The following is a 57,671-nucleotide window of genomic DNA, read 5'->3' as shown; positions in this document are numbered from 1 at the left end:
GCAGCGGAACGCTTCGCTCACAGGCATTTCCCTCTCCCGGCCCCCTCCTATTTCCTTTCGTCCGCCCTCATCCCCCCAAATAAAAAAACCGTTACAAAAAAGGCCCCCGCTACCCGCGGCAAGCCTTTTTACATTTACATCACACAGACGCATGCTGAATATAGGTTCTGCACTCCTTCTTATTTTTATTCTGATGCTCAGAACAGATATACTGCATAATATCCCGTCTCGTCACAATACCTATAAAATTCTTCTGGTCATCAATAACCGGTACAAAATTCTGCCGCATAGCCTTGTCCAGCAGATCTTCCATATCCGAGTCCACACGCACCGGCGTATAATTTGCCCGCCGCTTGAACGCGGTGATCGGAATCTCCTCCGCAGCCTTTAAATTCAGGTCGCCGCGGCTTTTCAGCCCCCAGAGTAAGTCTCCTTCTGTAATTGTCCCCACATATTTTCCATTCTCCCCGATAATCGGAATACATGAATACCGGTGATATTCCATCTTTTCCAAGACCTGCCTTAAACTGAAGGTGTCATAGATATAGGCCACATCACTCTTCGGAGTGAGAAAAAATAAAATATTCATTATACCCTCCCACACTGTCATACAAAACGGCCGTTATTACCTGCCGTTTCAACATATATTTCCTTTCTTTATTCTGACACATTCTATATTAATTTTCCAGAGATAAACTGTAAAACTTTATTAAATTTCTATAACCTGTGTTCACAAACTCCCGCGCCTGACTTATCAGTCAAATAGAAACTCCGATAGGACAGCATTGCTTAAAAGTACCCCTTCTTTTGAGAGATACAGCCTGTCCTTTTTTTCCAGCAGCATTCCGTTTGACAGAAGCTTTTCCAGCGCTTTTTCATATACCAGTTCAATATCCCGGCCAAAGACCCGGCGAAATTCTTTTTTTGAGATTCCCCTTGTCTTGCGAAGCCCTAAAAACATGAATTCCTCCATCTGCTGAGGCTCCTCCAAAAACTGTACGTCTGTGCGCATGGTTTTCGGTTCCCCGCATTTTTCCAGATATGTTTTCATATCCCCGGTATTGCTCATGCGGATGTTCCTGACCATGGAGGCAGCGCCCAGGCCAAGGCCCAGATAATCACCGCGCTCCCAGTATTTCAGATTATGGCGGCACTCCCTGCCCTCTTTCGCATAATTGGAAATCTCATACTGGCGGAATCCGTACGCTGCAAGCACCTCTGCGGTCACTTCGTAGATAGCCCTGCTTGTCTCCTCATCGGGAAGAAGTTCCGGATGTCCGGCATACTTCTCATAAAAGGGCGTACCCTCTTCCAAAATGAGCTGGTATACGGAAATATGTTCCGGGGAAAGCTCTGCGGTTGTTTTCAGCTCCTCTCTCCAGGACGCTTCTGTCTGTCCCGGCAGGGAGGAGATCAAATCCACATTGATGTTCTGAAACCCTGCTTCTCTTGCCAGATGATAGCTCTCCAGAAACGCCTCGTAGGTATGAATCCTGCCCAGCAGCTTCAGATTACTGTCCCTGACAGACTGCAGCCCCATACTCAGGCGGTTGATACCACAGTTTTTATAGGTCTGCAGTTTCTCTGGGGTCACAGTGCCCGGATTCATCTCCATGGAGATCTCCGGCATTCTTTCTATATCAAAGGTGTCCCTTACTGCCTGAAAAATCCGCTCTGTCTGAGGCGCTTCCAGACAGGAAGGGGTGCCTCCTCCCACAAAAACCGTGGAAACCCTGTAACCTTTTGCAAAATCCCCGTAGCTTCGGATTTCTTTTTCCAAAGCCTGTACATACGCTTCTTTCTCCTCCCCGGTTCCCGATGCGGATAAAAAATCACAGTATCCGCATTTTTGTATACAGAAAGGGATGTGTAGATACAGCCCCAAATCTTTTTTCATCTTGTCTTCTCCTGTATTTCTGAAAATTCTGTAACTGTTCAGTCAGGTCTGCGCATTTACTGCGCTGACCGTGCAAAAGAGTAGTGGCGGCAGGTATTCGCCCCATCGCGAAGCGATTTTTAATGGGCGAATACCCGTAACGATTCAGCTGGCTGAATCGTTACAAAATCCTATTTATCGTCCAGCTTCAGAACGCTCATAAATGCCTTCTGCGGAATCTCTACATTTCCTACCTGGCGCATACGTTTCTTTCCTTCCTTCTGCTTCTCCAGAAGCTTTCTCTTTCGGGAAATATCGCCGCCGTAACATTTCGCCAGCACGTCTTTTCTCATGGCCTTCACGGTCTCACGGGCAATGATCTTGCTGCCGATGGCTGCCTGAATGGGGATTTCAAAAAGCTGTCTGGGAATCTCCTCCTTCAGCTTCTCGCACATCTTCCTGCCGCGCTCATAGGCAGAGCCTTCAAACACGATAAAGGAGAGGGCATCCACTTCCTCCTTGTTCACCAGAATATCCAGCTTGACAAGGTCACTGCGTTCATATCCCAGCATCTCATAGTCAAAGGACGCATATCCTCTGGAACGTGATTTCAGGGCATCAAAGAAATCATAAATAATTTCATTGAGAGGCAGATGGTATTTCAAAAGAGCACGAGTGGTTTCCATATATTCCATGCCCTGATACTGCCCGCGGCGCTCCTGGCAGAGATCCATAATAGGGCCGATGAAATCTGTAGTCACCATGATTTCTGCTTTTACCATAGGTTCTTCCATGTATTCGATCTCAGAGGGGTCAGGCAGATTGGATGGGTTGGTCAGATCCATCATCTCACCGTTGGTCTTGTGCACTTTGTAAACAACGCCCGGGGCAGTTGTTACCAGGTCCAGGTTATATTCCCTTTCCAGACGCTCCTGGATGATCTCCAGATGGAGCAATCCCAGAAAACCGCAGCGGAAACCAAAGCCCAGCGCTACAGAGGTCTCCGGCTCAAACTGCAGGGAGGCATCATTTAACTGAAGCTTGTCCAGGGCATCCCTCAAATCCTGGTACTTGGAGCCGTCCGCGGGATATACACCGCAGTACACCATGGGGTTTACTTTCTTGTAACCCGGAAGAGGCTCTGCACAGGGGTTTTCGTCGTCTGTTATGGTATCACCCACGCGGGTATCTTTTACATTCTTAATACTGGCAGTGATATAACCTACCATGCCGGCAGACAGTTCGTCACAGGGAAGAAACTGTCCCGCTCCGAAGTATCCCACTTCCACTACTTCCTCCACAGCGCCGGTTGCCATCATACGGATTTTCGTACCTTTTTTTACGCTTCCTTCTTTGATCCTGCAGAACACAATGACACCCTTGTAGGAATCGTAAACAGAATCGAAAATAAGAGCCTGCAGAGGTGCCTGGGCATCTCCGGCGGGTGCCGGTATCTTCTCCACGATCTTCTCCAGAACTTCCTCAATGTTCAGTCCCATCTTGGCGGAGATCAGAGGCGCATCCTGGGCTTCTATACCGATGACATCCTCAATCTCATTTTTCACTCTGTCCGGTTCCGCACTGGGAAGATCTATTTTATTGATGACCGGAAATACATCCAGGTCATGATCCAGCGCCAGATAGACATTTGCAAGAGTCTGGGCTTCAATGCCCTGGGCGGCATCCACCACCAGAATGGCGCCGTCACAGGCGGCCAGACTTCTGGACACCTCATAGTTGAAGTCCACGTGGCCCGGCGTGTCGATCAGATTGAAAATATATTCCTCTCCGTCTTTTGCCTGGTAGACAATGCGGACTGCCTGGGACTTGATGGTTATGCCCCTCTCCCTCTCCAGATCCATGTTATCCAGAACCTGGGACTGCATTTCCCTCTCTGTCAAAAGTCCTGTCTTTTCAATAATCCGGTCCGCCAGGGTGGATTTTCCATGGTCTATATGTGCGATGATACAAAAATTACGGATTTTACTCTGGTCAACTCCTGCCACTGCTTGATTCCTCCTATTGTTTTTCTCTATCTCTTCTCAAAATACGAATATGGTTACTTTCTTATTCTTACACTTTAAATGGGCTTCCTGCATTTCACAGCAAGCCCATGTTAGTATAGCACGAAGGTTTAGGGGGAATCAAGCATTTCTTCGCCGTTCATTCCCCTTTTAAGACTTTATTCAGCACGTCCGCCAAAGGTTCCATGGCATTCATTTCTTCCTCCACGGTATTGGTCTGTGCACCGCATTCCACAAGAAGGGCTTTTGGCCGCAGATGGAGATTATAGCGGTAGCCTCTCAGATAGATGGTGCGCAGCCAATCCGGGTAATACTGCTTTGCCTGAAGCGCAAGCTGCAGGGAGAATGCCAGATTATCCTGAATGTAGGGATTCGGCAGATATTCAATATCCCCGTTCTGGTTGGTGCGGCTCAATCCGTTGAAAAACATAATTTTGGCCGTTGGTTTCCCGTTCACGTCCGTAACCAGGTGTTTGTCGTCCGGCACACCATCTCTGTGCAGGTCAATGACCACTTCCACACTGGGATTTTCCTCCAGCACCTGGCTGATTTTATCCTGGGCGTAGTTGTAGGCTTTATTTCTGTCCAGTTTTCCGTCCACAATGTCAAAGGTATCTGTCACATGGAGCACATTATAGCCGTATGTATCTCTTAAAAGACGAACCAGATATTCTCCCACCCCCACAATGCTGGTACTGGGGTCTCCCGGGTTGGAATCAATGAATTCTTCCTGGGAATGGCTGTGATACACCAGTATCTGCGGCTGATCATTTCCTGTTGTCATTTTCAGATCCTCCGACACAAGGGCCGGGGCGTTTAACTGGTCGCTGTTGATGCTGGTGGTCTTGTCAATGGTATAAAAATTGCTGATCACATAGTCAAAATCCTGGAACATATCAAGGGAAATGGGATTTACTATGGCATTGGCCGCAGAAGCCTCTGCCTGCCCGCCATCACCCGCGTCTGCTGTCTGTGCATTCTCTTTGGCTGCATCCTGCAGAGCTTCCGTATTTTCCGCGCTTTGTTGGTTTTCACTCTGAGCATCCACGCCCCCTGTGTTTTCCTCGCCGGACCCCACAGGACCTGCCTCCTGGTTTTCTTCCAGAAGTTTTGCCTCAAGAAAATCGGAATTTTCCTCCATGATCTTCTTGTCTGTCTCCCGGTCCTTCTCTGTCTCTTCCATCTCCTTTGCCTGGATGGTCCCCAGAAACGGAAGCTGTTCCTCCACTTTGCTGCAGAGCCACTCCACAGGCGTCTGGGTCTTGACCCCTTCCGTCTCCAGGATTCCCGGCAGGTATGCCTCTATGGCTTTCTCCTGGGCATCCCTGCACATGTTCACCAGCGTTTTTTTATGTAAAGACATTCCTTTTATGAGAATATATGCTCCAACAGCACATAAGAGCAGCCACAACACAATCCGCAGAAGCTTTCCATCATCCATCTTCTTCACCCTATCACCTCATATCTATATATGAGACAACTTACATGAATTATGCGTCTGCGGAGAAAAAACAGGGACGTGTCTTTTTCCTTATGCCTGCTCAAATGCCATGTTCAGTCCCTCGGAAATGGTGTAGGACAGGCGTTTCACGGTCTCATCCACATCTTTTGGAGTTACAAACATGCTGTGGAGGGATGGTGCGATCATTTCTTCCAGAAATTCTTTTTTCTCGGACTCTTCCAGGGTATCCAGCAGGTGAGCCATGGAATCCTGCACGATGGTGGCTGCATCCACCACAGTCGGCACGCCGATGCCGATCACCTTTACGCCCAGAGTTTCCTCACTCAGCCCGTTTCTGTGGTTTCCCACACCGGAGCCGGGATTGATGCCTGTATCCGTGATCTGAATCGTCCGATTCAGGCGTTTTGTGCTGCGGGCTGCCAGGGCATCCACGGCGAACACCACATCCGGCTTCGTCTCATCCACCACACCCTTGATGATCTCCAGAGTTTCCATGCCTGTCTGGGCCATAACACCGGGTACCAGGCCGCTGATACTGTTGGCATATTCCCTGCCCATGCTCTGCACTCCGTACTCCTGTATCACGTGACGGGTAATGCGCAGATTGGAGACCACATCAGGCCCCAGAGCATCCGGTGTTACCTCCCGGTTTCCAAGGCCCACCACCAGGGCGGTCAGCTCTTTTTCCATAGGAACCAGCTTTCTGATATGTTTTGCCAGCTCTTTTGAGATTTCCCTGTGATAATCCTCATCCGGCACAGACATATTCGGAGCCTCCAGCGTTATATAAACACCCTGAGGACGTCCCATGGCTTTTGCCCCGTTCTCTGTCTCAATTTTTACGGTTGTGGTGCGGATATCTTTCTCCTCATTGTAGTCCTCCTCGATGATCACACCTCGGATTTCCACATTGTCCTCCTCGAATTTCTCTTTTGTTTCCAGTGCCAGGTCCGTGCGTATTCTTCCTAAAGCCATATCCAACCTTCCTTTCCGGGGGTATTTGTTCCTATTTTTTGCATTTTGGGGGATTTTATGTATTGACATTTACAATTAAATCAACTAGAATAAAAAAGCATGTGGTACCGGCGTGTCCGTGTCTAACCGGTACAAAACCATAACAAACGATAGAAAGTGCGTTCTGCGTCTTCCTATTGTCACGAATAAAAAATAATATTGAAAACAATTTTGGAGGTGTACGGTTTGGCAAATATTAAATCCGCAAAGAAAAGAATTTTAGTAAACAAAACAAAAGCTGACAGAAATAAATCTATCAAATCAGCAGTGAAAACTTCTATCAAAAAGGTAGAAGCAGCAGTTACAGCAAAAGATAAAGAGGCAGCAGCAGCAGCTCTGCAGAACGCTATCTCTACCATCGACAAAGCTGCATCCAAAGGTGTTTATCACAAAAACAATGCAGCAAGAAAAGTTTCCAGATTATCCAAAGCTGTAAACGCACTCTAATCATATAGACAGAATATTTAAAATCCCGGCTGCCCGTCATCAGCCGGGATTTTTTTATCCCGCAAAATACCGGCATCCGGACCATGTCAGCGTCTTTTCATGGCCGGATGCCGGCAGCGGTTCAGGCTGCTTAGCTGCTGCTGAATTTCACCAGCAGAAGTTCCACACTCATCACATCATTCATATATCCTGTCTTTACCTTTGCCTCCGTCTGCACACATTCCTCCACAGCGGCGCGCAGCTCCTCTGTGCTGTACCTGTGGGCATACCCTGCATAATTTCTGACCACAAAAGGCTGAAGCCCGGTCCTCTTGGCAATGGCAGGCTGGTCATATCCCTCCCGGGAAAGCTCTTTCACCTGCATGATCAGGTTAAACTGCCGGGCAAGGAGAAAGAGGATCCTCATGGGCGGCTCTTTTAAGGAGAGCAGATCATAGTACAGATCCAGTGCCCGCTTCTGCTTCTTCTCCGTCACAGCCTTGATCATGTCGAAAATATGGTTTGTGATCTGGGTGGTGCATACCGCCTCAATATCCCCGGCTGTAATGACGTCCCTGCCCATGGTATAACAGAGAAGCTTTTCCAGCTCTTTTTCTATGTTTCCCATATCTGTTCCCGTCTTTGTCAGAAACAATTCCATATCCCCCTGGGTTATCTTCTTTCCTTCCCGTTTCATCATGCCTAAGACCCAGCGCATCAGGGTCTGAGAATCCTGCTTTGCAAACTCCACGATTCTGCCGTATTTCTTCACAGCCTTGAACATCCGGCTCCGCTTGTCCACTTCGTCCTCCACAAAGATCATGCAGAGGTAATCCGGCAGTTCCGCCATATACTCCGGCAGATCTGTGCATTGGTTTTTAAAAAATCCTGTATCCTCCAGCATGATCACTCTTCGGTCAGCAAAAAAAGGCATGGTCTCCGCCAGATCGATCACACTCTTCGGCTCTGTCTTCTTTCCCTCGAACATGGAAAAATTCATGCTGTCGTCTTCCGGCAGCAGCGCTGCCTTCATTCTATGTTTATACTGCTGTTTCAGATAGGCCTCCTCTCCGCAGAAGAGATAGACCTTCTTGAAATCCTGGTTTTTTATGTCTTCCTGTAAACTTTTCATTTAGATGCTCCTTTTTATTCCGACAAGCTGCATCTCCCTCATCAAAGTTAAATTCCCCGCAAATTATGACGCACAGCTTGCCGACGGCATTTTCAATCACATTCTAGTTTACCATGGATTTTTTATGCTGAAAAGACACTTCTGTTCTTTTTCCGTCCGTCACAACAAATACTGCGCCCCAATCCTTTGTCTGAAACACCTCCACCTTTTCCTCCTCCAGCCGTTCCATCAGCTCTCTGTGCGGATGCCCGTAGCGGTTGCCCTCCCCGCAGGAGATAATGCCTGCCACAGGCTTCACAGCCTCCAGAAAACGGATGGATGTGGAGTTTTTGGAGCCGTGGTGCGCCACCTTTAAAAGCTGGCACGCTGTCTGTTCCTGTTCCAGAATCCCGGTGACAGCCGTCTCCCCGCTTCCTTCCGTATCACCGGTGAAAAGCGCACCGAACTTCCCGCAGGTCAATCTGAGAACCTGGGAGTTCTCGTTGCTCTCCCCTTTTGTATCTATGTAGGGATAGAGACAGCGCAGTTCCATCTCTCCCTTTCTGATCCTGTCCCCGCTGTACAGATAAAAAATACGGCAGCCTGCTTTTTCTCCCGCCTGCTTCATTTCCGCCAGCTTCTCCTGTTTCTCCCCGCACTCTGATAAAAAAATCTTATCTATCCGCAGAGAGGTCTCCCGGTTTTTGACAGCTTCAAGCAGCTCCGCGATTCCGTTTATATGATCATCATCCATATGCGACAGAAAGATCCCATCCACCTTTCTGATTCCCATACACTTTAAAAACGGCAGAATCCTGTAATTTCCCACACCGGATACACTGCTGCTGCCGCCGTCTATTACATATGTCTTTCCTTCAAACCTGACGACAGAACAGTCTCCCTGCCCCACATCCAGAAATGTGATGCGCAGTTTTTCATCCGGAATTTTTACAAACAGCAGGAAACATCCCAGGAGCACGGGAAGATACCGCAGCCTTCTATACTTTTCCCCCCGCTCCTTTCCCCGGCAATACCGAACCCACACAGCCAGTAAAATATAATACACAATGATTTTCCACATATGCGGCCTTCCCGTGATCACCGACGCAAAGGGGATTCCCTGCAGCCACTCACCAATCTTAAGATAAACTTCCAGAAGAAAGGCACCGGGAAGCATCAGCATTCTCCCCAAAAGAGGAACTGCCAGGCCGGACAGACAGCCAAAGAGGCCTGACGCCAGCACGATTCCCACAGTGGGCAGCACCAGCAGGTTAACCAGAATCCCGAAAACAGGCAGTTCATAGAAAAAATACATCTGTATAGGAATGGTGGCAAGCTGCAGGGCAAGACCTGATTTAAGTCCCAGAACCAGCCTGCTTTCTTCTTTCTTTTCCACAAAAGCCGGATAGACCACAGCCAAACCCAGAATTGCTCCAAATGACAGCAAAAATCCACTGTCATACAGATAACCGGGACTTTCCAGAAGAAGCAGCACTGCCGAGAGGGACAGGGCGGAAAGCAGATCGTATGTCCTGCCCACTGCCATTGCCCCAACTGCCAGGGAAAACATGATCACTGCCCGCATGGCAGAAGCGCTGCTGCCTGTGAAGATTCCGTACTGTATCATGAGAAAAACAGAGATTCCTCCCGCCCCGGGAACCGGCAGGCGCAGTTTCCGCAGTATCCGGTACAGCCCCCATCCCAGAAAAGAAAGGTGTGTTCCGCTGATGGCAGCAATGTGAAGAACTCCGTCCAGCCTCAGCAGCATCTGGTTCTCCCGGCCGATCTCCTGCTTTTCCCCCAGCATCATAGCGCAGAAAATCCCCCCGGTGCGTCCGGGCGCAAGCTGCAGTATCTTCTCTTTCAGAAAAGCCTTTGCCTCACAGCGCAGCGCGTCGAAAGACCGGGCATCCGCCCCAACAGCCTCAAGACTTCTGCCCTCCAGATACCATTTGACTTTTCTTGCGTAATAATAGCTTCGTTCATTGAACTGTCCAGGGTTGGATGGCAGGGGAATCTGCTGCAGGTCCCCGGTAAGGCACACTTTCATACCCGGCATCACTGTACTTTTTGCCAGTTCATTTTTTATATTTACTTTTACCTGTTCCATGGAATATTGGTTGGAATCACTTAGAATTTTTACTTGTCTGAGATATAGAATGGTATAAAAAGAATTGTTTTTTGTCTCATAAACCCTGCCCTCCAGTACTGCTCCGTCCGGACTGCAGCCCTCCGGCAGAACCGGGGGAGCGTTCCCGAAAAAGGGAACTCCCGCCAGGCTCAGGCACCAGATAACTGCCATAAAAAGCAGGGCAAAGGCACAAAGCGGCCGTTTACTCATCTGACGCGTCCTCCACTAAACTGTAATCTGCCTTATAAAGCTTATCCAGGCTCATGCTCTCCCGGAAAGTCACCTTTGTCTCTCCCTCCACAGATATCTGCACACCGTGGATTTTACAGGCGTCCATCAGGGAATTGACAATGGAATACACAGGCAGTTCCTGCTGTACATTCATACTCTGGTTCATAAAGGTTTTGTCCAGATTCACATAACAGACACCTTCCACAATGGACACCCCTAAGATCTTGGTCTCCTTGGAAATTGTGGGCTTGGCATCCGAATCACCGGGCGGCCCCTTTATGAGCAGCTCCACGATTTTTTTCTCCAGCGGGACATTAATGCTGTAATACCCGCCTCCGTTTGTCACTTTCACCAGCTTGTCACCGGCCTCGTTGGCAAAATACAGATTGACATCTGCATAGACATAGGAATTGGGGTTCTCCCCCTCATTTTCCACAAAGGTTTCCTTGTCCATCGTGCCGTAGACATTGCCGTTTGAATCCGTAAGCGGCTCCCCGCCCATCAGAAATGTCACATTGATGACCCCCGGAATCTGGGTAAAGGATTTCACGATTCCCGCGCGGACAAGAATCTCTCTTGTATTTTTCATCTTTGCATAGGCATCGTTAAAATTCAGCACAACACCGCGCCCGTCAAATTCATATTCCAGAATCTTCACATCATCGGGAAGCAGTTTCATATAATCATCACTGTCCACAGGCTCTGTCAGTTTTTTTGCCATCTCGCTGACCATACTGGCAGTCACCCGCTCTTCCGGTACATAATCATCCTCCACCAGCGATTCCTCCGTGGGTGAGAGATAATACATACTGTATTCTGCTTTCTCTGTATTTTCCTGTCCTTCCTGCTCCCCGCAGCCTGCAAGAGCGCACACTGCCAGCAGAAGAATCCCCATAAGTCCTATTTTCTTCAACGCTGCCACCTCCTTTTACGCGATATAGGTCAAAGGAATTCTCACAGAGAAGGTGGTTCCTTTATGCTCTTCACTTTTTACTTTTATGGCGCCTCTGTGCATGACAATGGCATTTCTGGTGATGGCAAGGCCAAGACCGGTACCGCCGATCTCTCTGGAGTGGGATTTGTCCACCCGGTAAAATCTCTCAAAGATCCTGTCAATACTCTCCTCCGGAATACCAATGCCGGAATCCGCCACTGACACATAAAAATACTTGTGGTCCGCATTCAGCGTGACACGCACCCATCCGTCCTCCGAATTGTATTTGATGCCGTTCTCCACCAGATTGGACAGGGCAAGACTTAATTTCACCTCATCCACCTCCGCCACCACAGGCCGGTAGCTCTCCAGGATCAGTTCCACCTGCTTTGCCTCGGCGATTGGCTTTAGCCGCTTCAGGATGTTCTCCAGAAGCTGATTGATATTGATTTCCGCAATATTCAGGTCGGATGCCTTTTTATCCATCTTTACAAGAGAGAGAAGATCTGTGATGATCTTATTCTCCCTGTCGATCTCCACAGCAATGTCCTGCATAAACTCCTGATACAGCTCGACCGGCACATTCTCCTGACCCACCAGGGAATCTGCCAGAACCTTCATGGATGTCATGGGGGTCTTCAGCTCATGGGACACATTGGATACAAACTCCTGCCTGGATTCATCCAGAACCTTCATTCGGCTCAGCATCTTATTAAAGGCGTTGGTGATAAGCTCCGTCTCTGTGTAATCCGGCACCGATATCTCCTCATCCAGATACCCGTCCGTCAGATCCTCAATGGACTTGGTGACCCTGGAAAACGGCTTCACCAATATACCGGCCAGGAAATATCCCAGCACCACCACAAGCAGGCAGATGGCAATGAGAAGAAGATTTCCCCTCTGTTCCAGCATGTCAATACTGTCCGCGATCTCGCTGGTGGAAATGCTGATTAGCATGACACCCTTCACCTTTTTCTTACCCGGAATGGTCAGAGGGCTTGTCAGCTCTATATAGGAGTTCTTCTTATCGTAATGGGGCGTATTTTTCTCCCCCTCAAAGCACCGGATCACCTCTTCAGAGAGCACATATCTTCCCACATCAATGTCAAACGTATCCTTAATGACCCGGAAGTCCTCATTGATGATCAGGATTCTTCCGTTGTAAATGGCAGAGAGCATGGAAAGCTCGTTATTGATCACATCAGATTCCGGATGATTCAGATAATCCTCCTTCATAAGCTGGTTGCCCAGAATATCACACTGATTCTTCACATTGACTGTCCGGATATCCACAGCCCGGTTCTCGTAACTGTTCACAATGACATTTTCCACGATAATACTGGGGACAATGCCGATGACTATGAGGATCAGCAGAATCCGAAACCGCAGACTCTTAAAAAATGTATGTTTTATTTTTTTTCCAAACAACTTCACTGACTCCCTTTTTCCTTATACCTGAAAATAGTATCCCACACCCCATTTGGTATGTACATACTTTGGCTCGCTGGGAGTCTCCTCGATCTTCTCTCGCAGACGCCGGATATGTACGTCAACGGTACGCACATCTCCCGGATATTCATATCCCCATACCAGATTCAGCAGATTCTCCCTGCTGTAAACCTTGTTGGGGTTCTTAACCAGAAGTTCCAGGACGTCAAACTCTTTTGCTGTCAGGTTAACTTCCTTATCATTTATAAAGACTCTGCGGCTCTCGCAGTCCAGACGCAAATCTCCCACTGTGATGGAGCCGGAACGCTCCGCCTGCTTATCATCCTTCTTGGTCCGGCGCATAATTGCCTTGATGCGGGCCTTTACCTCTAAAATATTAAACGGCTTGGTGATATAGTCATCCGCACCGTATTCAAGCCCCAGAATCTTGTCCATATCCTCACCTTTTGCAGTCAGCATAATGATGGGTACCTGGGAAAATTCACGGATCTGCTGGCAGACCTCCAGTCCCGTCATTTTTGGAAGCATAATATCCAGAAGGATCATATCATAGCTGTTCTCCCTGGCCTTCTCCAGCGCTTCCTCCCCATCGTACGCGCAGTCCACTTCCATATTATCCTGCTCCAGGCTGAAACGGATTCCCTTTACGATCAATTTCTCATCATCAACAACCAAAACTCTTTTACTCATTTAATTATCTCCTCATCCTTAAGTTTACCCGTTATACAGGACTATATCTCAGTAAGAAATATAGTTTTTTATTTTTTCGTATGTCTTGCCTTTGATGCCGGGCACCTGCTTTATATCCTCCGCAGATGAAAACTCCCCGTGTTCTTCCCGGTAGGAAAGGATCGCTTTTGCCTTTACCTCCCCAATGCCGGGAACTGTCTGCAGTTCCTCCTGGGATGCTGTGTTGATATTTACCCGGCCCGGTTCCCCTGCTGCTTCATCCACTTTTGGCTCCGCACCGTTTCCTGATGCCAAAGCCGTATCCTCCCCGGCACTTCCCGGGTTCTGTCCGGCTTCCCGAAAAACCTCTGTCTCTTCCCTGGTATAGATCTGGATCCGGCTTCCGTCAGACAGAACAGCCGCCTGATTCCACCAGTCCTCATCCGCATCCTCTGAAAATCCTCCCGCTGCCGCAATCCCTTCATAGAGCCGCGCCCCTTCCTTCAGATAATACACACCCGGCTGGTTTACGGCACCGCACAGGAAGACGCAGATCTGCTGCGGGGCGGCATCCTCCTCTGAAACATCCGGTTCTTTCCCGGAATCTTCCTTTTTTTCAGGTTCCTGTACACTTTCCTCCTGCTTTGTCTTATCTTCCGACAGCAGAAGGGTTTCCTCCTGTCTCTGGCAGGATGAAACAAACAGCACGGACAGCAGAAGCAGTCCGATCCATAACTTTTTATTCATTACAGCATATCTCCTTTCAGCAATAGGCTAAAAGGTTCCCAGTATGCATAACTATTTCTATTTTATCGAATTTACTGACATATTACAATATCAAATTCTATAAGTTTTCCCTCTTATTGCTTTATGAGGCAAAAAATGATATGATAAAAACAATTATTCAGAACGTAAGAAGCAGCAGACACGAGGAGGGTCCAGTATGACTCACAACCGTATATTCCATCTGCTATGCGGTATTTTAGCTGTTCTGTGTCCCGTACTGATTCTGGCCTCCTGTTCTTCCGCCAGCGCATCGTCCGGCTCCACAAAAAAATCCAGCACTTCCCAAGCAGAGAAAAAAGAAACGGTACGTCCCAATACGCCAAATGTCCATATGCCCGAGGCCTCAGGAACCGCCGTACTGGGAGCAGAGCCCCTGATCGTCGACGTCTCCCACACAGACCAGGGCTATATTATGGCTCAGTATACAGGTGATGCGGATAAGGCCAATATACAGATTGACGGGCCTGACGGCATAAATTACAAGTATTTCATAACCTCCGGTCCCTATGTGACCATGCCCCTTACATCCGGGGACGGCTCATACACCATAAGCACATATGAAAATATAACCGGCGACAAATACGCAACGCTCTACAGTGAAACCATTGATGTAAAGCTGGAGAGCGACTTTATTCCCTATCTGTACCCGAACCAGTATGTGGATTTTACCCCTGAAAGCAAGGCGGTGAAGACAGCGCAGGAACAGGTAAAGACAGCCACCTCAGATCTGGATGCTGTGGCTGACATTTATTACTATGTGACAGAAACCATATCCTATGATGAGGAGAAGGCCAAAACCGTCCCCACCGGATATCTGCCGGATCTGGACGAGACGCTTACTTCCTGCAAAGGCATCTGCTTTGACTATGCCTCCCTGATGGCTGCCATGCTCCGCTCCCAGGATATCCCCGCGAAGCTGGAGATCGGATATTCCGGAAAGGTATACCACGCGTGGATCAGCGTGTATATCAAGGATGTTGGGTGGATCGACAATATCATTGAATTTGACGGCAAAAGCTGGAAACGCATGGATCCCACCTTTGCCTCCAGCAATAAAAACAGCAAAAAGATTTTAAAATACATTGGTGACGGAAGCAATTATACCGTACGGTATACCCGTTAGAAAGGAGCAGCATGAAAGTTTTATCCAACAAGGAACTCTCAACCTTCTGCAGCCAGATGGCTCTCATTCTCCGCTCCGGCATCTCCTCCACGGAGGGGCTTTCCATTATGCTGGAGGATGCCCCCCAGGAGGAAGGGCAGCAGATTCTCAAAACAGTCTTGGAACAGATCGAGCAGACAGGCTGCCTCTGGACCTCTCTGGAGGAAGCCGGTGTTTTCCCCAAATATCTGTGCGATATGGTGGAGATCGGGGAGCAGGCAGGCCGCCTCGATGATGTCATGTCAGCTCTGGCAGCGCATTATGAGCGGGAGGATGCCATATCCAAAAATATCAAAAGCGCTGTCACTTACCCTCTGGTCATGATCGTCATGATGCTGGCTGTGGTGCTGGTACTGATCACAAAGGTCATGCCTATATTTGAACAGGTGTTTGAACAGCTCGGAACAGGTCTCACCGGTATTTCCAGAAGCGTGATGGGTTTCGGACAGGTCCTGAACCGGTATGCCCTGGTGTTTATTGTGATTGCTGTTTTTATCATTGTCCTGTTTTTTTACTTTTCCTGCACAGAGAAAGGGCGGGAATCCCTGAAAAATCTTGCCGGACGTTTTTTCCTGACGAAAGGTCTTTCGGAGAAAATAGCTGCTGCTCGCTTTGCAAGCGGCATGTCCCTGGCCCTGAGCAGCGGTCTGGACACAGACCAGAGTCTTGAGATGGTATCACGTCTGACCGACCATCCTGTCATGCAGGAAAAGATAAAAACCGCCCGGGACCTTATCGCTGAGGGCACAGGCTTCTCCGAAGCACTCTCACAGGCAAATATTTTCTCCGGGCTTTATGCGCACATGATCAATATCGGGTTCCGCACCGGCGCCATGGATGATGTGATGCGGCAGATCGCAGTACAGTACGATGAGGAAGTAAATGAACGGATCACCGGTATTGTATCAAAACTGGAACCAACCCTGGTCGCAGTCCTGTCAGTGGTGGTGGGCATGATCCTTTTGTCTGTCATGCTGCCGCTCATGGGAATCATGTCCAGCATCGGATAAAGGGGGCTGTCATATGAACCGATTTCAAATTGAAAAGCGCCGTCCCCTTCACAGACTGCTTCTGCCCGCGCTTGTGTTCCTGTGCCTTATGTGCTTTCTGTTTTACGGCATGTCCTCTGTGTCCTCTGCCACACAGAAGGAGGAGGAACGGAGCCTGAAGCAGGCTGTCATCAAAAGTGCCGTACACTGTTATGCCGTGGAGGGCAGCTATCCGGCAAGTCTTGCCTATCTGGAGGACCATTACGGCATAACCTATGACCACGACAAATATCTGGTCACCTACGAAGTGGTAGGCTCCAATCTGATGCCGGATGTTGATGTCATACCACTAAAGGGCGGGGAGGTGACGCCATGAATCCCAGACAGCATCAGAACCATTTTATAGATGTCCTGTTCACCCTTGGCCTTCTTTGCGTCTTCACCGCTTCGGCCCTGGCTGTGGTGCTCATAGGCGCCCATGTGTATAAGTCCACGGCGGAAGATATGGATGCCAACTATACGACCCGCACTTCCCTCTCCTACATGGCGGAAAAAATACGCCAGCACGATGTGTCTGGCAGCGTTTCCATGGGAAAAATAGAGGACAGGGATGCCCTGATCCTTTTAGAGACCATAGAGGATAAAGAATACGCCACCTATATTTATGAAGATGAGGGATATATAAAAGAACTTTTTACCCAAAAAGAAAATACACCAAAGAAATCCCAGGGGGAGTCCATACTGGAGGTCACGGATTTTACGATCCAGGAGACATCCCGGGGCTTCTTCCGTTTTACAGCCGCGGACAGCAAAAAACATTCTCTGTCCCTGCTGATCCACGTACAAAGTGAGTAATCTGTCAGAAAGGAGATTCCAGTGAGAGAACGGCAAAATACACGGTCCAGTCTGTTTTTGATTGAACTGATACTTGCAATATTATTCTTTTCCCTGGCCAGCGCTGTGTGTATCCAGGTCTTTGTAAAAGCGCATTTTATGAGCCAGTCTGCAAGAGAACTGACTCTTGGCTCCGGCTATGCCTCCAGTGCCGCTGAGGTACTGGCCCACACGGACGGCTCCTACGAGGCAGTGAAAGAACTTCTTCCTGAGGCACTTAAAAAGGATGGAACCATTTTCTTCTGCTATGACAGAGACGGGGAATCCTGCTCCCAAAAGGAGGCTGTATACTATCTCAATATAGAACAGACAGTTTCCGGCAGCTGCAGGACCGCCCAGATAGATTTTACTGATTCTGAGGGTGGCAGCCTCTACCGGCTCACCACAAAAGTCCCGATAGCCCGCAAAGCAGGGTTGTCTGAATAGAAAGGAGTCCGCCAATTGGAAAAAAGCAGAAAACCCATACTGGGTGTCGGCACATCCTCAATCCTGCTGATCTTTGTCCTGCTCTGCATGATAACCTTTGCCGTACTCTCTCTGGTCAGCGCCCGCTCTGATTACCGTCTGAGCCAGAAAAACGCGGAGCACACCAGGGATTACTACGAAGCGGAAAACAAGGCAAATGACATTCTCCTGACCATTGACCAGTGTCTGGAGGAGCAGTATACGCTCTATGGAAATACAGAGGAATATCTGCAGCACGTAAAATCCGCGCTGGAAAACACAGAGGGAATCCTCTTTTCTTCAGAGCGGGTCATGGAATATCAGGTACCCGCAGGAGAAAAGCAGGCACTGCATGTGGCCCTTCTTCTCCCTGAAGACTTAAAGACAGGGGACAGTTATTATCAGATCAAAAGCTGGAAGCTTATAAATACTGAGACATGGCAGCCCGAGGAGACGCTGCCGGTCTACGGAAGCGACACATAACGCAGGAAAGAAGCAACCGTTCAGACAAGCTGAACCGATACAGAAAGGAAACCGCAATGGATGCACTTACATTTTTAACAGAAACCACCAATACCGGTGCGTCAGACCTCTTTATCGTTGCAGGTCTGCCGCTCTCCTACAAGAAGAACGGCTCACTGGTCACCATGGATACGGACAAGATCATGCCTGCCCAGTCAGAATCCATGATACGTGAAATTTACCAGCTTGCAGACAACCGGGATATCAACCGTTTTCTGGAGACAGGGGATGATGACTTTTCCTTTGCCGTCAGAGGGCTTTCCCGATATCGGGTGAGCACTTACAAGCAAAGGGGGTCCATGGCCGCTGTCATCCGTGTCATCACTTTCCAGCTCCCCAATCCATCGGATCTGGGGATTCCTGATTCTATCATTGAACTCGGAAATACAAATAAGGGCCTTGTACTTGTGACAGGTCCGGCAGGAAGCGGGAAATCCACTACGCTGGCCTGTATCATAGACGCCATTAACAGAACGCAGGAAAAGCATATTATCACACTGGAGGACCCTCTGGAGTTTCTGCACAGCCATAAGAAGAGTATTGTGAGCCAGCGTGAGATCAATACGGATACGGAGAGTTATATTATGGCGCTCAGGGCTTCTCTTCGGCAGAGTCCTGATGTGATCCTTCTGGGCGAGATGAGGGATTATGAGACGATGGCAGTAGCTATGACAGCGGCTGAGACGGGACATCTGGTGTTGTCTACTCTGCATACGCTGGGTGCGGCTAATACCATAGACCGCATTATTGATGTCTTTCCGCCGAACCAGCAAAGGCAGATTGCTGTGCAGTTGTCTTCTGTGCTGCGGGCTGTGGTGTCGCAGCAGCTTGTGCCTGATGTAAATGAGGGGCTGACTCCTGCCTTTGAGATCATGAAGACTACGCCGGCTATTAAGAATATGATTCGGGAAAATAAGGTGCATCAGATTGATGGGATTATTTATTCTTCGGCTGGGGGGGATATGGTTTCTATGGATGCGAGTCTGCAGAAGCTGGTGAAGGAGGGAAGGATCAGCAGGCATGAGGCATTGGGGCATGCTTCTAATCCGGAGATGTTGGGGAAGAGGATATGATTGTTTTTACAGAGGATATCTTTAATCCAGAAAGAAGATATCCTCTACATTTTTGTTTAGAAGACGAGCTATTTTCATGGCCAGTTCCAGGGTGGGGTTGTATTTGTCGTTTTCTATGGCTATGATGGTCTGGCGGGTGACACCCAGTTGATTGGCCATGTCTTCCTGGCGGAGGCCGGCTTGTTTTCTGAGTTGTTTGATGTTGTTTTTCATTTGGACTCCTGCTTTTCTGCGGAATTATAATAGATAGAAACCAATGGTTATTATAATGGCTATTATGGCAATGGCTGAGATTATGCTCCATAAAAGTTTGTTTGGTTCTCTGTACTCTTCATCACCGGAAATCATTTTTCTTTTCATCTGCATCTCTGAAAATCCCTGAACACATAAAACTGCTGCCAGCACCAGCATGGGAATCGGATTCGATATCCCATCACCGGAAAAATTACGCCAGCATTCAATCAATACCCAGACTGCCAGAACAAAAACCGCAGCTTTAAACCCTAATTCTTCAGAACGCAGCCTGATATTCCTGTCCATCTCATCCATTTTTTTCATGATCTATACCTCCTTTAAATGTCAAAAGTTCTTTACATTTGTATTATAACATATTCCGCCAAAATGTAAAGAGTTCTTTACTTTATATTTTTGATAATATAGGGGACAGGGGTTATACAGACAAAAATGTTGTGGATTGAACCGTCAGGATGTCTGTGGTATCATATGAACAGAAGTGTAAAAAAGTGGTGAAGCCAATGATAAAATATCCAGATGATTCTTTCAATACTCTAAACAGATTATATTAAAAGGAGGCTTCAAAATGTGTACAAGTTTTGCAGTATATCATCAGGAAAAAGCTATTTATGGTATGAATTTCGACACTGATGATATTGACTTAAGATTGAAAGTCAAAAGTTATAATGATAAGAACTTATTTTACTTTTCAGCTTTATTAGATAACAGATACAGGGATATCGCCGGTTTTAATAGTGAGGGGCTTTTTGTCTGTACTCAGGCAGTAGAATATGGTCCGGGTTTTAGAGCAAGTTGTGACGAAAACGATTGGTTTGCTTTTGAGATTTTTGACGAGGCCTTAAGGAAAACAGGAAAATCCTCTGAATTTTTTGAACTTCCTGATAAAAGAGTGATCTCGTATCCCAGGAATCCATTATTTCCGGATTTAGGACTGCATACTATGATTGCCGATAAAACCGGTGGTGCATTTATTCTGGAAGAGGGAAAGGATAGAAATATAATAAGTCCCATTCATAATGATTTTATTATTATGACTAATTTTCCGAATGGAAATTTTGAGGATGTAAATTATGATAAAGTATGTGGTATAGGTGCTGACAGATATATTTGTGCTTATGAATATATTTCCGATCATATGGACAGCTTTGGAATAGATGAAGCCTTTGAAATTTTAAGCAAAACCAGTCAGGATAATACTCTGAGTTCAATCGTATATGAACCGTTAAAAAATGAAATTTATATTAGTTTTAAAAAAGATTTAAGCAAAAGATGGAAAATTTCTGTTGTTGAAAAAACGATCCAATCATTGGATGGATTTTTAAACAATAATAAAATTCAATTTACCAATGATGAAATATTTGTAAATGATCTTCTTGGTTTATATAAGTGAAAACCATTTAGAAAAAATCAATTGATAAGACAGGCTTTTTAGGGTGTTCAGGAAAGCGCAGGAAATTTCCTTTCATGATATTTTTGAATAGCAGCGGATGTTCCATGACCTGGAAAACTTTTTTACATTTCGAGCGTGCTCATGGGGATACGTGCCAGACTGTCTCACCGGGCACACGCCGAAAAGGGAATAGTTCTTCCGATTCATCTCCCGGCCTTCCATCCGGCACCAGGACAGGATGTATCCACTTTCGTTCTTCCTCACAGAGAGGGAGATTCGCAACCGACAGAAAGCGTAATAAAAATGCAGCCATTCGGAAAGTGATGGCTGCATTTTTGTCTACTCATCAAAAATAAAGATTTCTTCTATGGGAGCCTCAACAACCCTTGAAATATCAATTGCCAGTTTCAGGGACGGATTATACTGGGCTTTTTCCAGGCGCATAATGGTTTCGCGGCGGACGCCTACAGCATTGGCCAGTTGTTCCTGGGTCATATCTTTTAGCTGGCGGTATTTTTTCAGGTTGCATGTAAATCCATCTATCCCCATATCACTCTGCTTCCTCCGTATCATATTTGTACAGAAGATAGCTGTTTAAAAAAAGTACCAGCGCAATGATCAGGGAAGAGGCAACGGTAAAGATAAGAGCCACATAACGTATATCTATATGTCCTCCTGTAATTCCCATAAACCAGGCCACCACCCACAGAAGCCCAAAGCCTGTTCTGTAAGAGACCAGCTGTGCCCTTGCCTGTTCCTCCTTAAATCTTTCATCCATCAAAGTACAGCTCATCTTCGCCTCATAGAAAAATCCAAAAAACCCGAAAAATACAAAAAAGAAAAACGGCCAGACCTGCCCCTGCACCATATAAACCGGAATCCCCATAAATCCCACAAATCCAAAAAATCCAAACCACCCAAACTTAGGATTCAGCTTCCTGGTCACTCCCTTAGCCGCCGTTTCTCCCTTCCTGAAGTTCACTACTACTGCCCTGATCACCAGATAAAACACATAACAGACAAGCCCCGCCGTAGCCGCTATCAAAGGCAAATCCGTCCCCCTGAACACATAAGTCTCCATATCTATCGGTTTCACGATCCTGCTCCCATTAAAGATCACATCAAACCCCACCGCTAAAAACTCCGCCAAAATAACCCCAATCAACCCAATCCCTTTCCAATCCCTCTTCATACTCTCATCCTCCAAAAGTGATATATTTATCTCTTAATAAGACAAATATATCACTCCTCTTCCTCACTGTCAACCCCCTGCCCACTCTTTTCCCTATCCCTTCCACATCTGCGACTCTCTTCCAAACGTGACACTTTCCTCCTCCACTCCCCTGCGGCCGTGTGAATACCAGGGGAATGAGAAGCGTGCCGGGAGGGGCAGAGGCGGATTTGGGATGCGCTCCCAACAAAAAAGGCCCCACAGCACCCCCGCCGCAGAACCTCTTTTTTATTTTTTCATATTCACAAACTTCGTATAATTAGGCAGCCAAACCAGATTCACCGTCCCGATCGGACCATTCCTCTGTTTCGCAATAATAATCTCCGCAATATTCTTATTCTCAGAGTCCTTATTATAATAATCATCTCTGTAAATAAACATAACAACATCGGCATCCTGCTCAATTGCCCCTGACTCTCGCAGGTCAGAAAGCATGGGCCTGTGATCCGGCCTCTGTTCCACGGCACGGCTCAACTGGGACAGCGCCACTACCGGCACGCTCAGTTCCCTTGCCAGTGCTTTCAGAGACCTGGAAATATCGGAAATCTCCTGCTGGCGCGATTCGCTTCTGCCGCTTCCTGACATAAGCTGCAGGTAGTCAATAAAGATAACGCCCAGATTCTGCTCCAGCTTATACTTCCTGCACTTTGACCGCAGTTCTGAAATGGAGATACCCGGCGTATCGTCAATGATCATATTGGATGACCCGATGATATTGGCGCCCTCGATCAGCTTTGCCCAGTCCTCATCCTCCAGATTACCTGTACGGATACTCTGGGAATCCACCTTTGACTCCAAAGACAGCAGACGGTTTACCAGCTGCTCCTTTGACATCTCCAGACTGAAAATTGCTGTGGTGACACCACTCTTAAACGCCATATACTGGGCAATATTCAGTACGAATGCCGTTTTACCCATGGACGGCCTTGCAGCTACCAGAATCAGGTCAGACGGCTGGAAACCGGACATCTTGTAATCCAGGTCTATAAAGCCTGTAGGGATACCGGTAACACTTCCTTTTGTCCTGGATGCCTTCTCAATCTTCTCAATGGCATTCAGGACCACATCCTTTATCGGTACAAATTCATCACTGCTTTTTCTCTGTACCAGGTCAAAAATCTTCTTTTCCGTAATCTCAAGAATATCCTGCGTCCGCTCATTGCCAAGATAACAGGTGTTGGCAATCTCCTCTGTGGTCTTGATCAGTTTGCGCAGCATCGCCTTTTCAGACACAATCTCTGCGTAATACTTTACATTGACAGAGGTAGGCACTGCTGCCACCAGCTCTCCCACAAACTCCATGCTGGAGATCTCAGGCGGCACATCCAGCTCTTTCAGCCTGTTCTGCAGTGTCACCAGATCCACAGGCTTGTTCTCATTGTAAAGCCCCACCATGGCTTCAAAGACAATGCCATACTGCTGCTGATAAAAATCATCACCTGTAATAATCTCCGATGCGGTCACGATGGCATCTTTGTTCATGATCATGGAACCGATAACCGACTGCTCCGCCTCAATGCTGTGGGGCAGGATTCTCTTTATGAGTGCTTCTTCCATGACAGCTATGGCTCCTTTCCCCCGGAAGCGTTATGCTTCCTTCACAATGACTTTCAGCTCTGCTGTCACTTTCGGATGCAGACGAATCGGCACCTTTGTGGTCCCCAGTTCTTTGATCGGGGAGGAAAGCTGCATTTTCTTTTTGTCAATATCATATCCCAGCTGGTCTTTTGCTGCTTCAGCCAGCTCTTTTGAGGAGACAGAACCAAATGTACGGCCGTTTTCTCCCACCTTGATGGATACGGTCACTTCTTTTGTCTCCAGCTCTGCCTTGAAAGCCTGGGCTGCATCAAGCAGCTCCTGTGCCACCTTATCCTCGTGAGCTTTCTGGAGCTTTAAATCATTGATGTTTTTGGATGTGGCCTCCAGGCCAAGTTTCTTTGGAAACAGCATGTTTCTGGCATATCCGTCGCTTACATTTACAATGTCACCCTTTTTACCCAGGGATTTTACGTCTTCCATTAAAATTACTTTCATATCTCTATATCTCCTTCCTTAATCATCTGGTCAATGGTCTCTTTCAGTTTGATAACAGCGATTTCCATCGTCTCATCCTTGAGCTGTGCTCCGGCCATATTGATGTGGCCGCCTCCTCCCAGACGTTCCATGATAAGCTGCACATTCACCTCATCAATGGCCCGGGCGCTGAAATAAATGGTGTGATTATAGTCTGTGAGCACAAAGGATGCCCGCACACTGCTGATATTCAGAAGCTCATTGGCTGCCTGAGACGCCACAATGGTAGGGCTGTCCAGACCCTCACTGGGGCAGACTGCAATGGCGAAATAATTCCGATAAGTCTCCACATGACGGATTGCCTCAGCTTTCGCCCGGTAGGACGCCACATCGTCCCGGAACATTTTACGCACGCGGGTCACATCCGCACCACACCGGCGCAGAAAAGCAGCAGCTTCAAATGTTCTCACACCCGTCTTGGCTGTAAAATTGTTAGTGTCAATGATGATGCCGGAGTAAAGGGCATCAGCCTCTATATTGTAAATCCTGATATCATCAGAGAAATACTGCAGGATCTCTGCCACCATCTCACAAGCTGAGGAAGCAAAAGGCTCTATATAAGAGAGCACTGCATTGGAAATCACTTCCGCACCCTGGCGGTGATGATCCAGCACCACAATGGTTTTTGTCTTAGAAAGAAGCTCCTCACACTCCGTGTAGCTTGGTTTATTGGTATCCACCACGACCACAACGGTATTGTTGTCCACAATATCCTTTGCCTCCGCGCTGTCCACAAACATATGCTCATCATAATCCGGATTGTTCATAAAATTCTCAATGATAGGGCGCACAGACATGGTTGGATTATTTACAACAATATGGGCCTTCTTATTCAGGGATTTTGCTGCCCTGTAGATACCGATACCGGCACCGATAGAGTCCACATCGGAAATCTTGTGTCCCATGACCACCACTTTATCCTTGGCAACCATAAATTCTTTCAGGGCATGTGCCTTCACACGTGCCTTCACACGGGTATTCTTGCCCATCTGCTGGGATTTCCCGCCAAAATATGTCATGCTCTCTTTGTCCTTGATCACCACCTGGTCACCGCCGCGGCCAAGGGCAAGGTCAATGGCGATTCTGGAGTACTCATAATTCTGGGCATAGCTGGGCGCATTGATACCGATACCGATACTGATGGTCACTGCCATGTCGTTTCCGATGTTGACGGTTTTTACGTCTTCCAGAATATTGAAACGTTTCTTCTTCAGTTCCTCCAGAGAGCGCTGGCGCATCACAAGTATAAACTTGTCTTTTTCCAGCTTCTTCACAAGACAGTCTACCTCGCTGAAATACTTGTTCAGCTTTCTTTCTATCAGAGCAACCAAAAGTGAACGGCGCACTTCCTCCACACTGTTGAGTGCCTCGTCGTAATTGTCCAGATACAAAAGCCCTGTAACCAGCTTCTCGTCCTCTGTCCTGCGGATGTAGCGGTTAATCTCTGTCTCGTCAAAGAGATACAGCGCTGTGAGGAAATTCTCTTCCTCTGCCTCCACCAGACCTGAATCCTCCAAAAGCTTCTGGATGGAAATCCTGCGCATGGACGCACGATAATCCCTCTCACTGAACTGGAATACAACCTCAGAAGCATCCTCCTTCGGCAGCGTGTCCACAGTGATCTCCGGAAACAGGGTGGTTATTGATTTTCTATATTTCCGCGGTTTTTCACACAAGGCGGAAAATGCATCATTCATCCACATCAGCTTTCCCTTGCTGTCCAGCAGCGCGTAAGGAACGATAAATTCCTTCAGCAGGCTTCTCTGCACCTGCCCGTACTGGGTCGCAAAAGAAATCAGCTCATTCATGATGATGGCACGGCTGTGATGGTATAAGAAAATAACTATCAGCAAATAAACAGCCAAAAATCCGCTGGCAATAGCACCAGCACGCCTGTTGATGCGGAACACACAAATATCCATGAGAATCAGAAGGACTGCCAGAATTACCGGCCACTGCATGTACAGCTTCAACTGACCTTTAATCTTAATTTTCCCATTCATATCCTCTTACCTGCCAATTTCTCTACTTTGTCCGGTCTTCATTATGCGTTGCCGGATGAAAATGTACTTTAATATTATACCATCAAATACGGTGATGCACAACTTTAAATTGCAGTTCCCATTTTCGTGCAAAATGACGAACCCTTATGCCGGGATCAAAAGCAGAAAAACGCCGTCATGTCTCAGACAGCGTTTCTCCCATTTTCATCCATATGATAAACTCTGTGGACATTCCCTTTTCCGGTTTTTTGGAAAGGCTGATATATCCCTTATGGGATTTCACGATCTTTTTGGCAATGGCAAGCCCCAGACCGGTTCCCTGTTTGCTGTTGCGGGACTCATCCCCCACGGTGAAGGGTTCAAAGATAACATCCGCGATCTCCGGAGGGATTCCCTTTCCGTTGTCCGATATGGTGATCTTGATGCTGTTTCCCTCAGCCGCAATCTTAAAGCGCAGTATGGTTCCCTCCTGATTGTGCCGCAGCGCATTGGCAATGATATTTTCAAACACGCGCCTGAACTGCTGTGCGTCAATGTCACAAAAGAGAGGCTCCTCCGGAATGTCCACCTCCAGGTCGAATCCGGCCAGGGCAATCTCATTGTATTTGGCTGCCAAATATTCCCTGGCAAACTCACAGATATTTTCCCTTTTCAGTGTAGGGCTGAAATCAGGATGCTCCAGTTTGCTGTACTCATAAAAGGTGTTGATCAGTTCATTGAGAGCTGAGGATTTCAGATAAATGGTCCTGAGATACTGTTCCCGCCGCTCCTCAGGTATCATACCGTCACAGATAGCCCTGGCATATCCCTGGATCACCGTGATAGGAGTCTTTAAATCATGGGAAATGTCAGCCAGCATCTTCTGCTTATCCCTGTCTGCCTTCAGACGCCTCTCCTCACTCTCGTTGAGCCGGTTGGCAAGTCTGACAAAATCATCACCTATCTCCACGAATTCATTTGGCCCTCTGTACTCATTGCTGGGCTTCTCCCCCTGCTGATACTGGGTGATAGTGCGGCTCAGAGAAGTAAGCGGCACCTTTACCTTCCGGTTCAGTTTGAGCACAAAAACGGCCACAACGATAATATACAGCGGGATTGTCAGCAGCCAGAGCCGTTCCAGGGCAGAGACAATTTGGCGGTAACTGGGGTCATCTATCTTCTTATATTTGAAGACTGCCGTGTACTTTCTGCCCTCCTCCCCGGTAAACACATGTTTCTGGTATCCGTATTTTTTTGAGACCGAATCTGTCATATACTGCAGTTCCCTCTCCCCGAGACGCTTTGCAGGAAAGTCCATGGTATTGGTCAGAACCTTATAATTTTCATCCAGGATCATGAAACTCTCTGTCTCCTCATACATTTCGCCATCCTGACTGGGGATTTGCCCGTACCGTTTCACCAGGATCTGTTTCTTTCCCTCCTGATTCGTAAAGGTTGTCGTCTCCGTGAACTCCCAGAGTGTCATTTCCGGTATACAGTACAGCTCCGCAGCAGTGAAGGACGTCTCCATCTCGTCACTGCTCTTATACACCACCTTACAGTCCTCATCCAGAACTGCAAAGTCTCCTCTTTTGCCAAGCACCTTTTTATAAGGAAATTTATCATAACTGCCTGCCTCTAAAAGCCCCTCGTTTTCTTCCAGGACACTGGTGCTGGGCAGGTCCAGCCGCCTTTCAAAACCTTTGTTGATGACAGTGGAAATCAATGCCAAAATGCAGAGTATGGTCAGCGTAAATCCCACATAATTCTGTATAAGAAGAGCCAGAAAGCTTCCTGTTTTTCTCTTATCTGTCTTCAATCTTGTAACCCACTCCTCTTATGGTTTTTATGTAGCGTGGATTTTTCGGGTTATCTTCTATTTTATCCCTGAGATTGGAAATATGGACCATGATCGTGTTGTCATCGCTCTCAAAATACTCCCCGCTGGTGCTCTCGTAAATCTGCACCTTTGTATAGATAGTGCCCGGCTTTTTCATAAGCAGGGCCAGAATCTTGTACTCCATTGGTGTGAGCAGAACCTCCTCGCCCTTTTTCTTCAGGACAAGCGTCTGTGTATCCAGGCTCAGATCCCCCACCTTCAGAATATAGGATTCCTCCCGTTTCGGTTTCTCTGTATTTAACTGGTAAAAACGGCGGAGGTTGGAATTCACCCTTGCCACAATCTCAAGCGGGTCAAAAGGCTTCGCCATGTAATCGTCAGCTCCCAGATTCAGGCCAAGGATCTTATCATTGCTCTTATCCCTGGCGGAGAGAATCAGAATGGGGATATTGCTGGTTTCCCGGATACGCCGGGTGAGCTCATATCCGTCCATCCGGGGCATCATAATATCAAGCACTGCCAGACTGATATCCTCCCTCTCCAGAATCTTCAGCGCCTCCACTCCATTGCCGGCCCAAAAGACGCAGTAGCCTTCATTCTCAAGATATAGTTTTAAAAGCTCCGCAATGTCCTGTTCGTCCTCAGCAATTAAAATTTTGTAATTCATGTACCTGCCTCACTTTCCTTTGTATAACCGAACGCATCCGATGTGCCCATTATAACACGTTTTTTGGTGTGATGAAACCAAAAGAGTGCTTTCCGCGTCTGCCGGACCTCTTCAGAAATATAAAAAGCGCCGCTGCACAACGCAGCGGCGCCCTATCTACAATGCTTCTGTATGCAGATTAGTCCTGAACATAAGGCATAATTGCCAGATGTCTTGCTCTCTTAATCTCTACAGTTAAAGCTCTCTGATGTTTTGCACAGTTTCCTGTGATTCTTCTCGGAAGGATTTTTCCTCTCTCAGAGACATATCTTTTTAATTTATTTGCATCTTTGTAGTTGATTTCGTTATTTTCTTTTCCACAGAACACGCAAACTTTTTTTCTTCTGCGTCCGCCTCTTCTCTTCATCGGAGAATCCGGTCTGTTACCTTTTTCGTAAGCCATGATTTTTTACCTCCTAATCATATTCCGTCCTTTATCAGTTGAACGGTAACTCTTCGTCAATTCCGTCCGGAATGTTCATGAATCCGTCTGCAGAGGATGCTGCACCAGGTGTCGGTGAAGGCATTCCCATGCCCTGCATTCCCTGTCCGCCAGCCTGTCCCACATGGCTGTCGCTGACTGCTTTGCTCTCGGCGAACTCCTGGTCCTCAACCACAACATCTGTGGTGTAGACTTTTACGCCGTCTTTGTTCACATAGCTGCCTGTCTGGATCCTGCCGCTGATGGCGATCTTGATACCCTGACGGAAGTATTTTTCTGCAAATTCAGCCTGTCTTCCAAAAGCCACACATCCGATAAAGTCTGCGGTAGCTTCTCCGTCTCTCTTGAAACGGCGGTCAACGGCTATTGTATATCTGGCAATTGCCATAGAGTTTTCTCCTGCGGAGTATCTCACCTCAGGATCTCTGGTTAAACGACCCATTAAAATTACTTTGTTCATATCTCTACCTCATCATTTCTTACCTTGCACATAGTATCGGGAATCAGAAATCTACTTTCATAATTCTAAATGGATCCGCGTTTTGTGCCATCAGAAAGAATTAAGCGTCTTTTCTAACAACTAAATATCTTAATACATTGTCCATGATGCGAATGTGGCGTTCTACTTCTGCAGGGCAAGCTGCATCAGCTTCAAACTGGATGAAGTAGTAATATCCTTCGCGCATTTTCTGGATTTCGTAAGCTAATCTTTTTTTGCCCCACTCTTCTACTTCGGAAATAACTCCGTTGTAACGGGTAATGTAGCCTTTCGCTTTTTCCACAACTGCTGCACGAGCTTCATCTTCGATCTTCGCATTAACGACTAATGCTAATTCATATTTGTTCATGCTGTTTTTACCTCCTTATGGTCTTCTGGCCCTCTGATATGCAGAGAACAAGGATAAATAATATATCACGAGGATTTATTCTAACACATCATTCCTGGATATTCAAGCCTTTTTTTTCAAATCTTTGGTATTTTTCTCCACAATTCTCCTCGCCAGCATGATCTGGTGACCACATCCTGTGCATTTCAGTCGAAAATCAGCACCTACCCGGAGGATTTCCCATTCCTGGCTGCCGCAGGGGTGCTGTTTCTTCAGTTTTACAATATCTCCAACTTCATAACTGTAACCCATGTCCGGTTTCCTTTCTGTCTGCCTTTTCTGTTTTATTCCACGTGGATCTGTGAGAATACCTGCCCGATGGGCGCATTGATCACAAGGTCTGCCATCCGGTCCCTGGGCGTGGCATCCCGGTTGATGACTACCAGGTGCTTCCCGGTGAAATAATCGATCAGGGACGCTGCCGGATAGACAGCCAGGGAAGTTCCCCCGATGATCAGGACCTCTGCCTCGGCGATGGCCTGCACGGCTCTGGTGATCGTCCCGTTGTCCAGGCTCTCCTCATAGAGAACCACATCCGGCTTGATGATGCCGCCGCATTTTTCACATTTCGGCACGCCTTTTGCTGCCTTCATATAGGCAAAATCGTAGGATGTGCAGCATTTCATGCAGTAGTTGCGGTATACACTTCCGTGCAGCTCCAGCACGTTTCTGCTGCCGGCCATCTGATGAAGATTGTCAATATTCTGGGTAATGACAGCCTTTAACTTTCCTGCTTTTTCAAGCTCTGCCAGTTTTAAGTGCGCGGCATTTGGCTTCGCCGTATCACAGAGCATTTTTGCTTTATAAAAACGATAAAATTCTTCCGGTTTTCTCATGAAAAAGGTATGGCTTAAAATGGTCTCCGGCGGATACTCCCACTGCTGGTGATAAAGGCCGTCCACACTTCTGAAATCAGGGATACCGCTCTCTGTGGAGACCCCGGCCCCTCCGAAAAATACAATATTGCTGCTCTCTGAAATAATCTGCTGAAGCTTCTTCGTCCCTTCCATTATTTATATACCTCCGGCAGGCGTCTGGCCTGTATCACAAATCTGGTTGCATCATTTCCGGTGCAGGTTGAGAGTGTTACGATCTTATCGTCCTTGGTGGGCTCAGTGCCCACCTCAAATTCTGAGGCATCCCGCATTTTCTTCAAATACTGCGCGAACTGGTCATCCGGGGCGCTGAAAAGCGTGTAGGTATCGCCCGTGGCGGATGTTGTGTGCACCGTAAATATCTCGTAGCGGTAGCTCTTATCCGGCAGACAGATCCACAGATACGGACTGGTCAGGTTTTCCGGCTCGTGAAGTGTCCTGAAGGTGCCGAACATGGAACCGTTTTTCATATTATGCCCGTAAATGATGGTGTTGCAGTCTTCAAAATTGCTGTTGTTGGTGTGTTCCATAAAAATGGCGCCTGCGGCATTCTGCTGTCCCTCAAAAGTATAATGGAGGTAATGGTCATTGTCCGTCCCCTTCACGATAGGATAGCTCACATCAAGGGCTTCCATCTGGATCCATCCCACAATGTCAGGATTGATCTCTTTGAGGCCGGCAAAGTCGATCTGGGGGCCTATCAGCTCCTCCTTCTTCTCCTCCTCCTCCTTGGCTTTGGGTTCGTCCTTTTTGTCCTCTTTCCCGGCTTCGGGTTCTTTTACATATTCCCTTATCTTGTCGTATTCGTCGGTTCCTTTTTTGTACTCCAGATAAATATTAACAAGCTGGTACGCGGAAAAAAGGAATACACAGATAGCTGCAATGAGAATGATATTCCGCAGTATGCCTCCGAATGTTGTCTTCTTTTTATTCTTCCTGCTCATGGGTGTCTCCTATCAACTGTAGTTATCGTAAAACGCATTGTAGTCCTCAGAAATGATCCTGGAGCTGGGGACCAGTTTTATGGTCAGCTCATCCGCTGTCACTGTGGTGCCTTTGGGGAGTACCGCATTTTTATATTCTCTTGTATAGTCCGGATACTCTCCGCTTGGACTGGAATCCATCAGAAAACTGAAGTTCAGTCCATACTCCTGCCCCTGTTCCTTTGGAAGTTCATAGGTCACGATTCCAAAATCATCCGCAGCTATGACAATATCGTAGGTCCCTTCCGGGAAATCTTCCCCTGCCACCATGGTGTCCGTCAGTGTGATCTCCTCTGTCAGTGGATTTGCGGAAGGTGTCACAACGGCTTCTGTCTGTGCGTTTTCGGATGTGATATGTATATTTCCGCCGCCGTTTACCATGACAATGGCACCGGTAAACAATCTCACGTCATCTAACTGCTGTACCTGGTTCTCATCCTCACCGAAATATTCGCTGAACCACACATTACTGTCCATATCAGCCACTTCCAGACGCATGCCTTCGCCGCCCTCTGCAACGTACCGGCCCTCCGGGATGTCATATCCCACCATGTACGCCCCCGCAGACAGTTCTGTGTCCCAGTTCTCCCCTTCCGGCGCCAGTTCTTTTGTAGTGTACTGGTAGGGATCAAAGGTGTATTCCGGATAATCGTAGGGCTGCTGGTAATCAAACGGTTCCTGGTAATCCGGTTCGTTAATGATCTTTTCTGTTGTCACAGTGGTCTCTGACTTGTTGGCATAGCCAATGGACACCAGGATCATGCCTGCCAGGACTGCCACCACAACCACAGTGATCCCCGCTTTGTTGCTGCTCCGTCCTCTGCCCGGCGAATACATGCCGGAACCTCCCGGTCTTTTTGATATATCACGTAAACGGTTGAAATCCACTGTGTTTTTGGTGTTTCCGCCGTTCAAAGTATATTTTCCCGGAGCTCTTCCGGCTCCCTGATTTTTTTTCGCTGCGTTCCCGCCCTGGCCCGAAGGGCTGTACTGCTGCTGACGGGGATGGTTCAGAGCCGGCTTCCTGTAAAGTTCTGTGCTCTCCTCCCCGTGCACATGCGTTAGGGGGGCATCCTCGCACTGGCTGCGATTCACCTGGGAACGGTATGCGGCATCCGATTTATTGTTGTCCATACCACATTCTGTGCAGATTCCGTTTCTTAATTTTCCACCGCATAGGATACATTTTCCCGCCATCTGTTCTCCTGCCTTTCTGCTGTTGGTGTGTTGGTTGGTTTTTGTTTTATTGTACCATAGTTGCGGGGGAAACTGAATGGTTTTTTTGAAAAGTGGCGGCAGAGCTTTTGGACACCCCGGGAAACGTCGTCCAAAGGACATGGGAAGTAAGGCTTTTTGCCTTCGATTTATTTTCTTGACATTAGTATAAAAAGGGACTATACTGAATATACTTAAATATATAACGCGGGATGGAGCAGTCTGGAAGCTCGTCGGGCTCATAACCCGAAGGTCGTAGGTTCAAATCCTACTCCCGCTACTCTGAAAAAAGGCCAGGAGAAATGTCTCCCGGCTTTTTTTGTGTACAACTTACAGGTTGTGTACCGCAAAAAAAGAGTGCAGAACCTTCTCTTCCAAAGGTTCTACACTCTTCTGAACGTCATGCCGTATATATCATACCGCGTTCTATATTTCCGCCTGTATCACGCACCTCAAACGTGGGAACAGCCTGCATGCGGTGTCATCCTTTTCCTATTAAAAGCCTCTGCTTATCTCTTCCTGCAGTTCCACTGTCACGGTCTGAATCTTCATTCCTCCCTGTGCAAAATACAGCCTTATATAGTTATGAGGGCCGAACAACGGACCAATGGTTTTTTCTATCTCTATCCACTCCCCATTCGTTCCGTTGATGGTAATCGTCCCCTCCAGGTGCCCATTTGCAAATACGGAGACAGGAATCTGCGCCAGCTCACTGCCGTCTGCCTTTACTTTCAGGCGCACGGTATAAGATCCGAAAGTATCCAGTAAAATCCCGTACACCACGCTTTTTCCTTTTGACGTATCTATCTCTGTACCGTCCAGAACCAGCTTTCCGTTCACCTTGTGATAGGTAATATCAAAATCCACCTTGTCCTCTCCGGCCATAACTTCACCGGCCTTTTTTTCCTCCTCGGACATTCTGCCGAGGGACCGTTCCATCACCGGAGATTTCATGAGCATGCGGCAGATATTTCCCGCACTCCGCAGAAGAGCGCCGCGTTTCAGAGTTCCCTCTTTCAGGCTCTTCATCAGGTTATCTTTATTTGTGAGCGAATCCTGTGTCACCATATAGACATCATTCTGACTCCGTACCATAGCGGCCAGATTATCCGTGGAGGCAGGGCCTCCCTCGTCGTTTAAGTCAGCCCACCAGTCAGTCATAACCATACCGTCAAAATTCCATTCTTTCCTCAGGATGGTGGTCAGAAGGTCGTAATTGCTGGCTGTCCACAGACCGTTTATTGCGCCGTAGGTGGTCATGATGGAATAGGCTTTTCCCTCTTTTACTGCGATCTCAAAGCCCCTAAGATAGATCTCCCTCAGTGCCCGCTCTGACATGACGGAGTCCAGAAGTCTTCTGTGGTATTCCTGGTTATTGGCCGCAAAATGTTTCACGGTTCCTGTCACACCATAGCGTGCCATACCCTTTAACTGGGCGGATGCCATCATACCGGTCAGATACGGGTCCTCTGAGAAATATTCAAAGTTACGCCCATTTAAGGGATTTCTGTGGATATTGATTCCGGGGCCGAGAAGCGTATCAATGCGGTTTTTCCTGAGCTCAGCACCTTCCATTTCGTATAAGGCTTCCGACAGCTCCGTGTCAAATGTGCAGGCCAGACAAGTACCGTTCGGCATGGAAAATGCAGGTGTTCCGCAGTCCATACGGATACCGGAAGGGCCGTCCGCACAGCAGCCGCAGGGAATGCCGTACCTCTGCAGGGATTCCGTGACACCGCCGAAAGCCGCTGCAGTTCCGGGCGTTACCTTTGGAGAACACATGCCTTCCCCTCTGACGATGCAGCACAGATCCTCCTCTGAAAGCTGTGCCAGAAATTCGTCCAGGGACAGTTCCCCGTCAAAAACTTCTCCCAGTGTGTATCCTTTATCCCCTGTGTAAGTAATGTCCGGAAGCGTTTCCGTCTGCACACGTTCCTGCATTTTATGAGTGCGTACAGGCACCTCTTCCCACGCCAAAACACCGCCTTTTCCGACGCGCATTCTCTCAAATTTCCTGACCGGGCCGGCAGCTTCCGTACAGGCAGAAATCACCTCTGTCTCCGGAATCTCAAAGCTTCCGGCAGCTTCGGCGCTTCGCACATCTGTACCTGCATAGACTTCATAACTGCCCTTCTCCAGAACATAACAGGACTTGTGTCCTGTCACGCCGCTGTCGTCATAGGAGGCGATATCATAATCCGAAAACTTTAAGGTAAGTTCCTGTTCTTCTCCCGGAACAAGGCATTTTGTCTTGGCAAACGCAGCGAGATTTCTAAGGGGTTTCCCTAATTTTCCCTGGGGAGGATTTACATATACCTGCACCACTTCTTTTCCCGGAAGGGCGCCTGTATTGGTGACCTTTACACGGACTATTGTCTCCCCATCCCGGTGTTCTGCCGGGCTGCACGTGATTCCAAAGCCGGTATAAGACAGACCAAATCCAAAGGGATACAGCACTTTGTCCCTGGCAAACGTCTCAAAATAACGGTACCCCACATAGATATCCTCTGTGTAGAGATCAAAGGTATCTCCACCGAAATTCTCTGTGGAGGGGTAGTCAGAGATATCATGTGCGATGGTATCAGCCAGTTTTCCGCAGGGATTTACCCGTCCTGTCAGCACGTCTGCTACACTGTGGCCGCCTTCCTGGCCTCCCTGCCAGGTGTAAAGAACAGCGGATGGTCTGTATTTATCCACCCACTTCATATCAATGATATTTCCTACATTCAGGACAACAATGACTCTCTCAAAGGCACGGCACACCTTAGAAAGCATATCCTCTTCCAAATCCGTCAGAAGATAGCTTCCCTTCTCTGCCGAAGCGTCCCTGTCCTCCCCTGCAGTACGGCCGATCACAATGACTGCCGCGTCGGATTTGGCTGCTGCCTCCTCCACCAGTTTTTCTTCCAGAGGCATTTCCTCCTGGCACCAGGGCTCCTGCGCCCAGCCGCTTCCCTGGTCAAAAGGATGCTCTGCGATCCAGGAACGGTAAACCTCTGCCAGTTCCTCATTGACGGACAGATTTTCTTCCTCCAGCAGGGCATCGGTTATACCCACTACATATTTTGCATTTACAAGGCCTCCTGAACCGGTTCCGCTCTTATAATAATGGAACTGGATCCTGCCGAATACGGAAATCGTCTCCTTTTTTAAGGGCAGGGCCTGATGGTCATTTTTAAGCAATACCGCTCCCTCTGCTGCTGCCTGACGGGCAAGGGAGGCGTATTTTTCCCAGTTGATCACATATTTATTTTCCACTTTGTTTCTCCTATCCGCGTGATTTATTCTTTCTTCATTTTACCTTCGCGCGGAGTAAAAGACAATATGACGTTTTTGACACATATTAGGCTGATTTTGACCTAAAAAAACAGGCCTGCCGGACGGAAAGGACTCCGTCCGACAGCCTGCTGTCTTCCAATCACTCAAAATATTCCCGTATGGCCCCTGCAAAATACTGTGCCATACCTTCCCCGTACTGTCCGTCAAATGCCTCTTTTGCTGCCTGATTTTCCCGGTAAAGATCTGCCAGCTCCAGCATTATTTTCTCTGCGTCGGATATCTGGTAAAGCTGTTTTGAAACAAATTCATACTCGCCGATAAGGGATTTGACCTCAAAAGAATCCTGCGGCATCTCTCTTTTTGCTGCCAGTCTGCTGCAGATATCATTAAGCCGGTTCTGGTATGCCTGCACGACCTCAGCACCGGCAGGATTTTTTGAGGCATCCAGTGCAGCCTGCTTATCGCCGTACCACTCCACCACTTTTTTGAAGTTTTCCTGTACATTTTCACTGGATGCATTTTCTATATAATGCGCTTTGAAAGCCTCCATACTGCCGAATTTCTCCCGGACTGCCTGTCTCTGGCTCTCATTCATTTTGTCTGTCATATGTTTATATAACTCTTCAATTTCCGCTTTGCTGAACACATCAAAATCCATCTTGTCTTCTCCTTTCAAAATGTCATTCATGTTGGAAATCAGGCGTTCCAGGCGCTTCATTTTCAGTTCCAGAAGTCTTTTCTGGCTTCTCAAAACCTGCTCCCGGTCATAATCAGGACTGTCCAGAATGGCCTTTATTTCTTTCAGGGGCATATCAAACTCCCGAAAGAATAGAATCTGCCGCAGAATCTCCAGGGCTTTATCGTCATAAAACCTGTATCCCGCCTCATTACATACCGTGGGTCTTAACAGACCGATCTGATCATAATAATGAAGCGCGCGCACGCTGATACCTGTCATTTCAGAAACCTGTTTTACAGTCCTCATATATTTCTTCCTCCTGTCTTTCCTGATTTACAGATTACACTATGACGCTCCGTCAGAGTCAAGAGGATATTTAAGTTTTTTCCTAACCGGACGTCACCCGGCCCCTGGCATCTCTTACGCAAACACCCGCAACGCTCGGCCGAGCTAACCGTTAACTGCAACTAAGACGCTCGGGAAAGCCCTCGCGCCTAAGTTTCCGTAAACGGTGGATCTCGTCCTCCCTAAATACGCGGGCAAATGTTTGCGTAAGAGATGCCAGGGGCCGGGTGACTGTATATTGGATAACGGAAGATTTCAAAAACAAAATATTTTAAAACTTTCGCTTCCAACGCACAGTCATGGGGGCATGGGTATCTCTCATGCAGGCATTCCCGCGCTTTTAGCGATGGCAAGATCCACCGTTTACGGAAACTTAGACACGAGGGCTCTCCCGAGTGCTCTTAGTTGCAGTTAACGGTTAGCTTGACTGAGCGTTGCGGGTGTCTGCGTGAGAGATACCCATGCCCCCATGACGTCCGGTTCAGCCATATACCCACATATTTTCCTTGTTGCTCCCAATATTCTGTGCTATGCTTTTTATCAGAATGATTTAGTACGGGGCGCAAATCGTTAAAATGGTTACAAACACGCCCCTGGAAAGGCGGGGAGCATATGAAATTACCGGACAACTCTGATATGGATCTGAAGGAGCAGAAAGACCACGGCACAGCCTCTTTTCCCTGCGGCCTCTATGAAATCTTCGAGGTCACAGACTGGGAAGGAGTAAAACATCACTGGCATGACGAGGTGGAAATCCTGTATTTTATGAAAGGAGACTTCCAACTGGATGTCAATATGGAGACTTATCACATACAGGAGGAGTGTTTTTATTTCATCAACGCCGGGGATCTGCATTCCATCCATCCAAAGTCCGCCTGCCTGGAATCTGCCGTGCTCTTTCACCCTCGCATTTTAAGTTTTGACAATTATGATATCGCCCAGAGCCGTATCCTCCAGCCCCTGTTAAAGAAAAAACTCTATTTCCCCCTGTGTCTGAGTCCTAAGGACCCCGCCTTTTCTGCAGTCAAAAAAGAATATCTGGATATTGTAAATGTATTTTACCAGAGTGGTTCCTACCTCTCAAAGGAAGGGCAGACGGTGACGGAAGACCTGCCCTCCCAGCTCTTTATCCGGGCCGGCCTCCTGAAAATACTGGGTATTCTGGCAGGTGAGGGACTGCTGACCACACAGGAGAAAACCGATGATTACAGAGTGGAAATCATCAAAAATTCCCTGGCTTACATCCATGAACATTATCAGGAAAAATTCTATATCCACGACCTGGCCCGGCAGGCAGGCATGAACGAACAGTATTTCTGCCGCTTTTTTAAAAAGGCCATCGGCAGGACGCCTGTCACCTATATCAATGAATACCGCATCGGCCGTGCCATCACCCTGCTCCAGGACACGGAACTGCCGGTCATGGACATCTGCCTGGACTGCGGTTTCAACAATCTTGGGAATTTTCTTCGGGAGTTCCGTAAGAAGACCGGCTCCACACCTCTGCAGTACAGAAAAACTTTCCGCAGCGAAAAGTCATAATTTCGTAGTTTTTAATCAAATATTCGTAAGACAAACCGTGTCAAATGTCAGTATAATAATCCTCGTCAGGCGGCAGAAGAAAGCTGCCAAAAATCAGATCGATCATACGGAGGTATATTGAACATGCAAAGAAAATGGTGGCACGGCAAAGTGGCATATCAGATTTATCCAAAAAGTTTTTATGATTCCAACGGAGACGGCATCGGTGATCTGCCGGGCATCATCAGCAAGCTGGACTATTTAAAGGATTTGGGTGTGGACATCATCTGGATTTCCCCCATCTATGCATCTCCTTTTGCAGACCAGGGTTATGATATCTCGGATTACTATAAAATCGACCCCTCCTTCGGCACCATGGAGGATATGGACCACCTGCTGAAAGAGGCAGAAAAACGCGGTATGTACATTCTCATGGACCTGGTGGTAAACCACTGTTCCGATGAACATGAATGGTTCCAAAAGGCCTGCGCGGACCCGGACGGGGAATACGGCAACTTCTTCTACATAGAGGACAGAAAAGAAGGCGAACTGCCCTGCAACTGGAGAAGCTACTTCGGCGGCTCTGTGTGGGAACCCCTTCCCGGACGCCCGGACAAGCAGTACATGCACGTGTTCCACAAAAAACAGCCGGACCTGAACTGGGAAAACGAAGCCGTCAGGGAAGAGGTTTACAAAAACATCAACTGGTGGCTGGACAAGGGCCTTGGCGGGTTCCGCATTGACGCGATCATCAATATCAAGAAAAAGCTTCCTTACAAAGATTACCCGGTTGACCGCGAAGACGGATTGAGCCTCATTGACAATATGCTGGAGGATGCCACAGGGGTTGGTGAATTTCTGGGCGAAATGCGTGACCGCACCTTCAAGCCCCACGACGCGTTTACGGTAGGTGAAGTGTTCAATGAAAAAGAAGAGGAGATTCCTGATTTCATCGGAGACAACGGCTACTTCTCCTCCATGTTTGACTTTGCCGAAACCTCTTTCGGCAAGAGTGAAAAGGGATGGTATGACTGTAAACGCATCACACCGGATGACTACAAGAAATGCTGCTTCCACTCCCAAAAGCGCGTAGGTGACATCGGATTTTTATCCAACATCATTGAAAACCATGACGAGCCCCGGGGTGTCAGCTACTATATTCCGGAAGGTGACTGCTGCGATACCAGCAAAAAAATGCTGGCTGCCCTGTATTTCATGCTGAAAGGCCTTCCTTTCATCTATCAGGGACAGGAGATCGGCATGGAAAACCTGGGTGTGATCCCACTGGAGGAGGTTGACGATATCAGCGCTCTTGACCAGTACCACGTAGCACGGGAGGCCGGATATTCTGAGGAAGAGGCGCTGAAGATCATGGCAACCTACAACCGTGACAACGCCAGATCTCCCATGCAGTGGAACAGCCGGGAGAACGCCGGCTTCACTACAGGTAAACCATGGCTTATCCTCAATCCCAACTACACAGAGATCAATGTGGAATCCCAGATCCATGATGAAAATTCCGTGTACGCTTTCTATAAGGCACTGATCGCCCTGAGAAAAGATCCGGAATATCAGGAAACCGTAGTGTACGGGGAGCTGGTTCCCTATCTCGAGGAGCGCCACAACCTTATGTCCTATTTCCGCAGAGGTGACAAGGACCTGCTTGTGATCGGCAATTACCAGAAGGAGGAGCAGACCATAGAACTGCCTGCTGCCTGCAAAAAGGTCCTGATCAACAACTATCCTGATATGAACCTTACAGATCATTCCATAACCTTACACAGCTACCAGGTATTGGTGCTGGAACTGGAGAAATAAATGTAACGGTTGGGTACCCTCACAGTTACGGGCAGACCTGCTGATTCGTTACAAATAGGTTTCCATTTCCGCTGCATCTATGATAAAATAACCCCATAAGCCCAAGCGGTACATCCGCCGGCTCTGAATACGATCAGGGGGTTTTACCTATGAGAGAAAGCGGAATTTTACTTCCCATATCCAGCCTTCCGTCAGGCTACGGAATCGGCTGTTTTTCAAAAGAAGCCTATACATTTGCGGACCAGCTCGCATCTGCCGGGCAGAAATACTGGCAGATTCTGCCTCTGGGTCCCACAAGCTACGGAGATTCACCTTACCAGTCATTCTCCACCTATGCAGGCAATCCTTACTTTATTGACCTGGAGGTTCTGATCAGCGAGGGTGTACTCTCGCAGGAAGAATGCGACGATGCTGACTTCGGCAGCGATCCCAGGTCTGTGGACTACGGAAAGATATACAAAGCGCGTTTTAAACTGCTCCGCACAGCATACGAGCGGAGCAATGTATCACAGAATCAGGATTTTCTGACTTTTTGTTCCGATAATTCCTGGTGGCTTGAGGACTATGCGCTCTTCATGGCAGTGAAGAATTTCTTCGGGGATGAATGCTGGGACCAATGGCCGGAGGATATCAGAAAACGTTATGGATATGCCCTGGACTACTACAGGGAAAAACTGTATTTTGATATCGAATTTTACAAATATATGCAGTTTCAGTTCACCTGCCAGTGGCAGAAGCTGAAATCCTATGCAAACCAAAAGGGCATCCGGATCATCGGGGATATCCCCATCTATGTTGCCTACGATAGTGCTGATACCTGGGCACATCCGGAGCTGTTCCAGCTTGACGAAGATAATGTGCCCGTGGCTGTAGCCGGCTGTCCGCCCGATGGATTCGCCGCAGACGGCCAGCTCTGGGGCAATCCTCTTTACCGCTGGGATTACCATAGAAACACCGGATTTGCCTGGTGGATGGAACGTCTCTCCTACACCTTCCGGCTCTATGACGTGGTGAGAATCGACCATTTCCGGGGATTTGACGAATATTTTTCCATTCCCTACGGAGACACCACCGCCTGGAACGGGCACTGGGAAAAAGGCCCCGGCATAGAGATTTTCAACAAAATGAAGGAAGTCCTTGGCTGGAGAGATGTCATTGCCGAAGATCTGGGATATGTGACCGATTCTGTGCGCCATATGGTCTGGGAAAGCGGATTTCCCGGCATGAAAGTGTTTGAATTTGCCTTTGACACCAGGGATACGGGATGTGCCAGTGACTACCTGCCCCACAATTATCCTGAGAATTCCGTGGTCTATACAGGCACCCATGACAATGCCACATTAAATGGTTGGTACCAGGATATTTCAGCGAAGGAAAAGGAAATGCTGCGTGATTACCTGCACGACTACACTACTGCAGACAGAAGTCTGTACTGGGAGGTCATCTGCCGGGTCATGGGAAGCTGCGCACGCCTGTGCATCATCCCCATGCAGGATTACCTGGGCCTTGGCAATGACTGCCGCATGAACACCCCGTCCACTCTGGGTGAAAACTGGAAGTGGCGGCTCCTGCCCGGTGAATTTTCGCAGGATTTACAGAACCGGATACGGAAAATCACAAGAATTTATGAAAGGTAACAGATTATGACGCAAAAAGAACGCATGCTGAAAGAAATGCTCTACTACCCGGCAGATACCGTGCTTACCGAAGAGCGTGCAAAAGCAAAAGAGCTTTGCTATGACTTTAACCAGTGCCGCCCTTCCCAGGGAGAAAAAAGAGTTGCCATCTTAAAGGAACTGCTGGGAAAGACCGGAGAGAATGTCTGGATGGAACAGCCCATCTATTTTGATTACGGCAGCAACACAGAAGTAGGTGAAAACTTCTTCGCCAATGCCAACTGTGTGATTTTAGATGTCGCTAAGGTGACCATCGGAAAAAATGTTATGTTTGCCCCCAATGTCTCCATCTACACTGCCGGCCATCCCCTGCACCCGGAAACCAGAAATTCCGGCTGGGAATATGGTATCGGAATATCCATCGGTGACAATGTTTGGGTAGGCGGCAATGTGGTGATCAATCCGGGCGTGCATATTGGAAACAATGTGGTGATCGGCTCCGGCAGTGTTGTCACAAAGGATATCCCGGACAACAGCGTGGCCGTGGGAAATCCGGCCAGAGTCATCAAAGAGATCACGGATGAGGATAAGAAATATTATTTCAAAGACCGCCTCTTTGAGACCGGCGGAGAGATTACAGAATAAGCATAAAAAGCCCGTATCATAAGGCTGCATTACGGCAGTCTTTTGGTACGGGTTTTATCGTTCCGGAAGATCCGATGTCTCTTTGGATCAATCCAGGGGTATCTTCAGGATAAAAGAGAGCATTTCGTCTTCTAAGGTACAGGTTATCTCGTAGTTTAGCTTCTGCACCATTTTCTTCACCATCGTAAGGCCCAGTCCTGTCCCGGAAAGGTGTTTATTGCGTGACTGCTCTCCCACATAGTATGGATCCCATATTTTCTCCAGATCCAGATGTTCCTTCCGGCACTCATTTTTTATAGTGAAAACCACCTGTCCGGCGCTTTTCTGCAGGGTGATCCATATCTTATGACCGGAATCGTATTTTACGGCGTTTGTAATCAGGTTGGAAAAAACAGATTCCATCCACTCTCCGTTTGTTGTCACCACAGTCTGCGCTTGGATATCCGGGACAAATTCCAGATTCTGCTCTTTCGAAAGCGGCGTGCAGGATTCCAGGATATCCTGCAGCATGTCACTGAGATCATATGGTTCAAGGGATGGCTCTTTTTTCTCAATGCGGGTCAAAAACAGCAGCCTGTTTATCATCCGGTCCATCTGACTGCTCTGCTGCATGATCGTGTCCAGAAAGGTGCCGTCATCCAGACCGTCTTTTATCCCGTCTGCATAGAGCCTGATCAGGGAAACCGGCGTTTTCAGATCGTGGGCGACATTGTCCAGAAGCTGTTCCATCTGTTCATTTTTATTCTGCAGGGATTTCTGGTAGGCCGTGATCTGGTTTCCCATGGCATTGAGATTGGCGGCTGCCCTCTCCAGTTCATCATTCGTCTGGATCTCCAGCGGATGAAATTCGTTTCTTCCCATGGAGGCAGCAAAGGCATCGAATTGTTTCAGCGGCGCGGTCACCCTTCTCACCAGAATAAAAATAAACAGAAGAGACAGTAAAATGGTAAGGAAACTGATGGATACCGTACATGCGTTCATAATCCGGACCGCATCTTTTATATCAGGAAGGATCATGGCAACTGAAAACAGTCTGGAGTCCCCGGCAGCGTATTCCACAAGCAGACTGTAATTTAATTTTTCCTGGCTGTAGAGGCGGATTCTGTTCTTCCCGCGCATCACCTCTTTGTAATCTTCTTCCCACAGCCAGAACTTCTGAAACCCAACACCTTTTACCTGAAAAGCATCTCTTATTTCATAATTGATCATGTCATTGTCCGAGCTGCGGCTGTCTGCGGATACGGCTATCACTTTATTTTCCGCCTCAATTTCCCGAATTGCCTCTTCATAGGGTACGCCGTCATCCACTGCTTCCATGAGCCTGCCGCAGATCTCAGAGAGACTCTTTTTTTTCTGGTGCAGATAATATTTATCCACAAAACCGGCGTTTAACAGGGCTGATGCACAGGTGGAAACGGACAGTATGACAAGAATGCCTGCCATGAATTTTTGTGATAGCTTATTCATAAGCTTCCTCCATCCTATAGCCTGAGCCAAAACTGGTTTTGATGCAGGAATCACCGATTTTTTTCTCAGACGCCGGATATGCGTATCCACGGTCCGCACATCCCCTGCGTAATCCATCCCCCAGACGCTGTCCAGAATCTGTTCCCTGGACAGGATCATGTTCTTATTCACGAGAAAATAATGAAGCAGATCGTATTCCTTTTTCGTCAGATCCACCTTCTTTTGGTCCATCCGCACCTCATGAGTCTGGGGATTCAGGGAAACCGCTCCGCAGCGCAGGATGGATTCCATATTGCACAGTTTTTTTATGCGCACCAGCAGGATCTCCATATCAAAAGGTTTCCTGATATAATCGTCTGCCCCTGTGACAAGGCCCTGTAATTCACTGGCTGCTGCTGACTTTGCGGTGAGCATGATGATCTTCACCGGAATTTTCATACGGCGGATCTCCCTGCACACAGAAAGTCCGTCTCTTCCGGGCATCATCCAGTCTAAGATCATCAGGTCCGCCCCATCCGTTTCAAAATAATCAAGCGCGTCCTCCCCGTTGAAAACAGTCTGCACGGTGTACCCCTCTCTCTCCAGATACAGCTTTAAAATACGGCTCATATTTTCATCATCTTCTGCGATCAAAACCTTCATATGTTCTCTCTCCCCAATATTCAGATATAAATTTCAAACACTGTGATTTCCGGAACCACACCAAAGCGGGCGGAAATATGGGTAGTCCCAAGTCCGGTATTTACATACAGCTTCTGTTTCCCCTCCTCTCCCACCCGGTACATCCCTCCGCTGTATTTGGAGGAGAGGGAGGTAGCTGCCACGGCCCTTTCGTTTACAAAGGGAAGAAACGGAATCCTGACCTGCCCTCCATGGCTGTGCCCGCTTAAGATCAGTGGATGACCGCTGTCCGGAAACGTCAGGACGCTGTCCGGCTCATGGGTCAGGAGGATCTTAAAATCCGCCGCGTCCGTTCCGGTCATATCCGGCATGGACGGCTGCCCCAGAAGAGAATCATCCAGACCTGTAAACTGTATTTTTTTCCCGTTCTTCGTTGTAATGAACATACTCTCATTTTTAAGTAATGTAAACCCCGAAAGTTCCATGATCTCCTGATATTTTCGCACCGCACCGCCACCGTAGTCCCTGTTTCCCCATATGGCGATCTTTCCATATTCCGCATGCAGCTTTTTCAATTCGGAGATAATGCGGCTGTCATCGCTGTATTTTGCATAATTATCATATAAATCTCCTGTAAAGACAACAAAATCCGGTGACAGGCGATTGCATCTCTCCACTATTTTCTCCAGATTTTTGTATGTGAAGTCCTCCTTTATATGAATATCTGAGATCTGAACGATCTTTACAGGTTCTGCACTGCTTTCTTCTGCCCCCATGGCAAAGGTATTGACGCTGATCCGGAACGGTTCGATCCGAAATGCATAGAAGATACAACCTGCGGCCAGAAGAAATAACAGACAAACGGCGAAAATCAGTTTCTTTAATATTTTCATAATTCATTTATACTCCCTTTCTCAGTATGGAATCAAATCGTTTTCTTCATCCATCCTGTTAAAGGATAAAAAAGAGTTGTGACAGCCATGTTACAAAAAACGGCATGGAGGCCATAATTACTTATGAATCTCCATGCCGTGGTCTTTAAGCTTCTTGTTATGCTTTGACGGCCCAGCGCATTTTTGTAGACCTTGCACGTGGATTTCTTCTGCATTCCTCTGCGGACGGCCGGATCACTTCTGTGGATACTTCCCTGTATACACCTGCTTTGCAAAGCTGCTTGAAGGATTTTTTCACAAGCCTGTCCTCCCCTGAATGAAAGGTCAGAATAGCCGCGCGGCCGCCCTCTGCCAGAACATCGGGCAGCTTCTCCAGAAAGGCTTCCAGCACCTCAAACTCGCTGTTCACATCAATCCTGAGTGCCTGAAAGGTTCTCTGGCAGGATTTTTTCACAGCCTCCTCCCGCTCCTTTTCGGGTACACGGCAGAGTGCTTTTTCGATGATTCTGCGAAGCTGTGTGGTGGTGGACACCTCATTTCCTTTTTTAAATTCCTGCATAACAGCCCTGGCGATCTCCTCTGCAAAAGGCTCGTCTGAATTTTCTACCAGCATTCCCTCCAGTTCTTCCTGGGTCACTTCCTTAAGGCGCTGCGCAGCGGAGACACCCTTTTTGGGGTTCAGCCTCAGATCCAGAGGCCCGTCCGTTTTGTAAGAAAATCCTCTGTCCGGATTGTCTATCTGCATGGAGGAAACACCCAAATCCGCCAGAACAAAATCAAACTTTCCGGCCTGTTCTGCCACCTGGTCAATATCAGCGAAATTTTTCTGTATGATGGTAAGTATCTCAGGGCCGTATCCTTTTTTCTGCAGCCGCTCTCTCGTCTTTTCCATCTCAATGGGGTCCACATCCAGGGCATAAATATGGCCTTCTGCCTGCAGGCATTTCAGCATTTCCGACGTGTGTCCGCCGTACCCGAGGGTTGCATCCAGACCTGTCTGCCCCGGCTGTATCTGCAGAAAATCCAGGATTTCCTTTACCATAATGGAAATGTGCATTCCGGCAGGTGTACTGCCTTTTTCAATGACCTTTTGGATGGTATCCGCGTATTTCTCCGGCTGCAGTTCTTTATATTTTTCTTTATAATTTCTTGGATGGGTGCCTTTATAGCGGACACGGCGCTTGTGCTGCTGTTCTTTCTTTTCCATTGCTGCTGCTCCTTTTATATACAAAATGGGGAACTGTTCCGTTCTCCCGGCTGCTGAACCTGTCTTTTCCTTATTTTGTCCAGCTATGGCTCCGGGTCTTTACGCTCTCCCCTGACTTGACTGCGCTTTTTATCATACAGTCAAGATACTGGTCCTGACAGGCTTCCTCCAGGGAATAGAAGCTCTCACCACCGCATACATACTGATGCATTTTCCAGACAGTATCTGCTACGGCAATTTCCTCGTCACTGAGTCTCGGCCTTCCGAATGGATTAAGGTACAGCCATTCTCCGGCTGCCTGGATTCCCTCTATGACCGGGGCGCCAAGGCCCTCGTCTATACCGGAACCGCTTCTTGTCATATTGTATTCCACCGGTGTTTTGTAATCTTTCAGACAGCGGACGGTATTGTTTTCTATTTCGCCTCTGTCACCTCGGATCAGCACTCTGCTGCCCCTGATTTTTGAAAAATACTGTTCTTCCGTAAAATCAAACACGCCCCATTTGCCGCCAAAATCAAGCACTGCAAATTGCTGTCTGTCCTGTATGATCTGCTCTTTCTCAGGATATCCGGCGCGTCCCGGGCCTTCCACAATGGGATTGGCAAATTCCCATGCCCGAATCACACAGTTTTCAAATCCCACATCCAGATATTTTCTGAGCAGGCTGACACCGTGATATCCATGGCCCACGGAAATCTGTGCCTGTGTCACACGGCCGATCCTTCCCGATTCAATGACAGCCATCCTCGCCATATGGGCGGGCCGCAGCCAATACTGCTCTGCGAACTGCACTCTGGATGGGTCCTTGATTCCGTGATAATACTCCTCAATGGCATCTGCGCAGTTCAGCGCAAATGTCTCGCTGAGCACATAAAAGCCCAGATCAGAAGCCTTATTAAGCATCGCCGGCATCACATCCGGGGAGAGGCACATGACCACAAATTCCACCTCTTCCCTGCACTTGGCAAGCGCATCCAGGTCAGGCAGAACCTTAACGCCCCATTGACGCTCCAGCCGTTTTGCTTTTTCCGGATTCCGCTCCACCACAATGCTCACATGAAAAAATTCCGGAAGCTCTTTTGCCGCCCTCAGGAAAAATTCAGCCCTCCATCCGGCGCCCACAATACCAAATACTGCTCTTTTCATACCCATCTCCTCCTACAGAATCTCACAGAACTCGATTCTTTCTCTGTTTGGCCCTTCAATGATAAAAAATTTGATTCCTTTTTCCCAAAAAGGAAGACTGTTGATTCCCGGAGTCAGCATGGTATATCCCTCCTGTTTCATTTTCTCATACAGCTCTTCCACATGTTTTGTGTCAAGCGCAAAATGATCCACACTGCCGTCACGCTCCGACGCAGCACCATTTTCATATATTTCCAGTGTTAAATTTTCATATCTCAGGAAGGCCACAGTCTCTGCCCCGTTTTTTACCTGATAAATATTTTCAAATCCCAGTTTTTCATAAAACTCAAGACTTTTCTTTATATCATTTGTGGGAATTCCAATATGCTGCAGTCCTGTAACGTAATTTTTCATCATATGCATTCTCCTTTTCTTATGTGATGCCTGTACTGTTTTCTTATACTATTTTCTGGCGCAACCGATCATGCCCGGCATTCTGCTGTGGGGCAATCGTGTAGTTTTATACTATCATAATTCGGGGAAACTGGCTATCAGAATTCCTCTGCCCGTCATATAAAAATATATGTAACTGTCCGGTCGGGTCCTTCGCATTTTGTGCACTGACCGTACATAAGAATAACGGAAGCAGATATCTGCCCCGTGGCAAAGCGTTTTTTCATAGGCAAATGCCGCGAATGCTTCTGACGGCCGGATGGTTACAAATATAATTGATGATAGGGTTTGTCATATGCCGGATATGGCATAGAATTGTAAGACAGGGATGCTGCAGGCAAATAGCCGCAGCATCCTTATATGATAATTTTGAAACGCCGTTTAGATTTTATCCATTTCTTTCATAAACTCTGCAACTGACTCCGCGCGTGCCGCCAGCTTCAGATATTTTGAAAGGATATCCGTATCCTGTTCCTCCAGGATTTTGCTTCTGAGTTCATCCGGTATCATACCTGAATCCTGCAGCAAAAGCAGGATAGATTCCGCTTTGCCCAGCGCTTTGCCTTCTGCTCTGCCCTCCACTCTGCCTTCTGCACGTTCATCCTTCAATAACTCTTCCAGCAGCATAAACTTCTCCTCCATTTCCCGGCTGCTTCTGATATCCTCCATGGACTTCTGGATCTTTCTGATAAAGCTGTCCTGGTAGTCCCGGGTACTGTCTGCCTCGCCGGCTCTGACAAATTCAAGAAATTTAACAAGTTTTTCAGGCACCTCTGCCGTATTGTTTCCGCATGTGCTTAAAAAAATAGTAGTGCTTCCGTCTGCAATGGATAAGCCTGTCTCCGTGCAGATGTTTTGGAAAGTATAGCGGTACTTTTTCTGCCCGAATGGATCAAAATCGCAGATAAAAATCACATAGGCCGCAGGAAGTTCCCTGTAGTCTTCTCCGGTCAGCAGCAGTTCCATATCCATTTGGCTGTGATAATATCGGGCTCTTTTTCCCAGATGGGATTTTTTTGCTACCTGCATTTCCACATTATAGTGGGTCCTGTTTTCATCCCGGGCGATAATGTCAAGCCGTATGCCCCGGTATTCCGGATGGTAGATCATGCTTTTCTCTTTGCTGATCTCCACCTTCTCGATTGGAAAGCCTACAGCTAATTCCAGAAAATCACGGCAGATTTCCTCATGCACCATAACTGCACCGAACATAAAATTATCCTTAAATAAAAGTTGTGCCAGTTTTCTGTTTTGATTCATATATAACCTCCGCACAGGCAGAGGAATTCTGTTTTGATTATAGCACAGTCTGTTTTATTACACCATATAAAAATCAGCATTTGCAGATTGTGCACTTACAGTTCACATATCATATGAAAAGCACCTGAGTTTGAGATGATACCTGTAAAGAAAGGGCACCTGTCAGCTAAATTTCTTGATTTACATATAAATCCCAAGATTTTTTTCGGAATTATCTGTAAAAATAGGAGGATTAGCAAGCAAATCCCCTAAGATTACATACCAAACCCCCAAATTTTTTCGGAATTATTCGTAAAACAAGCTAATAACTTGATTGAGCTCTTTGAAATTACATAATAAAATTAGAGATTTCTTTCAAATTATCTGTAAAGCGGGAAAAAACCGTAGTCAGACTCCTTAAGATTACATACGAAACCCAAAGTATTCCTTCAAATTATCTGTAAAGCAAGGAAAAGCTGCGGCCGTTCACATGCTATTGTCCCGGGAGGTGTTTTCAGACCGAGGGCATGAAAATTCCGAGGCGGCCAGCGCGATATGGAGCAGAATGCTACATATCTGTGCATCGCGAAGCAAATTTTAATGACTAAATGCGTAACGGTTCAGCTTGTCTGGACGGTTACTCATTTTCAAACACACTCCAGTCCTCTCGCAATGGAAATATTACTTACCTCCATGGTGCCGTCTGTGACAAATATGCTGAGTGCATCCCCCGGCTTTTCATAAACTCTGCTGTTAAGAGCCACACCGTTCACATACAGAGTTACAATAGTATCATCCAATATCATCCGCACATGATAAGTCTCCCCTGCCCGAAGCGTGATCGGGCGTTCCAGGCCGATGTTCATGCACCCAAACCAGGGCCAGTTGGGGTTCTTTTCAAAGACATATCTATTCTCCCCTACAGGGAAAATAAACTGGTAAGACTGCGCTGTCTCCTCCTTTTCCAGAACACGGATTCCAAAAGACCTGGTTCCCTCCCCGAAGGTAATATCAGCCTCAAAAGAATACAGATCACCGCATGTCTCAGCAAGCACTTTCTCTTTCCTGGCATAGGGACTATCCAGTTTTACATCGGAAATGTGCTCCCGCTCCCCAAATGCATTCCATACAGTTTCCGGTATTCTTACGCCAAGAGTTCCATCCTGGCGCTGGTATATCTCGTGTGCCACAAAGGTTCCCGCCCACTCAAAGTTCTTCCTGTCATCACCGTCTTCCTTTGTGGGAACCCAGCCAAAGAGTATCCTCTGCCCATTCAGGCAGAACGTTCTTCCGGCATAATAGGCCCTGCCGTCAAAGGCATCATCCAACGGAGCGATCCAGGGCCCCTCAAGACTTCTGCTCATGCGGTAGATGATTTTATTCTTTTCACTGTATTCAGAGATGATATGATACCACCAGTCTCCTATTTTGAACAAGTCCGGCATTTCATGCATGGTATATAGTCCGGGTGCCCAGAAATCCCCCTGGAATTCCCAGTTTTTCAAATCTTTTGATGTAAACTTTACAGTCCGTCCTGTCTGTTCTGTCTTAGGCCCGATTTTACGTGCCCCCAATATAAGCAGGTATTCCTGTGCCTCCTCATTCCAGATGACAAAAGGGTCTCTCCAGTCATCCGGGTCATATCCCTCCTGAGGACAGAAGGTAAGCGCCTCCTGTGTCTTTGTCCAGTGATACAGGTCATCACTCACAGCATGCATCAGCACCTGGGACGCTTTTCCCTGTGCCGGATAATCCCTGTTGTATCCTGTATAAAAAATGTGAAACTTTCCTTCCGCTTCAAACACACTTCCAGCAAAAATAAACTGGTCCTGTTCCTCATCTGTTCCCCTGGGCACTGCCACACCGCAGTCCTGATACGCTACAAAATCCGAGGTAGTCGCCAGGTCCCAGCCAAAGGGTTCGCCAAAGGGCCCCGGCTTTCTGGTATCTCTCTGATGGTAAAGGAAAAATTTGTCCTTATAGCCAAAAGGCATGCAATCTCCAAACCAGGTATCCGGGAATTGATAGTAAAGCTTGTTCATAATAAAATCCTCTCTTTCTAGCCTTTGACAGCACCGGCTGTCAGTCCGCTTAACATATATTTATTGGTAAAAAAATAGAACAGGAATGTAGGCAGAACAGTTACCGTGATGGCAGCAAAAGTCGCACCCCAGTCCGTAGTTCCCATAAATCCCACAAAATCATTCAGTCCCAGTGTCACTGTTTTCATATCCGTAGAACGTGTAAAGGTATAGGCATTGATAAAATCATTCCAGGTAAAGACTCCCTGCATGGTAGCCACTGTCAGGATAGAATTGGTTGACATGGGGAAAATGATCCTGAAAAATGTCTTCATAGGTGTACATCCGTCTATAATGGCTGCCTCCACAATCTCATCCGGCAGAAATTTGCTGAATGAGTAAAAAAGCTGGATGGAATAGGAAAGAGAAAACGCGATCTGCGGCAGTATAATAGCAGGATATGTATTGAGCATATTCATCTTGCTGAAAATAGTAAACAGCGGAATCAGCGCTACCTGAAACGGCAGCATCAGTCCCAAAAGAAAATAGGATAATATTTTCTTATTCCCTTTAAATCGGATCTTACTGAGAGCAAATCCCGCCATAAAACTGATCAGAAGCAGCGGGATCAGCACCCCAACTGTGATGATGATACTATTCTTAAAGTAAGTCAGCATGGGACTTGTGGTGAATACTTTTATATAATTGCTGAAATTGATCGCCCCAGGAAGCGCATAGGAGGCCAGGTGCCGGAAATCCTCCGTTGTCTTCATACTCGACATGATCACGTAAAAGATGGGATATACCTGGAAAACCAGCAGCAGCGCGGCTGCAAGCACTTTGCATCCGGTAAAGATATTCTTTTTTGTCCTCATATTCATGCTTCCTCCCCCCTTTCCGTAACTCTTCTGAATACAAAGCCAACCAGCAGACAGATCGCCACGATCGCCATGGCGACTGCGCTTCCGTACCCGTATTTCATACTGGAAAATGCCTGCTTATACATATATGTGGACATCAGCTCCGATGAATTTCCTGGCCCGCCTTTTGTCAGAAGGAAGGAGATATCAAAGGAACGCAGAGAGCCGTTCAGCACCAGAACGCAGTTGGCGATGATGACGGGTCTGATATACGGAATTTTCACGTGCCGGTATAGCTGCACCACATTGGTACCGTCCATGATCGCAGCCTCCTCCAGTTCCTTCGGAACGCCGATAAGAGCGGCATAAAATATAACCATATAAAGCCCAAGATACTTATACCCCTCCACAAATGCCGCAACAAGGAGGGAAAGTGAGTCATTGGATATCCATTCCATGTAAAGAAGATTCTGATCAAAAAAACCAAGCACAGAGTTGATGACCCCCGGCGGTGTCACAGACAGCAGCTTTGTGAATATCTGGCAGATAGCCACTGAGGAGATTACTACCGGCACATAATACAAGGTCTGCAGCCCTGCCCTAAACTTTGTCACTCTGCTCAAAAACACGGCAAACAGCAGCCCGCCGAACACCTGGATCAGAACACAGATGACGGTATAGAGCAATGTGTGGGCAACTGTGGCCCAAAAAGTCGGGTCATTTGTAAAAAGCTGTATGTAATTCTGAATCCCCAAAAAATTCTTTTCTCCCACTCCGCTCCAATCAAAAAGGCTGTAGTATCCTGCCCAGACAACAGAGACTACCACAAACAGGGTGTACACAATAAAGGCGGGCAGCAGGAACATCATGATCACTTTTTTACGTCCAAACGATTTTTGCATAATATCTTCCTTTCTCTGTCATATGCCGGGAGAAAATGTTGCTGTCCATTCCGTGAACCGTTACCGAAAAATCTCCTTATTTTGGCATTTACAGGCAGAAAATGAGACAGGCGCCTGATATTTAAATTGCACCTGTCTCCTGCAATTCTTATTTACTGTTATTGATGATGAACTGGTCTGCTGCCGCCTCAAATTCTTCAGGTTTTTCTTTACCCTGTGCTAATTTCTGCTGCTCATCCACCAGGTTTGTCAAGGTAGCGGAATCCAGCTTGTCATCCCAGGATACCCAGGCGTCCGTTGCTGTCTCAAACAGTGGCTGCAGATCGTAGAACATCTGATCTAATCCCTCAGGAATCTCATCATTGAACGGTGAGAACACCTTTGCATCGTTATAACAGGAGTCAGAATAATTTTCACACATATACTGGAAAAATCCTTTCATGGTATCATCATAGGTCTGGGCATTGAAGGCTGTACCGAATCCGCCGTGAATAGGAATATTTGTCTCCATATTCTCCTGGCCTGCCACATCCGGCACCGGGAAGAATCCCAGCTCACCTTTGCTGTACATGTCGCTTGCCTGTGAAATCTGACCGGAGCCGCTGTACCACATACAGCCCGTGCCGCCAAAGAACAGGTCTGTAGCTGCCGTGTAATCTGTGCTGAGAAATCCTCCCTGGAAATAACCTTCTGTTCCCAGTGTATACAGCAGATTCACGCCTTCTTTTGCCGCTGTGTTTTCAGAAAATGTTTCTTTCTTCCCAATGTAGTCCATGATAAACCGGTCTTTTGTCATACGCCATGGTGCAAAAGAGAGATATCTCATAAGCTGCCAGTTCTCTTTTCCGGCCACAATCAGCGGAATTTCTTCCTTCTCTTTCAAAGTCCTGCAGACATCCAGGAAATCGTCCCATGTCTCAGGCACTTCCAGGTTATATTTTTCAAAAATATCTTTCCTGTACAGGAAGAATTCACAGTTCAGGCTTTCCGGAAACAGATACACATTACCATCCTCTGCATCTTTGAAAAAGTCATACACAGCTCCGTTCATATTGTCTTTCACCCCAATACGTTCCAGCTCCTCTCCCACATTCACAATCGCATTTATATCTTTTGCTGCTTTGGAGAGAGCGCCGTTGGCGCATCCGTAAATATCCGGCAGCGCATTGCTGTTGATGTAGAGCTGCAGCTTTGTCACATAGTCTGCATCACTGCTGACAAGCTCAAACTCCGGAGCTTCCAATCCTTTTTCCTCACTGAACTCCGTCAGCAGTTTCTTCAAAATAATGTATTTTGTGGATGTCTCACTGCATCTGAGGAGCGCTGTTATCTTCCTGCGTTCACCCGATGATTTTTCTGATGCATCTGCTGCCTTCTTTCCTGTCTCTCCCGTCTGGGAGCTGCTTTCCCCTCCGCATCCTGTAAGTAATGTGGAAAATGCCATTACTCCGGCCAGTGCCAATGCTGCGATTTTTTTTACTTTCATATCTTTCCTCCTTTGAAATACCGGTTTGTGTATCTCTTTTATTGATACTCATATTATAAATTTACACGCGAAAAATCCATATGCAAAAAAGTGGTAAAAACCGGACATACGGAAACAAAACAATAAAAAAAATGCACACACTTTATTATAAGTGTGCACATTTTTCCTATATCCTGCGATATACATTGGGAGTCACTCCGTATTTTTTCTTGAATACCCGTATGAAATAACTCAGGTCATGGTAGCCTGCCATTTCCGCTACCTCGTATATTTTATATCGGTTCTCTGAAATGAGCTGTTCTGCCTTTACAAGTCTGCAGTCCAGCAGGATTTCCAGAAAGCTTTTCCCTGTATTGTTCTTCAGCAGCCGGTTGATATATGTCTTGCTGATCTTAAAATACTCGGAAAGGGAATCCAGGGAAAGGTCTTCCCTGTAATGCTCTTCAATATATGTTAAAATACGCTGTGCGGTCTGCTGGTTCCTGTCCAGCTTACCCCCCCCTGTTCTGGTCCGCCAGAAAACCCAGTGACTTTTTCAGATATTCAAGCAGTTCACGGCGTGTATGGCAGGAATACATCTTCTCAATACTCTCTGTCAGAACAGAAGTCCGCTCCACAGCGGTCCGAAACTTCTGGGATTCATTTCCCAGATACTGAAAGCAGCTGATGAGCAGTTCCATAGCCGCATACCGCATGACATCCAGATCCTCACACCCCTCAAAGATCTGCCCGGCAAAATTCCTGGCAGTCTCAATATTTCCCCTTGCAACTTCTGAAAAAAGCCGTTTTCGTTCCCCCTCCGTGATATTCCAGGTATTCATCTGCACATCTGCAACATCCGTATACTCCAGTATACTGGAATCCTCTCCCATGTACACACACTGTTCACATGCCTCCACTGCCTGTTTGTAAGACATGTTTACAGAGTAGGGATCTGTCTGTGCAAGACTGATCCCGAATGAAATATCCCCCATAGTGATATCCTTTATATTTTTCTGTATCTCTTCACAGGCCTGCACACAGTGGCTGACACAGTCTCTTCCGTCCATGGATTTTGGATAGACCACAATGAAACAATATCCCAGGGTGTCTGTCTCGGAATATACCTGTACACTGGTCTGCCTCAGAAATTCCTCACAGATATTACACACCACAAAATCATACAGGACCGGCTCCAGATCCGCTGTCTGCCCATCCCCGGCGCTTGTAATGCGGGCATAGACAAAGACGTGCTGTTCCATTCTGATATTGAGAAGCTCCATGCGCACAGCCATGTCAGCCGGATCGCGAAACCTGCCGTATATTAAATCAGAGATAAGCTTGCTTCTAACCATGGGCAGTGTCTGCTGGTACTTTTTTCTCATTTCCGAATAGTCTTTTTTCTGCTTATTGCGCAGGCGGATGCGGCTGCAGACTTGTTCAATGACTGCATGCATCTCTCTAAAGTTCACAGGCTTCAGCAGATATTCACAGACACCGATGCGCAGTGCCTGCTGGGCAAACGAAAAATTATCGTACCCGGTCAACAGGATGATCTCCGTATCCGGGCTTTCTTTTTTTACCTGCTCTGAAAATTCCAGCCCGTTCATGCCCGGCATTTTAATATCACTCAGAATAATATCCGGATGGTGCCTGGCCGCAAGCTCCAGCCCCTCCGCGCCATCCTCCGCGCTTCCCACCACACAGCAGCCATACATCTCCCAGGGAAAGGAACACAAGCCGTCCAGTATTATATATTCATCATCAAGAATCAGGACTTTCAAATCCATTTTCAGGCCTCCTATCCGCTAAATTTTCTGCCCGCGCGTAAACTTCATCTGTACTCATCTGGAACGGAATCCGTATTGTGATGCATGTCCCTTCTCCGGGACTTGACTGGACAGCCAGCCCATACCCTTCCCCAAACAGATATTTCAGCCTCTGATGTACGGCATAGACCCCCAGTCCCGTATGGGCTGTATTGATATTCTGCCTGTCCGCGCTGCCCGGCTCCATGAGCAGTGCCTTCCTTGTCTCCTCCGACATACCCACTCCGGTATCCGAGACACAGATCAGAACCACATCGCCGTCTCTGTGCCCTTTCACTGTGAGCTCCGCCTTCTCTCTGCTCACTTCAACACTGTGGACAATGGCATTTTCCACCAAAGGCTGAATGGTGAGCTTTGGAATAAGCTGCTGATAGATTTCAGGGGCTATGTCAAAGACCACTTCAAAGCGGTTGCGGTACCGTGTCTTCTGTATATAGAGATAATCCTTTACATACCGCAGCTCTTTTTCCACTGTGAATACAGCCTCCTTGTTGCTGATGCTGATACGAAGCAGATTGCTCACGGCACTGACCATATCACAGATGTCATCCTTGCCCTCTTTATGTGCCATCCAGTTAATGGTATCCAGGGCATTGTACAGAAAATGAG

General features: G+C 47.5%; 55 protein-coding genes and 1 tRNA gene (1 of these 56 running past the window's edge). 14 read left to right on the top strand and 42 right to left on the bottom strand.

Features of this window, described 5'->3' with window-relative positions; genetic code table 11:
* Positions 1-139: 139 nt before the first annotated feature.
* The 5 genes from MUB35_RS08995 to gpr form a co-directional block, all read right to left on the bottom strand.
* Positions 140-589: a CBS domain-containing protein gene (locus MUB35_RS08995; RefSeq protein ID WP_033143032.1), complete on the bottom strand. Its 450-nt coding sequence runs from the start codon at positions 587-589 to the stop codon at positions 140-142.
* Positions 590-754: 165 nt separating this feature from the next.
* The gene (hemW, locus tag MUB35_RS08990) at positions 755-1,897 is read right to left on the bottom strand and encodes a radical SAM family heme chaperone HemW (protein WP_227210242.1); all 1,143 of its coding nucleotides are present in this window, start codon (positions 1,895-1,897) and stop codon (positions 755-757) included.
* A gap of 170 nt (positions 1,898-2,067) precedes the next feature.
* Complete coding sequence (lepA, locus tag MUB35_RS08985; protein WP_033140197.1) at positions 2,068-3,882, bottom strand: translation elongation factor 4; 1,815 nt, start codon at positions 3,880-3,882, stop codon at positions 2,068-2,070.
* Positions 3,883-4,039: 157 nt separating this feature from the next.
* Positions 4,040-5,341: a stage II sporulation protein P gene (locus tag MUB35_RS08980; protein WP_255785629.1), complete on the bottom strand. Its 1,302-nt coding sequence runs from the start codon at positions 5,339-5,341 to the stop codon at positions 4,040-4,042.
* Between the two features lie 90 nt (positions 5,342-5,431).
* Positions 5,432-6,337 (bottom strand): GPR endopeptidase, encoded by a 906-nt coding sequence (gene gpr / locus MUB35_RS08975; RefSeq protein WP_033140199.1) that lies wholly within the window; start codon positions 6,335-6,337, stop codon positions 5,432-5,434.
* 225 nt (positions 6,338-6,562) lie between these two features.
* Here gpr and rpsT point away from each other — a divergent pair, with 225 nt between their 5' ends.
* Positions 6,563-6,823, top strand: coding sequence for a 30S ribosomal protein S20 (rpsT, locus tag MUB35_RS08970; protein ID WP_018598507.1), 261 nt, complete (start codon positions 6,563-6,565; stop codon positions 6,821-6,823).
* 130 nt (positions 6,824-6,953) lie between these two features.
* Here rpsT and holA read toward each other — a convergent pair whose 3' ends face one another.
* The 6 genes from holA to MUB35_RS08940 form a co-directional block, all read right to left on the bottom strand.
* Positions 6,954-7,934, bottom strand: a complete 981-nt coding sequence (gene holA / locus MUB35_RS08965) for a DNA polymerase III subunit delta (RefSeq protein WP_227210240.1) — start codon at positions 7,932-7,934, stop codon at positions 6,954-6,956.
* Between the two features lie 103 nt (positions 7,935-8,037).
* Positions 8,038-10,254, bottom strand: a complete 2,217-nt coding sequence (locus MUB35_RS08960; protein ID WP_244806085.1) for a DNA internalization-related competence protein ComEC/Rec2 — start codon at positions 10,252-10,254, stop codon at positions 8,038-8,040.
* On the bottom strand, positions 10,247-11,197 hold the full coding sequence (locus tag MUB35_RS08955; protein ID WP_225305269.1) for a GerMN domain-containing protein: 951 nt from the start codon (positions 11,195-11,197) through the stop codon (positions 10,247-10,249). Before MUB35_RS08955 ends, MUB35_RS08960 begins: the two co-directional genes overlap by 8 nt.
* 6 nt (positions 11,198-11,203) lie before the next feature.
* The gene (locus MUB35_RS08950; protein WP_033140201.1) at positions 11,204-12,637 is read right to left on the bottom strand and encodes a sensor histidine kinase; all 1,434 of its coding nucleotides are present in this window, start codon (positions 12,635-12,637) and stop codon (positions 11,204-11,206) included.
* Between the two features lie 21 nt (positions 12,638-12,658).
* Positions 12,659-13,348: a response regulator transcription factor gene (locus tag MUB35_RS08945; protein ID WP_033140202.1), complete on the bottom strand. Its 690-nt coding sequence runs from the start codon at positions 13,346-13,348 to the stop codon at positions 12,659-12,661.
* A gap of 48 nt (positions 13,349-13,396) precedes the next feature.
* Positions 13,397-14,074, bottom strand: coding sequence for a ComEA family DNA-binding protein (locus MUB35_RS08940; RefSeq protein WP_244806084.1), 678 nt, complete (start codon positions 14,072-14,074; stop codon positions 13,397-13,399).
* Positions 14,075-14,270: 196 nt separating this feature from the next.
* Here MUB35_RS08940 and MUB35_RS08935 point away from each other — a divergent pair, with 196 nt between their 5' ends.
* The 7 genes from MUB35_RS08935 to MUB35_RS08905 are packed head-to-tail and all read left to right on the top strand — an operon-like array spanning position 14,271 to position 19,197.
* Positions 14,271-15,236, top strand: coding sequence for a transglutaminase-like domain-containing protein (locus MUB35_RS08935; protein WP_033140204.1), 966 nt, complete (start codon positions 14,271-14,273; stop codon positions 15,234-15,236).
* An 11-nt stretch (positions 15,237-15,247) separates the two neighbouring features.
* Complete coding sequence (locus MUB35_RS08930) at positions 15,248-16,285, top strand: type II secretion system F family protein (RefSeq protein ID WP_103731759.1); 1,038 nt, start codon at positions 15,248-15,250, stop codon at positions 16,283-16,285.
* A 13-nt stretch (positions 16,286-16,298) separates the two neighbouring features.
* On the top strand, positions 16,299-16,640 hold the full coding sequence (locus tag MUB35_RS08925) for a hypothetical protein (RefSeq protein ID WP_052099169.1): 342 nt from the start codon (positions 16,299-16,301) through the stop codon (positions 16,638-16,640).
* Entirely contained in the window at positions 16,637-17,119 is a 483-nt protein-coding gene (locus MUB35_RS08920; RefSeq protein ID WP_103731758.1) for a DUF4860 domain-containing protein, read from the top strand. Before MUB35_RS08925 ends, MUB35_RS08920 begins: the two co-directional genes overlap by 4 nt.
* 21 nt (positions 17,120-17,140) lie before the next feature.
* On the top strand, positions 17,141-17,584 hold the full coding sequence (locus tag MUB35_RS08915) for a hypothetical protein (RefSeq protein ID WP_052099171.1): 444 nt from the start codon (positions 17,141-17,143) through the stop codon (positions 17,582-17,584).
* 15 nt (positions 17,585-17,599) lie between these two features.
* Entirely contained in the window at positions 17,600-18,085 is a 486-nt protein-coding gene (locus MUB35_RS08910; RefSeq protein WP_148393388.1) for a hypothetical protein, read from the top strand.
* 56 nt (positions 18,086-18,141) lie between these two features.
* Complete coding sequence (locus MUB35_RS08905) at positions 18,142-19,197, top strand: type IV pilus twitching motility protein PilT (protein ID WP_103731756.1); 1,056 nt, start codon at positions 18,142-18,144, stop codon at positions 19,195-19,197.
* 21 nt (positions 19,198-19,218) lie between these two features.
* Here MUB35_RS08905 and MUB35_RS08900 read toward each other — a convergent pair whose 3' ends face one another.
* Both MUB35_RS08900 and MUB35_RS08895 read right to left on the bottom strand, forming a co-directional pair.
* Entirely contained in the window at positions 19,219-19,410 is a 192-nt protein-coding gene (locus tag MUB35_RS08900; RefSeq protein WP_018598522.1) for a helix-turn-helix transcriptional regulator, read from the bottom strand.
* 24 nt (positions 19,411-19,434) lie between these two features.
* Entirely contained in the window at positions 19,435-19,755 is a 321-nt protein-coding gene (locus MUB35_RS08895; RefSeq protein ID WP_033140209.1) for a hypothetical protein, read from the bottom strand.
* Between the two features lie 262 nt (positions 19,756-20,017).
* Here MUB35_RS08895 and MUB35_RS08890 point away from each other — a divergent pair, with 262 nt between their 5' ends.
* Entirely contained in the window at positions 20,018-20,842 is an 825-nt protein-coding gene (locus MUB35_RS08890; RefSeq protein ID WP_054352231.1) for a hypothetical protein, read from the top strand.
* 339 nt (positions 20,843-21,181) lie between these two features.
* Here MUB35_RS08890 and MUB35_RS08885 read toward each other — a convergent pair whose 3' ends face one another.
* The 14 genes from MUB35_RS08885 to MUB35_RS08820 form a co-directional block, all read right to left on the bottom strand.
* Positions 21,182-21,391, bottom strand: a complete 210-nt coding sequence (locus MUB35_RS08885; protein ID WP_033140211.1) for a helix-turn-helix transcriptional regulator — start codon at positions 21,389-21,391, stop codon at positions 21,182-21,184.
* Between the two features lies 1 nt (position 21,392).
* Positions 21,393-22,034, bottom strand: coding sequence for a DUF3796 domain-containing protein (locus tag MUB35_RS08880; protein ID WP_033140212.1), 642 nt, complete (start codon positions 22,032-22,034; stop codon positions 21,393-21,395).
* Positions 22,035-22,301: 267 nt separating this feature from the next.
* Positions 22,302-23,630, bottom strand: coding sequence for a replicative DNA helicase (gene dnaB, locus MUB35_RS08875; RefSeq protein WP_033140213.1), 1,329 nt, complete (start codon positions 23,628-23,630; stop codon positions 22,302-22,304).
* A 30-nt stretch (positions 23,631-23,660) separates the two neighbouring features.
* Entirely contained in the window at positions 23,661-24,107 is a 447-nt protein-coding gene (rplI, locus tag MUB35_RS08870) for a 50S ribosomal protein L9 (protein ID WP_033140214.1), read from the bottom strand.
* On the bottom strand, positions 24,104-26,149 hold the full coding sequence (locus MUB35_RS08865; RefSeq protein ID WP_033140215.1) for a DHH family phosphoesterase: 2,046 nt from the start codon (positions 26,147-26,149) through the stop codon (positions 24,104-24,106). The genes rplI and MUB35_RS08865 overlap by 4 nt, the downstream gene beginning before the upstream one ends.
* Positions 26,150-26,324: 175 nt before the next feature.
* On the bottom strand, positions 26,325-27,947 hold the full coding sequence (locus tag MUB35_RS08860) for a sensor histidine kinase (protein ID WP_244806083.1): 1,623 nt from the start codon (positions 27,945-27,947) through the stop codon (positions 26,325-26,327).
* Positions 27,934-28,635, bottom strand: coding sequence for a response regulator transcription factor (locus MUB35_RS08855; RefSeq protein ID WP_033140217.1), 702 nt, complete (start codon positions 28,633-28,635; stop codon positions 27,934-27,936). Before MUB35_RS08855 ends, MUB35_RS08860 begins: the two co-directional genes overlap by 14 nt.
* Before the next feature lie 178 nt (positions 28,636-28,813).
* Complete coding sequence (rpsR, locus tag MUB35_RS08850; RefSeq protein ID WP_033140218.1) at positions 28,814-29,077, bottom strand: 30S ribosomal protein S18; 264 nt, start codon at positions 29,075-29,077, stop codon at positions 28,814-28,816.
* Positions 29,078-29,111: 34 nt separating this feature from the next.
* The gene (locus MUB35_RS08845) at positions 29,112-29,576 is read right to left on the bottom strand and encodes a single-stranded DNA-binding protein (protein ID WP_033140219.1); all 465 of its coding nucleotides are present in this window, start codon (positions 29,574-29,576) and stop codon (positions 29,112-29,114) included.
* 100 nt (positions 29,577-29,676) lie between these two features.
* Positions 29,677-29,964 carry a 30S ribosomal protein S6 gene (gene rpsF / locus MUB35_RS08840; protein WP_033140220.1) on the bottom strand — a complete coding sequence of 96 codons (288 nt, stop codon included), beginning with the start codon at positions 29,962-29,964 and terminating at the stop codon, positions 29,677-29,679.
* Positions 29,965-30,066: 102 nt separating this feature from the next.
* Positions 30,067-30,255, bottom strand: coding sequence for a DUF951 domain-containing protein (locus MUB35_RS08835; protein WP_033140221.1), 189 nt, complete (start codon positions 30,253-30,255; stop codon positions 30,067-30,069).
* Positions 30,256-30,287: 32 nt separating this feature from the next.
* Complete coding sequence (locus MUB35_RS08830; RefSeq protein WP_033140222.1) at positions 30,288-31,013, bottom strand: NAD-dependent protein deacylase; 726 nt, start codon at positions 31,011-31,013, stop codon at positions 30,288-30,290.
* The gene (gene srtB / locus MUB35_RS08825) at positions 31,013-31,822 is read right to left on the bottom strand and encodes a class B sortase (protein WP_033140223.1); all 810 of its coding nucleotides are present in this window, start codon (positions 31,820-31,822) and stop codon (positions 31,013-31,015) included. Before srtB ends, MUB35_RS08830 begins: the two co-directional genes overlap by 1 nt.
* 12 nt (positions 31,823-31,834) lie before the next feature.
* Entirely contained in the window at positions 31,835-33,058 is a 1,224-nt protein-coding gene (locus MUB35_RS08820; RefSeq protein WP_244806082.1) for a hypothetical protein, read from the bottom strand.
* Between the two features lie 224 nt (positions 33,059-33,282).
* Here MUB35_RS08820 and MUB35_RS08815 point away from each other — a divergent pair.
* A tRNA-Met gene (locus tag MUB35_RS08815) sits at positions 33,283-33,356 on the top strand.
* Between the two features lie 215 nt (positions 33,357-33,571).
* On the opposite strand, the gene MUB35_RS08810 is transcribed toward MUB35_RS08815, so the two are convergent.
* Together MUB35_RS08810 and MUB35_RS08805 are read right to left on the bottom strand one after the other, a co-directional pair.
* Complete coding sequence (locus MUB35_RS08810) at positions 33,572-36,334, bottom strand: glycoside hydrolase family 3 protein (protein WP_244806081.1); 2,763 nt, start codon at positions 36,332-36,334, stop codon at positions 33,572-33,574.
* 160 nt (positions 36,335-36,494) lie between these two features.
* Entirely contained in the window at positions 36,495-37,340 is an 846-nt protein-coding gene (locus tag MUB35_RS08805; RefSeq protein ID WP_244806080.1) for a MerR family transcriptional regulator, read from the bottom strand.
* Positions 37,341-37,991: 651 nt separating this feature from the next.
* Here MUB35_RS08805 and MUB35_RS08800 point away from each other — a divergent pair.
* The 4 genes from MUB35_RS08800 to MUB35_RS08785 all read left to right on the top strand — a co-directional run bounded on the left by MUB35_RS08800 (position 37,992) and on the right by MUB35_RS08785 (position 42,979).
* Positions 37,992-38,921, top strand: a complete 930-nt coding sequence (locus MUB35_RS08800) for a helix-turn-helix domain-containing protein (RefSeq protein WP_054351045.1) — start codon at positions 37,992-37,994, stop codon at positions 38,919-38,921.
* Between the two features lie 123 nt (positions 38,922-39,044).
* Positions 39,045-40,718, top strand: a complete 1,674-nt coding sequence (locus MUB35_RS08795; protein WP_244806079.1) for an alpha-glucosidase — start codon at positions 39,045-39,047, stop codon at positions 40,716-40,718.
* A 149-nt stretch (positions 40,719-40,867) separates the two neighbouring features.
* Positions 40,868-42,355 carry a 4-alpha-glucanotransferase gene (gene malQ / locus MUB35_RS08790; protein ID WP_244806078.1) on the top strand — a complete coding sequence of 496 codons (1,488 nt, stop codon included), beginning with the start codon at positions 40,868-40,870 and terminating at the stop codon, positions 42,353-42,355.
* 6 nt (positions 42,356-42,361) lie between these two features.
* The gene (locus MUB35_RS08785; protein ID WP_033140230.1) at positions 42,362-42,979 is read left to right on the top strand and encodes a sugar O-acetyltransferase; all 618 of its coding nucleotides are present in this window, start codon (positions 42,362-42,364) and stop codon (positions 42,977-42,979) included.
* Positions 42,980-43,066: 87 nt separating this feature from the next.
* Here the strand turns inward: MUB35_RS08785 and MUB35_RS08780 are convergent, their stop codons facing one another.
* From MUB35_RS08780 to MUB35_RS08725, 13 genes are all read right to left on the bottom strand, one after another.
* A complete protein-coding gene (locus MUB35_RS08780) occupies positions 43,067-45,088 on the bottom strand; it encodes a response regulator (RefSeq protein ID WP_244806077.1) in 2,022 nt (673 codons plus the stop codon).
* Positions 45,089-45,108: 20 nt separating this feature from the next.
* Positions 45,109-45,960 (bottom strand): metallophosphoesterase, encoded by an 852-nt coding sequence (locus MUB35_RS08775; protein WP_244806076.1) that lies wholly within the window; start codon positions 45,958-45,960, stop codon positions 45,109-45,111.
* A 157-nt stretch (positions 45,961-46,117) separates the two neighbouring features.
* A complete protein-coding gene (gene rsmH, locus MUB35_RS08770; protein WP_244806075.1) occupies positions 46,118-47,167 on the bottom strand; it encodes a 16S rRNA (cytosine(1402)-N(4))-methyltransferase RsmH in 1,050 nt (349 codons plus the stop codon).
* Between the two features lie 70 nt (positions 47,168-47,237).
* Entirely contained in the window at positions 47,238-48,314 is a 1,077-nt protein-coding gene (locus MUB35_RS08765; RefSeq protein WP_244806074.1) for a Gfo/Idh/MocA family protein, read from the bottom strand.
* Between the two features lie 12 nt (positions 48,315-48,326).
* Positions 48,327-48,710, bottom strand: a complete 384-nt coding sequence (locus tag MUB35_RS08760) for a VOC family protein (RefSeq protein WP_033140236.1) — start codon at positions 48,708-48,710, stop codon at positions 48,327-48,329.
* Between the two features lie 417 nt (positions 48,711-49,127).
* The gene (locus MUB35_RS08755) at positions 49,128-50,006 is read right to left on the bottom strand and encodes an Rpn family recombination-promoting nuclease/putative transposase (protein WP_244806073.1); all 879 of its coding nucleotides are present in this window, start codon (positions 50,004-50,006) and stop codon (positions 49,128-49,130) included.
* 626 nt (positions 50,007-50,632) lie between these two features.
* Positions 50,633-52,027, bottom strand: coding sequence for a glycoside hydrolase family 32 protein (locus tag MUB35_RS08750; RefSeq protein WP_244806072.1), 1,395 nt, complete (start codon positions 52,025-52,027; stop codon positions 50,633-50,635).
* A 17-nt stretch (positions 52,028-52,044) separates the two neighbouring features.
* Complete coding sequence (locus tag MUB35_RS08745) at positions 52,045-52,881, bottom strand: carbohydrate ABC transporter permease (protein ID WP_227210227.1); 837 nt, start codon at positions 52,879-52,881, stop codon at positions 52,045-52,047.
* A 2-nt stretch (positions 52,882-52,883) separates the two neighbouring features.
* Complete coding sequence (locus tag MUB35_RS08740) at positions 52,884-53,768, bottom strand: carbohydrate ABC transporter permease (RefSeq protein ID WP_148393404.1); 885 nt, start codon at positions 53,766-53,768, stop codon at positions 52,884-52,886.
* 148 nt (positions 53,769-53,916) lie between these two features.
* A complete protein-coding gene (locus MUB35_RS08735; RefSeq protein WP_244806071.1) occupies positions 53,917-55,254 on the bottom strand; it encodes an ABC transporter substrate-binding protein in 1,338 nt (445 codons plus the stop codon).
* Positions 55,255-55,420: 166 nt separating this feature from the next.
* A complete protein-coding gene (locus MUB35_RS31010; protein ID WP_442863162.1) occupies positions 55,421-55,672 on the bottom strand; it encodes a helix-turn-helix transcriptional regulator in 252 nt (83 codons plus the stop codon).
* Between the two features lie 73 nt (positions 55,673-55,745).
* Entirely contained in the window at positions 55,746-57,023 is a 1,278-nt protein-coding gene (locus MUB35_RS08730; RefSeq protein ID WP_244806070.1) for a response regulator, read from the bottom strand.
* A protein-coding gene (locus MUB35_RS08725) for a cache domain-containing sensor histidine kinase (RefSeq protein ID WP_148393407.1) crosses the window boundary here: on the bottom strand, positions 56,998-57,671 show its 3' portion. 1,153 nt of this gene lie beyond the right edge of the window; the window shows 674 of its 1,827 coding nt (coding positions 1,154-1,827); the start codon falls outside the window, past its right edge — the gene reads right to left on this strand; its stop codon occupies positions 56,998-57,000. The genes MUB35_RS08730 and MUB35_RS08725 overlap by 26 nt, the downstream gene beginning before the upstream one ends.

It is taken from the genome of Blautia sp. NSJ-175, from assembly GCF_022867815.1.
In the GTDB taxonomy this organism is placed as follows: Bacteria; Bacillota; Clostridia; order Lachnospirales; family Lachnospiraceae; genus Blautia; species Blautia celeris.
The sequence above is the reverse complement of the archived record's forward strand: the minus strand, read 5'-3'. Positions and strand labels throughout refer to the sequence as shown.

What these genes read in the sequence shown, in the direction of transcription:
- MUB35_RS08995 (WP_033143032.1), bottom strand. Translation starts at nt 589, where the DNA reads ATGAATATTTTATTTTTTCTCACTCCGAAGAGTGATGTGGCCTATATC.
- hemW (WP_227210242.1), bottom strand. Translation starts at nt 1,897, where the DNA reads ATGAAAAAAGATTTGGGGCTGTATCTACACATCCCTTTCTGTATACAA.
- MUB35_RS08980 (WP_255785629.1), bottom strand. Translation starts at nt 5,341, where the DNA reads ATGGATGATGGAAAGCTTCTGCGGATTGTGTTGTGGCTGCTCTTATGT.
- gpr (WP_033140199.1), bottom strand. Translation starts at nt 6,337, where the DNA reads ATGGCTTTAGGAAGAATACGCACGGACCTGGCACTGGAAACAAAAGAG.
- holA (WP_227210240.1), bottom strand. Translation starts at nt 7,934, where the DNA reads ATGAAAAGTTTACAGGAAGACATAAAAAACCAGGATTTCAAGAAGGTC.
- MUB35_RS08960 (WP_244806085.1), bottom strand. Translation starts at nt 10,254, where the DNA reads ATGAGTAAACGGCCGCTTTGTGCCTTTGCCCTGCTTTTTATGGCAGTT.
- MUB35_RS08945 (WP_033140202.1), bottom strand. Translation starts at nt 13,348, where the DNA reads ATGAGTAAAAGAGTTTTGGTTGTTGATGATGAGAAATTGATCGTAAAG.
- MUB35_RS08940 (WP_244806084.1), bottom strand. Translation starts at nt 14,074, where the DNA reads ATGAATAAAAAGTTATGGATCGGACTGCTTCTGCTGTCCGTGCTGTTT.
- MUB35_RS08935 (WP_033140204.1), top strand. Translation starts at nt 14,271, where the DNA reads ATGACTCACAACCGTATATTCCATCTGCTATGCGGTATTTTAGCTGTT.
- MUB35_RS08930 (WP_103731759.1), top strand. Translation starts at nt 15,248, where the DNA reads ATGAAAGTTTTATCCAACAAGGAACTCTCAACCTTCTGCAGCCAGATG.
- MUB35_RS08925 (WP_052099169.1), top strand. Translation starts at nt 16,299, where the DNA reads ATGAACCGATTTCAAATTGAAAAGCGCCGTCCCCTTCACAGACTGCTT.
- MUB35_RS08920 (WP_103731758.1), top strand. Translation starts at nt 16,637, where the DNA reads ATGAATCCCAGACAGCATCAGAACCATTTTATAGATGTCCTGTTCACC.
- MUB35_RS08905 (WP_103731756.1), top strand. Translation starts at nt 18,142, where the DNA reads ATGGATGCACTTACATTTTTAACAGAAACCACCAATACCGGTGCGTCA.
- MUB35_RS08900 (WP_018598522.1), bottom strand. Translation starts at nt 19,410, where the DNA reads ATGAAAAACAACATCAAACAACTCAGAAAACAAGCCGGCCTCCGCCAG.
- MUB35_RS08895 (WP_033140209.1), bottom strand. Translation starts at nt 19,755, where the DNA reads ATGAAAAAAATGGATGAGATGGACAGGAATATCAGGCTGCGTTCTGAA.
- MUB35_RS08890 (WP_054352231.1), top strand. Translation starts at nt 20,018, where the DNA reads ATGTGTACAAGTTTTGCAGTATATCATCAGGAAAAAGCTATTTATGGT.
- MUB35_RS08885 (WP_033140211.1), bottom strand. Translation starts at nt 21,391, where the DNA reads ATGGGGATAGATGGATTTACATGCAACCTGAAAAAATACCGCCAGCTA.
- MUB35_RS08880 (WP_033140212.1), bottom strand. Translation starts at nt 22,034, where the DNA reads ATGAAGAGGGATTGGAAAGGGATTGGGTTGATTGGGGTTATTTTGGCG.
- dnaB (WP_033140213.1), bottom strand. Translation starts at nt 23,630, where the DNA reads ATGGAAGAAGCACTCATAAAGAGAATCCTGCCCCACAGCATTGAGGCG.
- rplI (WP_033140214.1), bottom strand. Translation starts at nt 24,107, where the DNA reads ATGAAAGTAATTTTAATGGAAGACGTAAAATCCCTGGGTAAAAAGGGT.
- MUB35_RS08865 (WP_033140215.1), bottom strand. Translation starts at nt 26,149, where the DNA reads ATGAATGGGAAAATTAAGATTAAAGGTCAGTTGAAGCTGTACATGCAG.
- MUB35_RS08855 (WP_033140217.1), bottom strand. Translation starts at nt 28,635, where the DNA reads ATGAATTACAAAATTTTAATTGCTGAGGACGAACAGGACATTGCGGAG.
- rpsR (WP_033140218.1), bottom strand. Translation starts at nt 29,077, where the DNA reads ATGGCTTACGAAAAAGGTAACAGACCGGATTCTCCGATGAAGAGAAGA.
- MUB35_RS08845 (WP_033140219.1), bottom strand. Translation starts at nt 29,576, where the DNA reads ATGAACAAAGTAATTTTAATGGGTCGTTTAACCAGAGATCCTGAGGTG.
- rpsF (WP_033140220.1), bottom strand. Translation starts at nt 29,964, where the DNA reads ATGAACAAATATGAATTAGCATTAGTCGTTAATGCGAAGATCGAAGAT.
- MUB35_RS08835 (WP_033140221.1), bottom strand. Translation starts at nt 30,255, where the DNA reads ATGGGTTACAGTTATGAAGTTGGAGATATTGTAAAACTGAAGAAACAG.
- MUB35_RS08830 (WP_033140222.1), bottom strand. Translation starts at nt 31,013, where the DNA reads ATGGAAGGGACGAAGAAGCTTCAGCAGATTATTTCAGAGAGCAGCAAT.
- srtB (WP_033140223.1), bottom strand. Translation starts at nt 31,822, where the DNA reads ATGAGCAGGAAGAATAAAAAGAAGACAACATTCGGAGGCATACTGCGG.
- MUB35_RS08820 (WP_244806082.1), bottom strand. Translation starts at nt 33,058, where the DNA reads ATGGCGGGAAAATGTATCCTATGCGGTGGAAAATTAAGAAACGGAATC.
- MUB35_RS08805 (WP_244806080.1), bottom strand. Translation starts at nt 37,340, where the DNA reads ATGAGGACTGTAAAACAGGTTTCTGAAATGACAGGTATCAGCGTGCGC.
- MUB35_RS08800 (WP_054351045.1), top strand. Translation starts at nt 37,992, where the DNA reads ATGAAATTACCGGACAACTCTGATATGGATCTGAAGGAGCAGAAAGAC.
- MUB35_RS08795 (WP_244806079.1), top strand. Translation starts at nt 39,045, where the DNA reads ATGCAAAGAAAATGGTGGCACGGCAAAGTGGCATATCAGATTTATCCA.
- malQ (WP_244806078.1), top strand. Translation starts at nt 40,868, where the DNA reads ATGAGAGAAAGCGGAATTTTACTTCCCATATCCAGCCTTCCGTCAGGC.
- MUB35_RS08785 (WP_033140230.1), top strand. Translation starts at nt 42,362, where the DNA reads ATGACGCAAAAAGAACGCATGCTGAAAGAAATGCTCTACTACCCGGCA.
- MUB35_RS08780 (WP_244806077.1), bottom strand. Translation starts at nt 45,088, where the DNA reads ATGAAGGTTTTGATCGCAGAAGATGATGAAAATATGAGCCGTATTTTA.
- MUB35_RS08775 (WP_244806076.1), bottom strand. Translation starts at nt 45,960, where the DNA reads ATGAAAATATTAAAGAAACTGATTTTCGCCGTTTGTCTGTTATTTCTT.
- rsmH (WP_244806075.1), bottom strand. Translation starts at nt 47,167, where the DNA reads ATGGAAAAGAAAGAACAGCAGCACAAGCGCCGTGTCCGCTATAAAGGC.
- MUB35_RS08765 (WP_244806074.1), bottom strand. Translation starts at nt 48,314, where the DNA reads ATGAAAAGAGCAGTATTTGGTATTGTGGGCGCCGGATGGAGGGCTGAA.
- MUB35_RS08760 (WP_033140236.1), bottom strand. Translation starts at nt 48,710, where the DNA reads ATGATGAAAAATTACGTTACAGGACTGCAGCATATTGGAATTCCCACA.
- MUB35_RS08755 (WP_244806073.1), bottom strand. Translation starts at nt 50,006, where the DNA reads ATGAATCAAAACAGAAAACTGGCACAACTTTTATTTAAGGATAATTTT.
- MUB35_RS08750 (WP_244806072.1), bottom strand. Translation starts at nt 52,027, where the DNA reads ATGAACAAGCTTTACTATCAATTCCCGGATACCTGGTTTGGAGATTGC.
- MUB35_RS08745 (WP_227210227.1), bottom strand. Translation starts at nt 52,881, where the DNA reads ATGAGGACAAAAAAGAATATCTTTACCGGATGCAAAGTGCTTGCAGCC.
- MUB35_RS08740 (WP_148393404.1), bottom strand. Translation starts at nt 53,768, where the DNA reads ATGCAAAAATCGTTTGGACGTAAAAAAGTGATCATGATGTTCCTGCTG.
- MUB35_RS08735 (WP_244806071.1), bottom strand. Translation starts at nt 55,254, where the DNA reads ATGAAAGTAAAAAAAATCGCAGCATTGGCACTGGCCGGAGTAATGGCA.
- MUB35_RS08730 (WP_244806070.1), bottom strand. Translation starts at nt 57,023, where the DNA reads ATGGATTTGAAAGTCCTGATTCTTGATGATGAATATATAATACTGGAC.